At 70.1% G+C, this 56,886-nt stretch carries 48 protein-coding genes (2 of these 48 only partly in view); 21 read left to right on the forward strand and 27 right to left on the reverse strand.

Annotation, left to right across the window (positions count from 1 at the left end; genetic code table 11):
* Positions 1–688, reverse strand: the 5' portion of a protein-coding gene (gene meaB / locus MKK50_RS01795; RefSeq protein ID WP_253367946.1) for a methylmalonyl Co-A mutase-associated GTPase MeaB. Its footprint begins 302 nt before the window's first position; the window shows 688 of its 990 coding nt (coding positions 1–688); it begins with the start codon at positions 686–688; the stop codon falls past the left edge of the window.
* Between the two features lie 146 nt (positions 689–834).
* Between meaB and MKK50_RS01800 the strand changes: the two genes are divergently transcribed.
* Positions 835–1,869, forward strand: coding sequence for an alpha/beta hydrolase (locus MKK50_RS01800; protein ID WP_499019974.1), 1,035 nt, complete (start codon positions 835–837; stop codon positions 1,867–1,869).
* 185 nt (positions 1,870–2,054) lie between these two features.
* On the forward strand, positions 2,055–2,402 hold the full coding sequence (locus tag MKK50_RS01805) for a hypothetical protein (RefSeq protein WP_499019976.1): 348 nt from the start codon (positions 2,055–2,057) through the stop codon (positions 2,400–2,402).
* A 77-nt stretch (positions 2,403–2,479) separates the two neighbouring features.
* Here MKK50_RS01805 and MKK50_RS01810 read toward each other — a convergent pair whose 3' ends face one another.
* Both MKK50_RS01810 and MKK50_RS01815 read right to left on the reverse strand, forming a co-directional pair.
* Complete coding sequence (locus MKK50_RS01810; RefSeq protein WP_499019978.1) at positions 2,480–4,360, reverse strand: S9 family peptidase; 1,881 nt, start codon at positions 4,358–4,360, stop codon at positions 2,480–2,482.
* A gap of 67 nt (positions 4,361–4,427) precedes the next feature.
* The gene (locus MKK50_RS01815; RefSeq protein WP_253367937.1) at positions 4,428–5,345 is read right to left on the reverse strand and encodes a L,D-transpeptidase; all 918 of its coding nucleotides are present in this window, start codon (positions 5,343–5,345) and stop codon (positions 4,428–4,430) included.
* A 340-nt stretch (positions 5,346–5,685) separates the two neighbouring features.
* Here MKK50_RS01815 and MKK50_RS01820 point away from each other — a divergent pair, with 340 nt between their 5' ends.
* The 4 genes from MKK50_RS01820 to MKK50_RS01835 all read left to right on the forward strand — a co-directional run bounded on the left by MKK50_RS01820 (position 5,686) and on the right by MKK50_RS01835 (position 12,616).
* Positions 5,686–5,946 (forward strand): hypothetical protein, encoded by a 261-nt coding sequence (locus MKK50_RS01820; protein WP_499019980.1) that lies wholly within the window; start codon positions 5,686–5,688, stop codon positions 5,944–5,946.
* 125 nt (positions 5,947–6,071) lie between these two features.
* A complete protein-coding gene (locus MKK50_RS01825) occupies positions 6,072–7,337 on the forward strand; it encodes an exonuclease SbcCD subunit D (RefSeq protein WP_499019982.1) in 1,266 nt (421 codons plus the stop codon).
* A gap of 11 nt (positions 7,338–7,348) precedes the next feature.
* Positions 7,349–11,095, forward strand: coding sequence for an AAA family ATPase (locus MKK50_RS01830; protein WP_499019984.1), 3,747 nt, complete (start codon positions 7,349–7,351; stop codon positions 11,093–11,095).
* A 261-nt stretch (positions 11,096–11,356) separates the two neighbouring features.
* Positions 11,357–12,616, forward strand: coding sequence for an MFS transporter (locus MKK50_RS01835; RefSeq protein WP_253367928.1), 1,260 nt, complete (start codon positions 11,357–11,359; stop codon positions 12,614–12,616).
* 80 nt (positions 12,617–12,696) lie between these two features.
* Here the strand turns inward: MKK50_RS01835 and MKK50_RS01840 are convergent, their stop codons facing one another.
* Together MKK50_RS01840 and MKK50_RS01845 are read right to left on the reverse strand one after the other, a co-directional pair.
* Positions 12,697–13,464, reverse strand: a complete 768-nt coding sequence (locus MKK50_RS01840) for a ComF family protein (RefSeq protein WP_499019986.1) — start codon at positions 13,462–13,464, stop codon at positions 12,697–12,699.
* Between the two features lie 29 nt (positions 13,465–13,493).
* Positions 13,494–13,721, reverse strand: coding sequence for a hypothetical protein (locus MKK50_RS01845; RefSeq protein ID WP_499019989.1), 228 nt, complete (start codon positions 13,719–13,721; stop codon positions 13,494–13,496).
* A 201-nt stretch (positions 13,722–13,922) separates the two neighbouring features.
* On the opposite strand from MKK50_RS01845, the gene MKK50_RS01850 reads away from it, so the two are divergent.
* Both MKK50_RS01850 and MKK50_RS01855 read left to right on the forward strand, forming a co-directional pair.
* Entirely contained in the window at positions 13,923–14,816 is an 894-nt protein-coding gene (locus MKK50_RS01850) for a methyltransferase domain-containing protein (RefSeq protein WP_499019992.1), read from the forward strand.
* Complete coding sequence (locus tag MKK50_RS01855) at positions 14,813–15,169, forward strand: DUF427 domain-containing protein (protein ID WP_499019995.1); 357 nt, start codon at positions 14,813–14,815, stop codon at positions 15,167–15,169. The genes MKK50_RS01850 and MKK50_RS01855 overlap by 4 nt, the downstream gene beginning before the upstream one ends.
* An 8-nt stretch (positions 15,170–15,177) precedes the next feature.
* Here the strand turns inward: MKK50_RS01855 and MKK50_RS01860 are convergent, their stop codons facing one another.
* The 4 genes from MKK50_RS01860 to argJ are packed head-to-tail and all read right to left on the reverse strand — an operon-like array spanning position 15,178 to position 19,127.
* Positions 15,178–16,722 (reverse strand): DUF6880 family protein, encoded by a 1,545-nt coding sequence (locus tag MKK50_RS01860; RefSeq protein ID WP_499019996.1) that lies wholly within the window; start codon positions 16,720–16,722, stop codon positions 15,178–15,180.
* Between the two features lie 28 nt (positions 16,723–16,750).
* Positions 16,751–17,167, reverse strand: a complete 417-nt coding sequence (locus tag MKK50_RS01865) for a (deoxy)nucleoside triphosphate pyrophosphohydrolase (protein ID WP_060768254.1) — start codon at positions 17,165–17,167, stop codon at positions 16,751–16,753.
* Positions 17,164–17,886 carry an SIMPL domain-containing protein gene (locus tag MKK50_RS01870; RefSeq protein ID WP_499019998.1) on the reverse strand — a complete coding sequence of 241 codons (723 nt, stop codon included), beginning with the start codon at positions 17,884–17,886 and terminating at the stop codon, positions 17,164–17,166. Before MKK50_RS01870 ends, MKK50_RS01865 begins: the two co-directional genes overlap by 4 nt.
* Positions 17,883–19,127, reverse strand: coding sequence for a bifunctional glutamate N-acetyltransferase/amino-acid acetyltransferase ArgJ (argJ, locus tag MKK50_RS01875; RefSeq protein WP_499020000.1), 1,245 nt, complete (start codon positions 19,125–19,127; stop codon positions 17,883–17,885). Before argJ ends, MKK50_RS01870 begins: the two co-directional genes overlap by 4 nt.
* Positions 19,128–19,502: 375 nt before the next feature.
* Here argJ and MKK50_RS01880 point away from each other — a divergent pair, with 375 nt between their 5' ends.
* Both MKK50_RS01880 and MKK50_RS01885 read left to right on the forward strand, forming a co-directional pair.
* Positions 19,503–19,973, forward strand: a complete 471-nt coding sequence (locus MKK50_RS01880; protein ID WP_253367912.1) for a response regulator — start codon at positions 19,503–19,505, stop codon at positions 19,971–19,973.
* Between the two features lie 91 nt (positions 19,974–20,064).
* Complete coding sequence (locus MKK50_RS01885) at positions 20,065–20,619, forward strand: glutathione peroxidase (protein WP_253367910.1); 555 nt, start codon at positions 20,065–20,067, stop codon at positions 20,617–20,619.
* A gap of 18 nt (positions 20,620–20,637) precedes the next feature.
* Here the strand turns inward: MKK50_RS01885 and MKK50_RS01890 are convergent, their stop codons facing one another.
* Complete coding sequence (locus tag MKK50_RS01890; RefSeq protein ID WP_499020003.1) at positions 20,638–20,874, reverse strand: hypothetical protein; 237 nt, start codon at positions 20,872–20,874, stop codon at positions 20,638–20,640.
* A 113-nt stretch (positions 20,875–20,987) separates the two neighbouring features.
* On the opposite strand from MKK50_RS01890, the gene MKK50_RS01895 reads away from it, so the two are divergent.
* Together MKK50_RS01895 and MKK50_RS01900 are read left to right on the forward strand one after the other, a co-directional pair.
* Positions 20,988–21,215, forward strand: coding sequence for a hypothetical protein (locus MKK50_RS01895; protein WP_253367906.1), 228 nt, complete (start codon positions 20,988–20,990; stop codon positions 21,213–21,215).
* Positions 21,216–21,303: 88 nt separating this feature from the next.
* Positions 21,304–21,546 carry a DUF2188 domain-containing protein gene (locus tag MKK50_RS01900; RefSeq protein WP_135298182.1) on the forward strand — a complete coding sequence of 81 codons (243 nt, stop codon included), beginning with the start codon at positions 21,304–21,306 and terminating at the stop codon, positions 21,544–21,546.
* 6 nt (positions 21,547–21,552) lie between these two features.
* Here the strand turns inward: MKK50_RS01900 and putA are convergent, their stop codons facing one another.
* The 3 genes from putA to MKK50_RS01915 all read right to left on the reverse strand — a co-directional run bounded on the left by putA (position 21,553) and on the right by MKK50_RS01915 (position 28,678).
* Entirely contained in the window at positions 21,553–24,660 is a 3,108-nt protein-coding gene (gene putA / locus MKK50_RS01905) for a bifunctional proline dehydrogenase/L-glutamate gamma-semialdehyde dehydrogenase PutA (RefSeq protein ID WP_499020005.1), read from the reverse strand.
* Between the two features lie 87 nt (positions 24,661–24,747).
* On the reverse strand, positions 24,748–28,278 hold the full coding sequence (locus MKK50_RS01910) for an AsmA family protein (RefSeq protein ID WP_499020008.1): 3,531 nt from the start codon (positions 28,276–28,278) through the stop codon (positions 24,748–24,750).
* Between the two features lie 160 nt (positions 28,279–28,438).
* On the reverse strand, positions 28,439–28,678 hold the full coding sequence (locus MKK50_RS01915; protein ID WP_253367902.1) for a hypothetical protein: 240 nt from the start codon (positions 28,676–28,678) through the stop codon (positions 28,439–28,441).
* 115 nt (positions 28,679–28,793) lie between these two features.
* Here MKK50_RS01915 and MKK50_RS01920 point away from each other — a divergent pair, with 115 nt between their 5' ends.
* Together MKK50_RS01920 and MKK50_RS01925 are read left to right on the forward strand one after the other, a co-directional pair.
* A complete protein-coding gene (locus tag MKK50_RS01920) occupies positions 28,794–31,175 on the forward strand; it encodes an ATP-dependent helicase (RefSeq protein WP_499020010.1) in 2,382 nt (793 codons plus the stop codon).
* A gap of 380 nt (positions 31,176–31,555) precedes the next feature.
* Positions 31,556–32,272: a PhoH family protein gene (locus MKK50_RS01925; protein WP_253367898.1), complete on the forward strand. Its 717-nt coding sequence runs from the start codon at positions 31,556–31,558 to the stop codon at positions 32,270–32,272.
* A 70-nt stretch (positions 32,273–32,342) separates the two neighbouring features.
* On the opposite strand, the gene aqpZ is transcribed toward MKK50_RS01925, so the two are convergent.
* From aqpZ to MKK50_RS01950, 5 genes are all read right to left on the reverse strand, one after another.
* Positions 32,343–33,083 (reverse strand): aquaporin Z, encoded by a 741-nt coding sequence (aqpZ, locus tag MKK50_RS01930; RefSeq protein WP_499020149.1) that lies wholly within the window; start codon positions 33,081–33,083, stop codon positions 32,343–32,345.
* A 264-nt stretch (positions 33,084–33,347) separates the two neighbouring features.
* Entirely contained in the window at positions 33,348–34,241 is an 894-nt protein-coding gene (locus MKK50_RS01935) for a 3'-5' exonuclease (RefSeq protein ID WP_499020013.1), read from the reverse strand.
* A gap of 10 nt (positions 34,242–34,251) precedes the next feature.
* On the reverse strand, positions 34,252–37,254 hold the full coding sequence (locus MKK50_RS01940) for a bifunctional [glutamine synthetase] adenylyltransferase/[glutamine synthetase]-adenylyl-L-tyrosine phosphorylase (protein ID WP_499020014.1): 3,003 nt from the start codon (positions 37,252–37,254) through the stop codon (positions 34,252–34,254).
* A 135-nt stretch (positions 37,255–37,389) separates the two neighbouring features.
* Positions 37,390–38,862: a methyl-accepting chemotaxis protein gene (locus MKK50_RS01945; protein WP_499020015.1), complete on the reverse strand. Its 1,473-nt coding sequence runs from the start codon at positions 38,860–38,862 to the stop codon at positions 37,390–37,392.
* A complete protein-coding gene (locus MKK50_RS01950) occupies positions 38,859–39,182 on the reverse strand; it encodes a hypothetical protein (RefSeq protein ID WP_253367888.1) in 324 nt (107 codons plus the stop codon). Before MKK50_RS01950 ends, MKK50_RS01945 begins: the two co-directional genes overlap by 4 nt.
* A 414-nt stretch (positions 39,183–39,596) precedes the next feature.
* Here MKK50_RS01950 and MKK50_RS01955 point away from each other — a divergent pair, with 414 nt between their 5' ends.
* On the forward strand, positions 39,597–39,812 hold the full coding sequence (locus tag MKK50_RS01955) for a hypothetical protein (protein WP_499020017.1): 216 nt from the start codon (positions 39,597–39,599) through the stop codon (positions 39,810–39,812).
* A 7-nt stretch (positions 39,813–39,819) separates the two neighbouring features.
* Here MKK50_RS01955 and MKK50_RS01960 read toward each other — a convergent pair whose 3' ends face one another.
* The 7 genes from MKK50_RS01960 to MKK50_RS01990 form a co-directional block, all read right to left on the reverse strand.
* Positions 39,820–41,244, reverse strand: coding sequence for a sensor histidine kinase (locus MKK50_RS01960; protein ID WP_499020020.1), 1,425 nt, complete (start codon positions 41,242–41,244; stop codon positions 39,820–39,822).
* Positions 41,241–41,939 (reverse strand): winged helix-turn-helix domain-containing protein, encoded by a 699-nt coding sequence (locus MKK50_RS01965; RefSeq protein WP_499020021.1) that lies wholly within the window; start codon positions 41,937–41,939, stop codon positions 41,241–41,243. Before MKK50_RS01965 ends, MKK50_RS01960 begins: the two co-directional genes overlap by 4 nt.
* Before the next feature lie 26 nt (positions 41,940–41,965).
* Positions 41,966–42,475 carry an OsmC family protein gene (locus tag MKK50_RS01970; RefSeq protein WP_499020023.1) on the reverse strand — a complete coding sequence of 170 codons (510 nt, stop codon included), beginning with the start codon at positions 42,473–42,475 and terminating at the stop codon, positions 41,966–41,968.
* Between the two features lie 75 nt (positions 42,476–42,550).
* Complete coding sequence (locus MKK50_RS01975) at positions 42,551–43,330, reverse strand: ABC transporter ATP-binding protein (RefSeq protein ID WP_253367879.1); 780 nt, start codon at positions 43,328–43,330, stop codon at positions 42,551–42,553.
* Between the two features lie 7 nt (positions 43,331–43,337).
* The gene (locus MKK50_RS01980) at positions 43,338–44,177 is read right to left on the reverse strand and encodes an ABC transporter permease (RefSeq protein WP_499020024.1); all 840 of its coding nucleotides are present in this window, start codon (positions 44,175–44,177) and stop codon (positions 43,338–43,340) included.
* 60 nt (positions 44,178–44,237) lie between these two features.
* The gene (locus MKK50_RS01985; RefSeq protein ID WP_499020026.1) at positions 44,238–44,870 is read right to left on the reverse strand and encodes a LysE family translocator; all 633 of its coding nucleotides are present in this window, start codon (positions 44,868–44,870) and stop codon (positions 44,238–44,240) included.
* An 8-nt stretch (positions 44,871–44,878) separates the two neighbouring features.
* A complete protein-coding gene (locus tag MKK50_RS01990; RefSeq protein ID WP_253367866.1) occupies positions 44,879–45,853 on the reverse strand; it encodes an aliphatic sulfonate ABC transporter substrate-binding protein in 975 nt (324 codons plus the stop codon).
* A gap of 159 nt (positions 45,854–46,012) precedes the next feature.
* On the opposite strand from MKK50_RS01990, the gene MKK50_RS01995 reads away from it, so the two are divergent.
* A complete protein-coding gene (locus tag MKK50_RS01995) occupies positions 46,013–48,799 on the forward strand; it encodes a [protein-PII] uridylyltransferase (RefSeq protein WP_499020028.1) in 2,787 nt (928 codons plus the stop codon).
* A 91-nt stretch (positions 48,800–48,890) separates the two neighbouring features.
* Positions 48,891–49,499, forward strand: coding sequence for a nucleotide exchange factor GrpE (grpE, locus tag MKK50_RS02000; protein ID WP_499020030.1), 609 nt, complete (start codon positions 48,891–48,893; stop codon positions 49,497–49,499).
* A gap of 67 nt (positions 49,500–49,566) precedes the next feature.
* Here the strand turns inward: grpE and MKK50_RS02005 are convergent, their stop codons facing one another.
* Both MKK50_RS02005 and MKK50_RS02010 read right to left on the reverse strand, forming a co-directional pair.
* Positions 49,567–50,424 (reverse strand): prephenate dehydratase, encoded by an 858-nt coding sequence (locus MKK50_RS02005; protein WP_499020032.1) that lies wholly within the window; start codon positions 50,422–50,424, stop codon positions 49,567–49,569.
* A gap of 16 nt (positions 50,425–50,440) precedes the next feature.
* A complete protein-coding gene (locus MKK50_RS02010; RefSeq protein ID WP_253367836.1) occupies positions 50,441–51,184 on the reverse strand; it encodes a 3-deoxy-manno-octulosonate cytidylyltransferase in 744 nt (247 codons plus the stop codon).
* Between the two features lie 304 nt (positions 51,185–51,488).
* On the opposite strand from MKK50_RS02010, the gene MKK50_RS02015 reads away from it, so the two are divergent.
* The 4 genes from MKK50_RS02015 to MKK50_RS02030 all read left to right on the forward strand — a co-directional run.
* The gene (locus MKK50_RS02015) at positions 51,489–52,409 is read left to right on the forward strand and encodes a c-type cytochrome (protein WP_499020034.1); all 921 of its coding nucleotides are present in this window, start codon (positions 51,489–51,491) and stop codon (positions 52,407–52,409) included.
* 175 nt (positions 52,410–52,584) lie between these two features.
* Complete coding sequence (locus tag MKK50_RS02020) at positions 52,585–54,510, forward strand: extracellular solute-binding protein (RefSeq protein ID WP_499020035.1); 1,926 nt, start codon at positions 52,585–52,587, stop codon at positions 54,508–54,510.
* Positions 54,507–56,369 (forward strand): extracellular solute-binding protein, encoded by a 1,863-nt coding sequence (locus MKK50_RS02025; protein WP_499020037.1) that lies wholly within the window; start codon positions 54,507–54,509, stop codon positions 56,367–56,369. Before MKK50_RS02020 ends, MKK50_RS02025 begins: the two co-directional genes overlap by 4 nt.
* A 9-nt stretch (positions 56,370–56,378) precedes the next feature.
* Positions 56,379–56,886: the beginning of a microcin C ABC transporter permease YejB gene (locus MKK50_RS02030; protein WP_253367828.1), read on the forward strand. 593 nt of this gene lie beyond the right edge of the window; 508 of the gene's 1,101 nt are visible here — the first part of the coding sequence; it begins with the start codon at positions 56,379–56,381; the stop codon falls past the right edge of the window.

A 56,886-nucleotide genomic window follows, 5' to 3' on the forward strand; every position in this document is an offset into this window, starting at 1 on the left:
ACGGCGGCGTCAAGATGTGGAGCGCGGCGCGGTACTCGGAGGCGGCGGCACTCGCCCGGCGCTCGCCGTCGCCATCGTCGGCCTTGTTGACCGCGATCATGTCGGCGAGTTCCAGGATGCCCTTCTTGATGCCCTGAAGCTCGTCGCCGGCCCCCGGCAGCATCAACACGAGGAAGAAGTCGGTGAGATCGGCCACCGCCGTCTCCGACTGGCCGACGCCGACGGTCTCGACCAGGATGACGTCAAAGCCCGCCGCTTCGCACAGCAGCATGGTCTCGCGGGTCTTGGCCGCGACGCCGCCGAGCGTGCCCGAGGAGGGCGAGGGCCGGATGAAGGCGTTGCGGTCGATGGCGAGCCGCGCCATCCGCGTCTTGTCGCCGAGGATCGAGCCGCCGGTGCGGGTCGAGGACGGATCGACGGCCAGCACCGCCACCTTGTGGCCCGCCGCGGTCAGGAGCGAACCCAGGGCGTCGATCGTGGTGGATTTGCCGACGCCCGGTACGCCGGTGATGCCGACGCGGATCGCGCGGCCCGTCTGCGGCAGCACCGCGTCGATGAGGTCGCGCACCGCTGCCCGGTGATCGGCCCGGCGCGACTCGGCGAGCGTGATGGCGCGGGCGAGCGCTGCCCGGTCTCCCGCCAGAAGCCGCTCGCGGAGTGTGTCCATGTCGGGAAGGGTCGCGCTCATGCCCCCTTCATGCCGGGGCGTCGCGCGGGCGTCGAGTGCCCAAAATCCCAATCGTGCCCCGCCACGGTCAAGATCGTGCGCGAAGGAGGGGAGCCCAGAGCCGGCTTGCCACCGGAACGGGATTCTTCGGGGACTCGAAACCGCTCATGCAGCCCTCCGACGCGACCCGCCGTTCCCTCCTGCGCCTCATGGGGCTGGCGGGCGTGGCCGGCCTCTCCCCTGCCCTGTCGGCCTGCGTCATGGACGGGCTCGCCACCGGCACCGTCGGCGAGACGCAGTCGGCACTCGACGTGAGCCCGGTGCTCCTCATCGCCACCACCCGTCGCCCGGCCAGCGGCAATCCGCCCAAAGCGCCGTTCTTCGGCTCGGAGCGCGGCCGGGGCCTGAGCTTTGCCGAGGCGCGCATGACCGCGCCGGACCGCTCGCTGATCGGCAAGGTCTCGTCGGTGGTGAGCGGCGATTGGGGCGTCCGCTCCGTCGGCGACGTCACCACGGGGTCGGGCGCGGCGGCGGCCTTCGCCCAATCCGCCTTCGGCCGCGACGTGCTGATCTACGTCCACGGCTACCGCGAGAGCTTCGAATCGGCCGCGGTGAGCGCCGCCCGCCTCTCCGACGGCATCCGCTTCAACGGCGCCTCGGCCCTGTTCACCTGGCCCTCGGCCGCGGCGACCTTCGACTACGGCTACGACCGCGAGAGCGCGCTGTGGTCCCGCGACGCCTTCGAGGATCTCCTGAAAACCGTGGCGACCACGCCGAGCGGCGGGCGCATCCATATCGTCGCTCACTCGATGGGCACGCTCCTCACGCTGGAGACCCTGCGCATGTTGCGGGCCGAGGCCGGCGAGGCGGCGGTTGCCCGGATCGGCGCGGTGGTGCTTGCCGCCCCCGACATCGACATCGACCTCTTCGCCAACGGCGTCGAGCGCCTGGGGCCGGACGCCAAGCGCATCACCGTCATCTCGGCGACGAACGACCGGGCGCTCGAACTCTCCGGCGCCATCGCGGGCGGCGTCGTCCGCGCAGGCGCCGCCGACCGGGAGCGCCTGGAGGCCCTGGGCGTGCGCGTGGCCGATGCCTCGGATTATGGCGGCGGCCTGTTCAACCACGACCTGTTCCTGTCGAACCGCGAGGTTCAGGCCGTCGTCAAGCGGGCCGTCTCGCGGGGCAGCAGCGGCACCTGAGGCAAATTCAGTGGCGTGATACCTCGCTTTGCGGCGATTGCCGGGAACGCGTAGCTTTGGCCCATCGACGAATCCGACTCCGCCGTCCTACAAGCGCCGCCGAACCCGGCCAGTCCGGTCCGGGTTTCCCGCGCAAAGCCGCCCGTCGGCCCGCGGCTCTTTCCCCTCTTTCGAGGACAGTCCCGATGTTCACGCTCGAGATCGACGGCAAGGCGATCGCGGTCATCAACGGCGACGAGGCGACCGCCCGCGACCTGTTCACCTGCGACGGCTTCAAGGAAGACATCCGCACGATGACGATCGACGGCCAGCCGATCTGGAACGGCACGTCGGATCTGACCGTACGCAAGGCCAGCGAGGACGAGATCGAAGAGTTCGAGGACGCGCTCGCCTCCGATGACGGCGAGGGCGATTTCGAGCCCGACGCGCAGCACGAAGCAGAAGGCGACGGCTCGGACGACGAGGACGAGGCCGACATCGTCTTCCTCGTGGACATCGACGACGAGGACGAGGATCAGACGCTCGACGCGTGACGGAACGCGAATCTCCGCGCGAGGACAGGCCATGCCGGCAATTTCCGCCGGCATGGCCATACGATCGGGAGGCGTAACTATCCCTCCCGCACCACCTGCATCGACGTTCCCGCAGATTCGTCCGCTTGGATCGGCTCGCAGCGCCCCCCGAGATGGCGCGCCAAGAAGTCTTCCGCACGCGCGAAGAAGGCGAGCCGATTGGCCGGGCGCACGAGGCCGTGGCCCTCGTCCGGGAACAGCAGGTAGGTCACAGGGATGCCACCCCGCTCCATCGCGGCGACCATCTGGTCGGATTCGGCCTGCTTCACCCGCGGATCGTTGGCGCCCTGCACGATCAGCAGCGGCGCCTTGATCCGGTCGGCAAGGTAGACCGGGGAGCGTTCGCGGATGAGGGCCATGCCCTCCTCGGTGTCGGGATCGCCGATGGCACGGTGGAGTTGCGCCCGCATCGCCTCCCAGTAGGGCGGGATCGTCCGCACCAAGGTTTCGAGGTTGGCCGGGCCGACGAGGTCGATGCCGCAGGCGTAAGATCCCGGGTTGCGGGTCAGCGCCATCAGCGTGGCATAGCCGCCGTAGCTGCCGCCCATGATCGCCACGCGAGCGGGATCGGCCACACCCTGCGCCACGGCCCAGGCGACCGCATCGCTGAGGTCGTCGTCCATCCGCCGGCCCCATTCGCGGTCACCCGCATTGAGGAAGGCTTTCCCGAAGCCGGTCGAGGAGCGGAAGTTGACGCTGAGCGCGGCATAGCCGCGGTTGGCCAGCCATTGATGGATGCCGTCGAAGCCGAAGCTGTCGCGCGCCCACGGGCCGCCATGGACGAGCAGCACCAGCGGGCCGGGGCCCTGCGCATCGAGCGGGCGGGTCAGATACGAGACGAGATCGAGGCCGTCGCGGGAGCGGATGATCGCCGGGCTCATCGGGGCGAGCGGCGCACCCTCCAGCTCCGGCCGGGCGCTGCCGAGCGAGTGCAGGCTCTTCGCCCGCCGGTCGTAGATCGCCGCCTCGCCGACGCGGGTGTCGGCGCGGGCCACCACGATCCAGAGCGAATCGTCCTCGGTGCGGCTCGCCGGATACCAATCGCCGAGCCCCTGGGTCTCGAGGAAGGCGAAGTCGTCGGTGAAGCGCGGGTCGAGCACATGCCAGGACTTGCGGGCGTGGGTGACCGAGTAGGCGACCGGCTCGTGCGTCTCGGCATCCTGCAGCACCGCGCCGATATCCGCCTCCTCGTGCGCGGCGAGCACGCGGGTCTCACCGGTGGCGAGATCGATGCGGGTGAGCGCCGCGGTGTTGCGCCCGCGGCTGTCGCGGCAGAACAAGGCGGTGCCGGCCGCGTCGAGGTTCTCCGCGCCGGAGACGCGGGCATCCTCGGGCGGGAAGGTGAGCCACGGCTTCCAGTTCGCGCCGTCGGGGGCGATCAACTGGCTCGAACCGTCCGGAAGGTTACGAAAGGCGAAGCGCACCGTATAGCGCTCGTCGATCAGGAAACCGGCGAAGCCCGGATTTTCGGCCACCAAGCGGCGCTCGCCGGTGGCGAGATCGACGCTGTGCAGGTCGTGGAAGCGCGCGTCGCGGTCGTTGATCGCCACGAGCACCCGGTCGCGCACGATGCGGCTGAGGCCGACGATCGCCGCGGCGATGCCGGGGATCGGCGTCAGGTCGCGCCGCTCACCCGTTTCGAGATCGACGGCGTAGAGGTGGTGGTTCTCGTCGCCGTCCGCGTCCTGCACGTAGAGGAGGTGGCGCCCGTCATAGGCGAAGGCGTAGGCGTCGATGCCGCGGCGGCGGTCGGTCGTGACGGGCGCGGCCGCATTGAGGTCGTCGATCGGCGCCGACCAGATGTTGAGCACGCCCTCATGCGGCGCCACCCAGCCGAGGCGGCGCCCGTCGGGGCTGATCTGATGACCGTAGCGCGTCGGGTTGCCGAAGAGATGCGCGCGCGGGATCAGATCGACCATGATGTTTCCTCGTGTCCGGCGCCCGCCGTTCGAAGACGGGCCCCCGTGCGAGGAAACTATCGCGGGATCAGCCGAGCACCACCACTTTCGCGCCGACTTCGACACGGTTGAACAGGTCGATGGCGTCCTGATTGATCATGCGGATGCAGCCCGAGGACACGCTCTTGCCGATGGAGTGCGGCTCCAGCGTGCCGTGGATGCGGAACAGCGTGTCCTTGTTGTTCTGCCAGAGATACATGGCGCGGGCGCCGAGCGGGTTGCGGCTGCCGCCGGGCACGCCGAGACCGCTCTGCAACTTGTCGACCTCGCGGGCGAGGTCCGGCCGGCGGGCGATCATCTCCTTGGGCGGATACCAATCCGGCCAGGCCTGCTTCGAGTTGACGGTGGCGCTGCCCGACCACGAGAAGCCCTGCTTGCCCACGCCGACGCCGTAGCGCCGTGCCCGGCCGTTCGGCAGGATGAGGTAGAGGAAATGCGCCTTGGGATCGACCACGATGGTGCCCGGCGCCTCGTTGGTGCGGAACTCGACCTCCTGGCGCAGGTAGATCGGGTTGAACTTCTTGTAAGGAATCGCCTGGACCGGGAAGGGCTCGTTGGCGAGCGCTGCGTAGGCGCGCGTGTAGTCGATCGGGCCGTTATCGGGCTCCTGCGGCGGCACCGGATAACCGGCCTGCTGCTGGCGCGGCGTCTGGTTCGGCGCCTCGGCGGCGGGCGGCTCGCCCATGCGCTCGGCCCGGCGACGGGCATAGGCCTCGGCGTCGAGATCCGTCTGCGTCTCGGGCACCGGCCGCCCGTTGCTGACCCGGCCGTTATAGGGAACGTACTGCCCGCCACGGCGGCGGTAGAGCTGGCCGTTGCCGTCCTGATAGAGACGGTCGTCGTCGAACCCGTCGAAACTCTGGGCGAGGACGTGCCCCGGCAGGGTCGCGAGCCCGAGGCTCGTCACGGCTCCGAGAAGAAGCTTACGGCGGTTCTGAACTGACATGGATCGCTCGATCGAAGTGGCCGGGCCGGGAAACGTCTCCGGAATACGGGGAAACGGTCACGATCATCCGGGCCGGCTGAACTGCCCCGCTTGCTCCCTAGCAAGGAAGCGGCCGGGCGTCAGGGCCGAACGCAACCGTCACGGCTCCTGCACCGGCAAGTGTGCGAACATTGTGTCCGAAAGGTTACACGCACGTCCGCCATGCGCGGAATGAGGGGCTTTAACGATTTCGTAAAAAAGGTGCGGATTCGACGGCGAATTGTGGGCGACGGTAATTGCATTGGCCGGCCCGGTCTCTAGATCAAGCGTAGCCGTTCGGCCCGACCACGGACCCCTCCCCTTGCGCGCCTCCCTCCTCCGCTCCTCGTTCGGATTGCTCTGCCTCGGCCTGATGCTGCCCGGCGAAGCCCTGGCCGCCCGCAAGGCGGCGCCCTCGCGCCCCGCGGGGACGGCGGTCGCGCAGTCAGCGGCAAAGCCGCAGCCGCTCGCGCCGCAGACCGCCTGGACCGCCGCCGAAGCCGCCAACTGCAACCGCGTGCGGCGCAAGCTCTGGCAGGCAGACGAGGGCTGGATCGTGAAGACGGTCACCGTCTGCCACTGATCCAGTTGGCCGCGACTCACAAGAGATCCGGGCCTGCGGCCGGTACGCTCTCGAAGCCGGCGGGCTAACCCGCTACAAACCGCCCGAGGCGGCGACGGTCGCGGCCCCGGTGAGTGGCGTCCTCAGTGATCCGCGTTCTCCATACGGGTGATTGGCATATCGGCCAGACCCTGCGCGGCTTCTCCCGCGAGCGCGAGCACGACGCGGTGTTCGGCTGCCTCGAGAGCATCGTCGTGGAACGCGAGGTCGATGCCCTTGTCGTGGCCGGCGACGTGTTCGACAGCCAGAACCCGTCCGGCGAGTCGCAGGCGCGGTTCTACACCTTGATGGCGCGCCTCCACGCGGCGCGGCCGGCCATGACCATCGTCATCACCGCCGGCAACCACGACGCCGCCGGACGGCTGGAAGCGCCGCGCCCACTGCTTGAAGCGATTGGGGTCCACGTCGTCGGCAATGTCCGCCGCCGCGACGGCGCGATCGATCTCGACCGACACCTCGTGCCGGTCCGCTCGGCCAACGGGGACGTGGCCGCACAGGTGCTTGCCGTCTCCTATCCCACCGCCGCCTGCCTGCCGCCGCTCTCGTCACTTGGTCGGGAAGCATCACTTGGCCAGCAGCCCCGCATCGGCGAGACTTCGCCGATCGTGCGGGCGGTGCGCGACCTCTACGGCCAGCTCTTCGAAGCGGCCCGGCCGCAGCTCGCCGGCCTGCCGCTCCTCGTCACCGGCCATCTCCACGTGGCGGGTGGCCTCGAATCGGAGGGCGCGGAGCGGCGCATCCTCGTCGGCGGCGAGCATGCCGTGCCGTCCGACGTGTTTCCGGAGGAGGCGCGCTACGTGGCGCTCGGCCATCTCCACCGAGCTCAGGCGCTGGGCCGGGGACAGGTGCGCTATTGCGGCTCGCTGATGCCGCTCTCGGCGGCCGAGCAGCCCTACCGCCACGGGGTCACCCTGGTGACGCTCGGCGCGGGCGCGGCGGAGATCGAGCATATCGAGATCCCACGCCCCGTGCCGTTCCTGCGTCTCCCGGCATCGGGCGACATGCCGCTGGCCGATCTTGGCGACCATCTCGCCGCCCTGGCGCTTGCTCCCGAACTGCCGATGGACGCGCGGCCCTACATCCAGGTCCGGCTCGCCCGCGAGGGTCTGCTGCCGGGCTACCGCGCCGAGGTGGACCGCATCGCCGAGAGCTTTCCGGTCCGCGTGGTCGATGTGCGAGTGACGGTGCCGCCGCGGGCCGCGATCGAGATCGTGGAATCGGAAGCGCCACCGCCGCGCCTGTCCGAGCGCGACCCGGAGGAGCTGTTCCGTCTCGCCTACCGCGCCAAGTGGGACGAGGAACCCGAGCCCGCCCATCTCGATGTGTTCCACCGCGCACGTGTGGACGCCTGAGGCTTTAGCACATGCGCATCCTCGCGATCCGCGGCGAGAACCTCGCGAGCCTCGCGGCACCCTTCGCGGTGGATCTCGCGGCCGAACCGCTCGGTGCGACCGGCCTGTTCGCCATCACCGGCGAGACCGGCGCGGGCAAGTCCACCATCCTCGACGCGCTCTGTCTCGCTCTCTACGGCCGCTATCCCCGCGTCGCCGTGACCCGCCGCGAGGACGTGCCCGATCCCGGCGGAGAGGCGCTGAGCGCCAGCGACGGGCGGGCGATCCTGCGCCGGGGCGCGGGCGCGGGCTACGCCGAGGTCGATTTCATCGGCCAGGACGGCGTGACCTACCGCGTCGGCTGGGAGGCGTTTCGCGCCCGCAACCGGGCGACCGGAAAGCTTCAGGCGGAGCGGCGGCGCCTGCACCGGCTCGACGACGGTAGCGCCGTCGCCGCGGGCAAGACGCAGGTGCTCGACCGCGTGGTCGCGCTGACCGACCTGACCTTCGATCAGTTCAGACGCACGGTGCTGCTGGCGCAGGGCGAGTTCGACGCCTTCCTCCTCGCCGCCGAGGGCGAGCGGGCCGAGCTTCTGGAGAAGATCACCGGCACGGCAATCTATTCCGAGATCTCGAAGCGGGTGCATCTCGGCTACGAGGCGCACCGCCGCGCCGTCGAGGCGCTGGAGGTCCGCCGCGGCGAAATCGGCCTGCTCGGTGCGGAGGGGCTGTCGAGCCGTAGTATCGAGCGCGAGGCGTTGCGCGCTGTGCTCGAGGCGTGGCGCGAAGAGCAGGCAGCAATCGGCCGCATCCTCGAAACGGCCCGCCGGATCGCGGCCGCGCGCGCGGCACTTGCGGAGGCCGAACGCCGCGCCGCGTCGGCGGGTGAAAGCCTGGAGGCGGCCGGACCGGACCGGGACCGGCTCGCCGAACTCGACGCGGTCGAGCCGCTGCGCGGACGGGCCGAGGCCCTGGGCGAGACAGCCCGCGAGCACGACGAGACGCAGGCGCGGGTCGAGGCGTCCGGTGCCCGTGTCCGAGCCGCGCAAGCCGCCGCTTCAGCCGTCGAGGCCAAGCGGGCGGAGGCGAATGCGGCGGACGAGGCGGCGGAGGCCGTCTTCAAGAGCTTCGGCCCGCTCTGGGACCGGGCCGCCGCGCTCGACGCGACCATCACCATCGCCGAGCAGGAAGCGGCCGGTGCGGCACAGGGCGCTCTCCGATCGGACGAGGCGGCGGCAGCGGCGGCGGCGGCACTGACGGCGATCGAGCGCCGGCTCGACGAGGCGCGGGCGGCTCGCGACGCCGCGGCCCGCCAACTCGACGCCGACAGCCGCCATGCGCCGCTGGCCGAACGCGGCGGCGACTTCGCCCGGCGCATCCGCGAGCGGGCGCGGCTCGACGCGAAGGCGGCGGCGGCCGGACAGGAAGGCGCGGCGCGGCGGGCCGAGATCGCCGGCTGCGACGGCGAGACGGAAGCCGGCGCTGCCCGGCTCGCCGCGTTCCGCGCCCGCCGCGAGTCCTTGGCCGGCGCGCGCGCGGAACGCGAAGCGGCGCTCGCTGCGCTCGCCGAGCCCGCCGCGCAGGCGCGCAGCGCCGCTCTCGAAGGTCTGCTCGATGGCCTGCGCGAGGCCTACGCCCTGGCCGGGCGCCACGGCACGGCGCTCGCCGACCGCGCCGCCGCCACGGAGGCCGAGGCGGAAGCCGGTCTGATCGCGGCCGAGGCCGCCGCGCGCTACGCGGTGGAAGACCAAGCGTTGCACGAGGCCGGAATTCGCCGCGCCGAGATCGCGCCCCTGGCCGAACTCGCCGAGGAGAGCGTCTCGCGCGAGGCCGCCCGGCTGCGCAGCCTGCTGGTCGCCGGCGGGCCCTGCCCTGTCTGCGGCAGCGCCGACCATCCCCACGCCCACGAATCCGATGGTGCGCTCGGTCGGCTCGCCGAGGAGATGCGGGCCCGCCGCACAGAACTCGACGCGCGGATCGCCGAGCACCAAGCGGCCCATGACCGCGCCCGCGGCGATCTCGCGGCGGCGGAGGGCCGGCGCGACGACGCCCAGGAGCGCGCCGCCGCTGCGGCCGAAACAGCGGCGGCCACCGCCGCCCGCTATCGCGCCACGCTTCCCGGTGTCCTGGCCTTGCTCGAAGCTGCCGGGCTCGCGGCCGTCCTGCCGCCGGGGCCCGATGCGCCAGCGCTGGCCGCGGCTGGGACGACCGCCCGAGCCGAACGCGATGCCACGCTGCACCTGCTTGCTACGGCGCGAACGCTGCGCGGCGAGATCGACGGTCTGATCCGCGAGCGCGACGCGGCGGAGGCACGGGCCGAAGCGGAGGCCCGCGCGCTCGACGCCCTCACCCAGCGCCGGACCGAGGCCGGGCTCGCGGCCGAGCGCGCGGAGAGCGCGCAGGCCGCCCTCCTCCAGCGCGTCGCGGAGCTGGCGGATGAGCTCGCACCCGCCCTGAGTGCCGCCGATCTGAGCCTGGGTGATCTCGACCGTGACCCGGAGATGTGCGCTGAGCGGGTGACGACGCTCGGACAGGCTTACACAGCCTTACGGACCGGGCATGCCGGCCTGGAAGCGCAACTCGGCGCCCTGGCGCCCGAACGGGCTGCCGCCGCATCCCTGCGGGAGGCCGAGACGCGTACGGCCGGTAAGGCGTGCGCGGAGGCCGAGGAACGGCAGGCCCGCCTCGTTCAGGCCCGCGGGGAACGCGCCGGCCTTCTCGGCGGCGAACCGACCGGCCCCCACCGCACCCGGCTCAACAACGAGCGCCGCGCCGCCCGAGAGGCCCTTCAGGCCGCGCAAACTGCTTGCGCCGAGGCCGCCCGCGCGTTGACGGGTGCCGTCACCGACGAGGCCGGTGCCATCGCGGCCTCGGAGCGCGCCGCCACCCGCCACGGGGCGGCCGAGGCGGCCTTCGTGCAGGCCTGCGGCGAGCGGGGGCGCGAGGCGGTGGCCGCGCTGCTCGCCGTACCGGCCGAGACCCGCAACGCACTGCGCGCCGGCCTCGACCGGCTGGCGCGTGAGGCGGCCGAGACGCGGACCGCCCTCGCCACCCGCCGCGCGGATGTCGAGGCGCTGGACACCGAGGCCGGGATCGACATCGCCGCTGCCGAGGCCGAGGCGGGCCGCCTCGCCGAGGCCATGGCGCAGGCGCAGCAACGCCTCGGCGCCCTCGACGCGGAGCTTAGGCGAGACGAGGCGGCCCGCGCCAAGGCCGCCGACCTCGCGGGGGAGATCGAGGCCGCGACGGCCGAGCTGACGACGTGGCACCGGGTCGAGGAGGCCATCGGCTCGGCGGGCGGCGACCGCTTCCGGCGCTTCGCGCAGGGAGTGACCCTCGATCACCTCGTGCATCTCGCCAACGATCAGCTTCGGGCCCTGAGCCCGCGCTACCGCCTCGCCCGCAGCGTCGGCGCCGACCTCGCCCTGCACGTTGTCGATCGCGACATGGGCGACGAGCGCCGGGCGACCCGCAGCCTGTCGGGCGGTGAGCGCTTCCTCGTCTCGCTGGCGCTGGCACTAGCTCTGTCCGGCCTGGAAGGGCGACAGTCCTTCGTCGATACGCTGTTCATCGACGAGGGCTTCGGCTCTCTCGACGCCGAAACCCTCGACCTTGCCGTCGACGCGCTCGAAACGCTTCAGGGCCGCGGCCGCAAGGTCGGTGTCATCACCCACGTTGCCGGAATGATGGAACGCATCGCCGTGCAGATCCGGGTGGAGAAGCGCGGCAGCGGCCGCAGCGTAGTCCGCGTGGTGGATCGCGGCGCTGCCGTCGTTTGAGGCAGCGTGGCCGCTGCATCGTTCATAGGCAGTGATGCTTGCGTCAGCGGCACACAGCGGTCGCAGCCGGGTGCTGCCGCCGGTTGCTAGCAGGGAATGAGTTGGCACGCCGGCTGCATTGTGAGTGTCGCAGCCCTCGGGCGGCGAGCGGGGCAACGGCGCCTCGCGCTCGGACGGCGCATGTCCGGACACACTCTTCCGCATGAGAGACCGCGCCCGGCTTGCCCGAACGGCGCGTCTTCGAGCCCCACGAGCACGCCGATGGCATCCTTCAAGACCGTGATGAAGTCGGGCCACCCCCCGACCCTGTTCGCCGCCTTCCTCTATTTCGATTTCTGCTTCGCGATCTGGGTGCTCAACGGCGCCATGGGCCCGTTCATTACCGAGACCTACGGACTGACCCCGGCCCAGACCGGCTTCATGATCTCGCTTCCGATCCTGGCCGGCGCGATCATGCGCTTTCCGCTCGGGATCCTCGCCCAGTATATCGGCCGCAAGAACGCGGCACTGACGGAGATGGGAGTCATCGTTCTGGCGATGGCCTACGGCTTCTTCTTCGTCTCCTCCTACAACGACGTGCTCGCCATGGGCGTGCTGCTCGGCATCGCCGGCGCCTCGTTCGGCGTGGCGCTCTCGCTCGGCTCGGGCTGGTTCCCGCCGGAGCACAAGGGGCTCGCCATGGGCATCGCGGGTGCCGGCAATTCCGGCACCGTGCTCGCCGTGCTGTTCGCGCCGCCGCTGGCCCAGGCCTATGGCTGGCAGGCGGTCTACGGCTTCGCCGGCCTCGTGATGATCATCCCGATCCTCGTGATGATCGTCCTCGCCAAGGAGCCGCCGGACTGCCACGGCCAGAGCTTCAAGGAGCATGTCTCCTGCCTGTTCACCAAGGACGGCTGGTCGTTCTCGCTGATCTACATCATCACCTTCGGCGGCTTCATCGGCCTGTCGAACTTCCTGCCGACCTTCTTCTACGAGCAGTTCGCCGTCACGAAGGTCGAGGCCGGTCGCCTCACGATGCTGGCTGCCCTGATGGGCTCCGGCATCCGCATCCTCGGCGGTTACTTCGCCGACCGGATGGGCGGCATCCTCGTCCTCTCCCTGGTGCTGCTGGCCGCGATCGGTTCGTTCCTGGCGCTGACCACCACGCCCTCGCTCGCCGTGACGACGCTGCTGTTCATGCTCTGCTTCGCCGCACTCGGCGCAGGCAACGGCGCGCTGTTCCAGCTCGTCCCCTTGCGCTGGCCGACAAACACCGCGGTCGCCGGTTCGATGATCGGCGAGGTCGGAGCACTCGGCGGCGCGATCCTGCCCAACGTCATGGGCTTCTCGAAGCAGTATACCGGCGGCTTCGCCTCGGGCTTCGTGATCTACGCCCTGTTCACCGGCTTGGTGCTCGGCTGCCTGTTCCTGTGGCAGCGCAAGTGGGTCGGCGCCTGGGTCGGCCCCCGCGGCAAGGTGCTCGATCAGCCGGCCGAAGCGCAGGCTCAGGCCGGGGGCCGCATGGAGCCCGCGGGCGCGTAAAGCGGATCGGTCCGTCTCACAGGGATCGTTCGGACGGGGGCCTTCGCGGCCCCCGTTTCCGTTGGGGCGACGGAACGGCCTTACAGCCCGTCCCGCGTCACCGTTGCAAAGGTGAGGAGATCGACGCTCGCCGCACCGCCGCGCAGCAGCACCCGTGCAGCGGCGTTGCCCGTGGCACCCGTGGTGGCCACGTCGTCGATGAGCAGGAGGCGCCGTCCGGCGATCCGTGATCGCGCGGCTTCCGCCACACGAAAGGCACCCTGAAGGTTCATCGCGCGCTGATGGCGGGTCAGGCCGACCTGAGGCCGTGTCGCCTTCACACGGGCGAGTGTCCGCAAATCGCACGGTGTTCCAGCAACACGGGCGATCTCGCGGGCCAGCAGGGCCGATTGGTTGAAACGCCGCCGCCAAAGGCGCGAGCCGTGCAGAGGCACGGGCAGGATCAACTCCGCCTCGTCCAGCAGTTCACGCCCGGCCGAGGCCATCATGCGTGCCATGGTCCGAGCCAGATCGAGACGGTCATTGTATTTGAGACGATGAACGAGGTCGCGTGCCGTGCCCTCATAAAGCGCGACGGCCCGTGCCCGATCGAAAGCCGGCGGCTCCGCGATGGCGCCGGGCGAAAGCAGGCGGCCGACGCCGAGATCGAGGGCAAAGGGAGTGCCGAGCCGCTCGCAATAGGGCCGCTCGATCAGCCGCAAACCGCTCCAGCAGGCGGCGCAGAGAGCGTGCGGCTGACCGGTCGCCGCTCCGCAGGACACGCAGGTCGGAGGATAGATCAGACCGATGACGGTCGAAGCGATGCGCCCTACGCCGCTCCACAGAGCGGGTTGTCCGGGCGCCGCCATCGATAGACGAATGTCGTCAGGCTACACTGTCAGTGCGCGCCGTTTTGCTGAGCGCCCTGCTGAGCCGCCTTATCCCGCTTGTTCGCCTGATGCCGACCGACGGCACAGCCGGCCGCGGCACCCATGACGCCGTGTCCGGCCATGTGCCCGGCCACGCCACCCACCACGGCACCCTTCAGGCAACCCTTGGCCTCCGCGGTGCTGGCCAGCGCGACGGCGACAAGGATCAGAGCGGCGCGGATCAGAATCCGTGTCATCTTCAACCTCCTCGATCGACGAGCAAAACGGAGAGACCCGGATTCCGTTCCAAGGCCATCCCAACCGATGATAGTGCAGAGGCACGATTCGCGAAATCGTGAAACGGCGCCTGCACGAACAGAGAGATGCCTGCGGACACAGCGCCGGAACCAAACTTACGCCCTGGCCGCCGCACCCTCGGAGCCCCATCTCCCCGATCGATGAACGAGTCCGCCCCCCTGTTTGATCCCGCCCTTGTTCGCCGCCGCATCGCGCGTGCGCAAAGTTCGGGTTATGCCGGCTTCCTGCTTGAGCGGGTCGCCGAGGATCTGGAGGATCGTCTGGCGGCGGTCACCCGCTCTTTTCCCGTCGCACTCGATCTCGGTACGCCGCTTCCCCTTGTGTCCGAGCGCCTACTGCAGAGCGGCCGGGTCGAGCGGATGATCCGCCTCGCTCCGATCCCTGAGCCGGCCGGCTCGGTGGTCGGCGACCCTGAAGTGCTGCCATTCGGTGGGAATGCCGGGTTCGACCTTGCGGTGTCGGCCCTGGCGCTTCAGCACGTCAACGATCTGCCGGGCGCCCTGCTGCAGGTGCGCCGGGCACTCAAGCCCGACGGCCTGTTCCTCGCCGGCCTGCTCGGAGGTGCGACGCTGACAGAGCTGCGCCAAGCCTTCCTCCAGGCCGAGAGCGAGACCGAAGGCGGCGTGAGCCCGCGCGTGGCACCTTTTGCCGAGCTGCGCGACCTCGGCGGCCTGCTCCAGCGGGCGGGCTTCGCCCTGCCGGTGGTGGACGCGGACACGATCACTGTGCGCTACGGCGACCCCTTTGCGCTGATGCGCGATCTGCGTGCCATGGGGCTGACCAACGCCCTGCACGACCGCCGCCGCGTACCGCTGCGCCGGGCGACGCTGATGCGGGCCGCCGCGATCTACGCCGAGCGCTTTTCCGATCCGGACGGGCGGCTGCGGGCGACCTTCGAGATCCTGTGGCTGTCCGGCTGGGCACCGCATGAGAGCCAGCAGAAGCCGCTGCGGCCCGGCAGCGCCAAGACGCGGCTCGCGGACGCCCTCGGCGCCGCCGAGCACCGGTTTCCGATCCGGGAAGAGCCGGCATGAAGGAGCCCGGCCCCGCCCATCCGATCACCATCACGCCCCACCCAAGGCCCGTGCGGGTACGGCTCGGTGGGCGTGTCGTTGCCGAGACGCGGCGGGCGCTGAAACTGTGCGAGGCGGGGTACGACCCCGTTCTCTACCTCCCGCGCGAGGATGTCGCCGCGGACGCGCTTGCCCCGAATCCGCGGCGGACCTTCTGCCCCTACAAGGGCGAGGCCTTCTATCTCGACCTGAGCGTCGGCGGCGCGACCCAGGAAGCGGCGGCGTGGTCTTACGAGAACCCGTTTCCGGCGGTGGCGCGCATCCGCGGCCACGTCGCCTTCTATCCCGACCGGGTCGATGCGATCGAGGCTTGAGGCTCGCCCTACCCCTCAACCTGAGACCAGAACCCCGACTTGCGCCCATGCGCCTTGCGAAGCTGTGCCGCGTACTCGGCGTGGCTCGGCGTCAGATCGCCCGGCGCCAGTTCCCGCGCGAGTTCGCCCAGGCGCATCAGATGGCGGGCGCCGTGACCATAGGCGGGCGAGCGGCCGCGTTCGAGGATGTCGTCGATGAGCGCGCGATAGAGCACGCTCGCCGCGAGCGGATGGTCCGGCTCCAGCGCTTCGGCGGCCGGGGCGAGCAACTCCCAGATCCGGCCCGACCATGCGTCGCGCCGATCGAGCACGAGGCGGGCGGCGCGATCCAGATTCGGCCAGCGGATCAGGAAGTAGAGGCCGCCATGCGGATCCTTGCGGTTCGCGGCGTGGACGAAGGCGCGCTCCAGAGCCTCCTCGTCCTCGAAGTCCGGCAGGCGGGCTAGGTAATCGCGCAGCGCCTGCGGATCGAGGCTCTTCTCGAACCGCGACCAGCGTAAACCTTGCGCCTCGTCCTTGTGGCCGAGCGCGTCGAGGATGCGGATCTCGACCGCCTCGCGCTCGCGTTCCGGGCCGTCGGGATCGAAGCCGCCGACGATCAGATCCTCGCGGGTCATCACGACCGTGCCGCGCTTCTGCTTGCGGCGAATCCAGTCGAGGGCCTCGGCGGCGCGGCCTGCCGCGAGCAGCCGCTCGGCCACCGCCGGGAGATCGGGCCGCTCGGGCGACATCTCCAGTTCGAGGGCGATGAACGCGTCGGCGTCACCGTGGGCGTCGGCGATGACCTGACGCAGGCGGATAAGGCTCAGACGGTGGTAGCGCCGCTCCCATTCCTGCCCGGCCATCTCGAAGACCGCCGGCCCGGCCTTCTTCTTGGCCGATGCCGGAAGCTTGGCGAGGGCTTCGACCAGATGTGCGTCGAGCGGTTCGAGCGCGGCCTTCGGCAGCTTCGGCAGGAGATCGACCAGCAGGGCACCGACGAGGCCGAAGCCATCGTCGTCGAGACCGTCGAGTGCGCGGGTCGCGAAGCTCAGCGCGGCATCCGCCGAGAGCCCCGCCGCGAAGCCTGCCGCGGCTTCGGCGGCGGCCTCGTAGACGGCGTGCACCTGCCCGCTGGAATCATCGACCCGCTCCAGCGTGGCGCTGGCGCTCCGGAGGAAGCGCAGCAGCCGGTCGAGGGCCATGCCGGCATCGAGCGGCTTCAGGTCGGAGAGGATGGTCGCGAGCGTGGCGTCGAGGTCGGAGGCGAAAGCCCGGCGCTTCTGCCAATCGATGTAGCCGCGGGCCTTTTCCAGCGCCGAAAGGCGGCGGTCGATCAGGGCCGCCACCCTGTCGGGCCCTTGGAGAGCGGCAATCGCGGCACTCACCCGCTTCTTAAACGGCGCGCTCTGGCCGACCTCTTCGAGGATCAGGGCGATGAGCCGCTCCTGGCTGAGTGCCGCGAGGTTTTCAGCCGTCGGCGTGGTGCTGCGGGATTTTTTGGGCGGCGTCGATTGGGGAGGCGCTTTCGCCGAAACCCCGCTCTCGACCGCCGCCTTCGCCCGTCGCGCCATCGCTTCCCCCTTCAGGCCTCGGGTCCGGTCAGGGTCCGAGCAGATCGATCAGGAAGGGGATCAGCGGCAGATCGGCCGGCGGCATCGGTAGATCGCGCAAAGCCCCCGGCCGCACCCAGCGGAGTGCCTGCGCCTCGCGCGACTGCGGAAGCCCCTCCCAGCGCCGACAGATGTAGAGCGGCATCAACAGGTGGAAATCCGGGTAGGCGTGGCTCGCGAAGGTGAGCGGCGCAAGGCACGGCTCCTTCACCGTGATGCCGAGTTCCTCGGCGAGTTCTCGGATCAGCGTCTCCTCCGGCCGCTCGCCGGGCTCGACCTTACCGCCGGGAAACTCCCAGAGGCCGGCCAGCGCCTTGCCCTCGGGGCGCTGGGCCATCAGCACCCGCCCGTCGGCATCGACCAGGGCCGCCGCGACGACGAGAAGAAGCTTGAGCGGCGTGCTCATCGGCTGATCGCGAACACGGCATCGACCTCGGCCGAGGTCTCGATCGCTCCCGCCACGACCGGCACGGCGGTGCGGCCGCGGGGAGCCGGCGCTTTCATTGCCATGGCGTAGGGCATGGGCCGGGGCGATTCGGCTCGCGGCGGCGATTCGATCGAGACGACGGTGCCGAGTTTCACACCGGTCGCCTCGGCGATGCGCTCGGCCTGGGCGCGGGCATCCTTGACGGCGGCGACCTGCACGGCGGCCTCCGCCGCGGCCGGGTCGCGCAGGCCGAAGCTGATCCCCTGGATCCGGTTGGCCCCGGATTCGAGGGTGCGCCGCATCAGTTCGCCGAGCTTGCCCATCTCGGCCAGGCGCACCCGCACGCGATTGCCCGCCGTGTAGCCGTCGTCCCGCTCGCCCATCGAGCCGTCGGGTTGGCGGACGGTCTTGGTCCGCGGCTGCAGGGTGATCGAGGAGGTGCCGATATCGGCCTCCGCCACACCCATTTCCCTAGCGCTCGCGACGATACCTTTCGCCGCCTGGCTCGCGGCATCAAGGGCGGCGGCCGGCGTGGCGCCGCGGGTTTCGACGCCGATCTCCACCGAGGCGAAATCCGGCGCGACCTCCTGCGAGGCCCGGCCGATCACCCGGATGCGCCCGTTCTCGTCATCGGCCACGGCAGGCGTCGCCATGGCGAACAAGAGGACGGGAACGGCGAGCGCGGAAAAGAACTTCACGAGCGATAGTCTCCGTTGATGGCGACGTAGGCCTTGGTGAGGTCGCAGGTCCAGACGCGCGCCCGACCCTGGCCGAGGCCGAGATCGACCCGCACGGTGATCTCGGGCCGCCGCATCACGGCGCTGGCCGCTTCCTCGCTGTAATCGGGGTCGCGTGCGCCCTGCACCGCGACGCGCACGTCGCCGAACCAGATCGCGAGGCGGTCGCGGTCGGCGGGCTCGCCGGCCTTGCCAACCGCCATCACCACGCGGCCCCAATTGGCGTCCTCGCCGGCCACCGCGGTCTTCACCAGCGGCGAGTTGGCGATCGACATCGCGATGCGGTGGGCGGAGGGATCGCTTTCGGCACCCTCGACCTCGACGGTCACGAGCTTGTTGGCACCCTCCCCATCGCGGGCGACGAGCTGCGCCAGTTCGATCAGCAGATCGTCCAAGGCCGCCCGGAATCCGGCGAGCCGCGGATCGTCGGCCTGCGTCACCGCCGCGTTGCCGGCGGCACCGGTGGCGAAGAGCAGCAGCGTGTCGGAGGTGGATGTATCGCCGTCCACCGTCACGCAGTTGAATGATGTCTTCGTGCCCGCGCTCAGCAGATCCTGGAGCACGTCCTGCGGCAGCGCCGCGTCGGTGAAGGCGAAGGCCAGCATCGTCGCCATGTCGGGGGCGATCATGCCTGCGCCCTTGGCGATGCCGTTGATCGTTACCGGCACGCCGTCGATCTCGACCCGGCGGGAGGCGAGCTTGGGGAAGGTGTCGGTCGTCATGATCGCCTGCGCGGCCTGCGCCCAGGCGTCGGCGCCACCCTCGGCGCGTCCGGCGCATTCGGCCAGCACGCCCTCGAACTTGCGCGCGTCGAGCGGCTCGCCGATCACGCCGGTGGAGGCGATCATCACCGCCTCCGGGGCGCAGGCGGCGGCCTGCGCCGCGATGTCCGCGGTCAGCGCCACGGCTTCGCGACCCTTCAGCCCGGTGAAGGCGTTGGCGTTCCCCGAATTCACGACGAGCGCCCGCGCGCCCTTGCCCGCCTTCAGGGCATCACGGCACCAATCCACCGGCGCGGAGGGACAACGCGAGCGGGTGAACACCCCCGCCACTTGCGTGCCCTCGGCCAGGGCGACGTAGAGCACGTCCGTGCGGTTCTTGTAGCGGATGCCGGCCTGCGCCGTGGCTGCGCGCACGCCCGCGATCTCCGGCAGCGACGGCGAGGCGGCGGGTGCCAGGGGGGAGATCTCGGTGGATGACATCGTTCGTCGGCTCCGTCTCGTACCCGCTCTTGCCCATTCGGCCGCATCGGGAGGGGCGGCCTCGCATGCGCAGGCGACACGGGCATGAACGTCATGGTCGCGGGTCGCTGTCTTGCGCCCGCCGGGCCTCACGTCAACACGCGCGGTGAGGCCCGCAGCCGTGAGACGGCGTCTCCCCGGCGCATCTCATGCGGGGCGCGGACCGGTTGGGTCGGGATAGCTCATCGTTCGGCGATGCAACTCAACGATGCAGAAGACAAAGACCTGTCGAATCCGCCCTCGAAATCTGTTGCGGAAACTGTGTCTCGAAAAATGCACCTTCGCCCCGGTCGAGCGTTGCCGCTTGTATGCCTTACGCAACCTGCTTAACCTAGAATGATGCAGCGCACCCAAGATCGTGAGGAAGCGACCATCGACCTCGATCCCGTCCGCTCGGACGGACAGGTGGGTGGCAACGCGGCCCCGCGCAGTTGCTACGGGGTCCAGGTTCTGGTCGCCGGACGCCGCAAGCAATGGCGCGATGAGATCAACGGGCAGATCCGCCGGGCCGGCTACAGCGCCATCTCCGTGGATTCGGCCGTCGATGCCCTCACGGTGCTGGTGCTCGGCCTGCCCGTCGATGTTCTCGTGACCGATGCCGAACTGCACGGCGCGCTCGGCCTCAGCGAGCTCGCCGCCGAGGCGCGCGCATTGAGACCGAATCTCGGCATCGTCGTCGCCTGCGACTCTGCGGTCAACGACTGTGCCGACCTCGTGCCGGCGGACGCGCTGCTGATCTCCTCCCTGGGCCCGGAGGAGGCCGTCGCTTCCTCGGTCCGCGAGGCGATGGCGGCCCGCGCCGGCTGATCCCGCCTCCCCATCGCCGCGCCCGCGACGATGGGGCCCGTACCCGACGGTAGGCCGGGTATGGCAGCCTCCGCGCCGGAGGACCAACGCCATGACGATTCGCCGCCGGGACTGCCTCGCGATGCTCGCCGTTCTCGCGGCGGGCCGCGCCCATGCCGCGGAAGCCGGGCCGGCGGGCGCCTTCGCCTTCGACAAACCGGAGGGAGGCGGCCTTCCACTCTCGGCCTATGCCGGCAAACCCATCCTCGTGGTCAACACCGCGACCGCCTGCGGCTACGCCCCGCAATTCGTTGGCCTTCAAGGCCTTTGGACACGCTTCGGCGCGCGGGGCCTGACGGTGATCGCGGTGCCCTCGCCCGATTTCGGCAATCAGGAGCCGCTCGACGGCGCCGCCATCGCTGAAGCCGCGCGAAAGAATCACGGTGTCACCTTCCCGGTCACGGACAAGACCCATGTCCGGGGGCCATCCGCCCATCCGTTCTACCGCTGGGCGGCCGAGCAGAAGCCGGGGCAGAGCCCGCAATGGAACTTCCACAAGTACCTCGTCGGCCGTGACGGCACCCTGCGCGCCGCCTTCGCGACCCAGGTCGATCCGAGCGATCCGCGCATCGTCAGCGCCATCGTCGCGGAACTGGGGCAGGCCTGAGCGAAGGTCCGTGTGGTTCTACCGGCCCGGAACGTCGGTCGGCGGCAGCAATCCGCGCTCGACTCGCCCCGGTGGCCCGGGACGCCGGGCGCGCGGGGCCTGAAGGCGCCGCTCCCGCTCGGCCATGAGCGGCGCTGCGGACGGACCGCTCGAGGGGTAATTCGAGGCGAACGGGTTCGGCGGCACGCCCTGGGCCCGGCATGGCAGGGCCGCGAGGCAGAAGCTCGCGGCGGCGAAGACGGTACTGGGGCGCATCGGCGGCAAGATTTTCCGGTCGTCGGGGACTCGCGCCGGCACGGGGCGCCTCCCCACATGCCAGCCGGCCGCGTCATCATTGCGGCTGGAAAGATCGAGCCAAAGATCGCGTCATGGAACCGCACAGTTTCGAGCAGGACGGCACCGTCTACGAGGTTCGCTTCGAGCGGACGCCGGAGGGCTGGATTGCGCATATCCGGCCCGAAGGCTGGACCGAGGCCCACGTCGTCGCCTTTCCGGAAGGCGTCGGCTTCGATCGAGACGACGTGCGCGGCTCCCTGATCGCCGGCTGCGAAGCCGCGGTGGCCCGCCTCCCGCGCCGTCCGCCGACCCGGCATTGAGAGGGGTGAAACGGAACCTACGGCATCCCGGCCGGTTCGGGCTCCAGCACGTGAAACGAAACACGTTGGAAGCGAGCGGGATTTTGCGATGACCGAGGTGACCTACCACATCGTCGAGCATGACGGCGGCTTCGCCTACAAGGTTGGCGACGTGTTCTCGGAGACCTTCCCGAGCCGGGCGGAGGCGTTGCAGGCGGCGCAGGCCGCAGCCGCCGAGCAGCAGGTTCCGGGCTCGACCGAGGGCATCCGCTACCAGGATGGGAGCGGCCAGTGGCACGACGAGACCGCTCAGGGCAACGACCGGCCGGTGGCCAAGGTCGCGGAGGACTGAGTTCCCTCAGCCTTCCAGGGTAATGAGGCCGACGCTGCCGCCCGCAGCAGCGGTGTTGACGGTCAGCGTCCGCTCCGAGGCGAAGCGAGCAAGATAATGGGGACCGCCGGCCTTCGGGCCGGTGCCTGACAGGCCGGAGCCGCCGAAGGGCTGGCTGCCGACGACGGCGCCGATCATGTTGCGGTTCACGTAGACGTTGCCGTGCGGCAGGGCCTCGGCGATGCGCTCGGCAGTCTCCTCGATCCGCGAATGGATGCCGAGGGTGAGCCCGTAGCCGCCGGCCCGGATCGCCGCGATGACCGAGCCGAGGCCGTCCGCCGGGTAGCGGGCGACGTGGAGGATCGGCCCGAACACCTCCTGCCGCAGATCAGCGACGCTGCCGATCTCGAAGATGTGGGGTGCCACATAGAGGCCGCCCGGCGCTACGCCGGCAAAGTGCTCCCGCGCCGAGGCCTTCATGGTCAGGATATGCGCGTCGAGCCGTTCCTTCGCCCCGGCGTCGATCACCGGACCGAGATCGGTGGCCAAATCGCGGGGGTCACCGACCGTCAGCTCCCGCGCCGCGCCGGCCACCGCCGCGATCATCCTGTCGGCGACGTCCTCCTGCACGAGGAGCAGGCGCAGGGCCGAGCAGCGCTGGCCGGCGGAGCGGAAGGCCGAGACCACCACGTCGTCGGCCACCTGCTCGGGGAGCGCCGTGGCGTCGACAATCATCGCGTTGATGCCGCCGGTCTCGGCGATCAGCGGCAGGATCGCGCCGTCGCGGGCGGCGAGCGCCCGGTTGATCCGCTGCGCCGTCACCGTGGAGCCGGTGAAGACGACGCCGGACAGGGCCGGATGCTCGATCAGCGCGGCGCCGGTCTCCGGTCCGCCGGGGACGAGGTGGAGGGCGCTTCCCGGAATGCCGGCTGCGTGGAGCAGGCGCACGGCGAGGTCCGCCACCAACGGCGTCTGCGGCGCCGGCTTGGCAACGACGGCGTTGCCGGCCATCAGCGCCGCGGCGACCTGCCCGGTGAAGATCGCGAGCGGGAAATTCCAGGGCGAGACCGCGACGAACACCCCCCGGCTGACGAGGCGCAGGCTGTTGGCCTCGCCCGCCGGGCCGGGCAGGCTCTGCGGTTCGCGGAACAAATCCCGGCCCTGCGCCGCGTAGTAGCGCAGGAAGTCGATCGCCTCGCGCCACTCGGCCACGGCATCGTCGAGGGTCTTGCCGGCCTCGGCTTGCAGCAGGTGCAGGAGCCGGTCCTGCTCCCGCACGAAGGCGTCGGCGGCCCGCTCGAGGCAGGCGGCCCGCGCGCGGGCGGGCGTCGAGGCCCAGGCCGGGAACCCCCGCGCAGCCGCCGCCATGGCGAGCGCGGCGGTGGCGGGGTCCGCCTCGATGACGCTGCCGAGCGCCGCGCCGTCGATGGGGTCGACCACCTTTCGGGGATGGCCGGTGCGGGCGGTCCCGTCGATGATCGGCGCGGCCTCGGCGGGGCCGGCGGCCCTCGCGACGGCCTCGGTCCATCGCTGCAGCGCCGCGCCGTCGCCGAAGGCGAGCCCCGGCGAGTTGCGGCGTTCACGCCCGAATAGGTCGCGCGGCAGCGGGATCTTGGGGTGCCGAGCCTGCGAAGGCGTCTCCACCAGGGCCTGAGGCCGGGCGAGAAGGTCGGCCACCGGCATCGCGGGATCGGCGGCGCGGGCGACGAAGGAGGAGTTCGCGCCGTTCTCCAGCAGCCGGCGGACGAGATAGGCGAGCAGCTCGCGGTGGCCGCCGACGGGCGCGTAGACCCGCTGGCCGATGCCCGGCGCCCGCTCGGCGAGCCGCTGATAGAGCGCCTCGCCCATGCCGTGCAGGCGCTGGAACTCGAAGCCGGCCTCCTCGTCCGCCGGACGATCGAGCAGCCCGGCTAGGCCGAGCACGCTCGCCACGGTCAGCGCGTTGTGCGTGGCGAATTGCGGGTAGAGGCGCGGGCGCAGCGCCAGCAGCCGCCGGGCGGCGGCCAGATAGTTCAGGTCCGTCATCGCCTTGCGGCTAAAGACGGGATAGTCGGCCACCCCTTGCGTCTGGGCGAGCTTAACCTCCGTGTCCCAGTAGGCGCCCTTGACGAGGCGTACCATCAGCCGCCGGTCGTGCCGCTCGGCGAGTTCCGCGACGTGCTCGATCACCGGAAGGCAGCGCTTCGAATAGGCCTGGATCGCCAGCCCGAACCCGTCCCAGCCGGCGAGCGCCGGATCGGCCAGCACGGCGGCGAACACGTCGAGGGAGAGTTCGAGCCGCTCTGCCTCCTCGGCGTCGAGGGTGAAGTTGAGGTCGTGGGCGCGGGCGTCGCGGGCGAGGTCGCGCACCATCGGCACCAGTTCGGCCATCACCCGCGCCGCTTGCGTCGGGGCGTAGCGCGGATGCAGCGCCGAGAGCTTCACCGAGATGCCCGGACGGGCCGGAAGCGGCGTGTTGCCGGCCTCCCGCCCAATCCGGGCGATGGCGCGAGCATAGGCTTGGCGGTAGCTCTCGGCGTCGTCGGCCGTGCGGGCGCCCTCACCGAGCATGTCGAAGGAGAAGCGGGAACGGCGGGCCGCGCCCGAGCCGGCCCGCTTGAGCGCCGCGCCGATCTCCTCGGCCAGCACGAATTGCCCACCCATCACCCGCATCGCCCGGTGGGCCGCCGCGCGCACGGCCGGGCGGCCGAGGCGGCGGACCATGCTTCCCAGCGTCGCCTCGGGCGTGTCCTGCGGGCCGACGAGGCGGGCGCCGAGGCCGAGGGCCCAGGACGCGGCCTGGGCAAGGCCGCTCTCCGACCGCGCCGCGTGATGGGCGAAATCACCCTCGCGCAGCTTGTCGGCGATCAGCCGGTCGGCGGTGGCCGCATCGGGCACCCGCAGGAGTGCCTCGGCGAGGCTCATGAGGGCGAGACCCTCGCGGGTCGTCAGCGCATATTCCCGCAGCAAGGCCTCAACGGCGCCATGGCCGGCATCCGCGCGGATCGCGCCGATCAAGTCGGAGGCGAGCCGATCGACCGCCGCCTCAGTGGCCGCCGGCAGGAGCGCCTCCCGCAGCAACGCCTCCGCCAAGGCGGCATCGTCCGGGGCATAGAAGGCCTGAAAACGCGACGGAGACATCGGACCATCGGTCATATGAGAGAGTAGCACTCTCTCTGTCGTCCGACAGACCAATTCCGTCATTTAAGAAAACGGCGGTCCGTGATCGCCCCGCGCTCGCTCTTACGGCCTCGCGCCGGGCGGGCTGATATCGAGCGGCTGCGCCTCCGGAGCAGGCGCCGGCTCGGCTTCGATCCGGGCGCGGCGGGCGGCTTCCTCCGCCTCGCGCTGGCGGGCTTGGCGCGCCGCCTCCTCGGCGGCGGCCTGCTGCGCCTTGATCCGGGCTTGCCGGGCCGCTTCCTCGGCGGCGAGCCGGGCGCGGTCCATCTCGATGCGGGCGCGGCGGCGCTGGCGCTCGCTCTGGTCGGCATCGAACAGCTCGATCTTCTCGAGTTCGCGCTGGAGCACGAGGGCGGCAAGGCCCGTCGTCAGAGGCGCCGCGTCGAGCCGCCGCTCGGGCGCGGTGAGCGGCCCGCCGAACCCGAGCTGGATCGAGGGCGCCGCTCCGGACCAGCCCTTCGGCCCGGCCGCCGCCGTCAGGGCGCCGCGGGCGTCGAGAGCACGACCGCGCAGATCGACCTGAAGCGTGCCGTTCCAGCGCGCCGGGCCGAGATCGATGCCGAATGGGCCCGTGCGCAGGGTGCCGGCCGAGAGGGTGAAGGAGGCCGAAATCGGCCCCTTGGCCCGAAGCGCACCGGCGGACAGCTCTTCCGACACGAGCGCCTGGAGCCGTCCCTCGCGCAAGGGATCGTCCTCGGCCAGCGCCTTGCCGAGCGCCCGGTCCACGGCGCCCGCGTCGGCGCCGGGGAGCGCGAGATCGGCGAGCCGGATCTCGCCGTTGCCCGAAAGATCGTTCGCTAGGGCGCTCAGGCTCACGCCCGTGGCGCCGAACCGCAGGGCCGCCGAGAGCCGGCCGGTGATCGGCCCCGCCCCGATCAGGCCGGTCAGATCGGCGCCCTCGACGCTGCCCTCGCCCGACACCGCAGCGGCGCCCGCCGGCCGGGCCAGGGTGATGCTGCCGGCCAGCCTCCCTCCGGCGAGACCGGCCGAGAGGTCGCGCAGGCTCAGCGCGTCGCCCTCGCGCACCAGCGTCAGGCTCGCATTGTCGGCGACGAGGCCCCGGCCGAGATCGAGCCCACCGATCTTGAGGCCGAGGCTGACCTTTGGCTGCGCCGGCACCGCGGCGAAGCGTCCGCTGTTGTCGGTGGGCAGCACCGTCGCCGCAACCAGCGCCGGCAGGGACAGGCGGGCGAGCGTGGCGGTGCCGGTCAGCGCGCCGTCCGGGGCGCGGTCGAGGGCGGCGGTGAGGTCGGTCCCCGCCACCTGTCCCGTGACGTCGGCGTGCAGCGCCGCATTCCGGCGCGACAGGGCTACGGTGAGAGCCACGGGCAGCGGCCCGGCCGCCGGGCCGGCACTGCCGGCGAGAATCAGGAAGGGGGCGAGGTCGGGCGCTGCCAAGCGCAGCGTGCCTCCGGTCGGAGGGCGGTCGAGGACATCGAGCAGGATCGGGCGCGGCGTCGCGACCGTGAGGCCGGCAAAATCGCCTTCGATGCCGAGCGCGAGCGGCGGCGTGCCCTCTTGTCCGGCCTCGGCGGCGGGCCGGGCGCCGGTCAGCCGCAGGCGCCCCGGCTGGCGCAAGGCGGCGATGTCGTCGCGGCCGAACCAGCGGCCGGTCCTTTGCGTCGTCAGCGCCGCGTCGAGGCGGTCGATCCGGCCGGAGCGGGTCAGCAATGCAAGGTCGAGATCGCCCTCGCCGGCCTTGCCTTTCGCGGATGCACGCAAGGCATCCGCCTCGCCCGATTCCCGTTCCAGGGTCAGATCGAGCGACAATCCGCTCTGGCGGACACTCTGCGGTACGAGGCGGGCCTCGGGCAGGAAGCCGCGCTCCAGCAGGGCCAGCAGCGGCGCCGCCTTGCCGGCCGTCACCCGGCCCTCGATCCGGCCCGAGCCGTCCGGCGCGATCCGCCCGGCGAGCTGGGCGCTCGCACCCGCGAGGTCGGCGATGTCGAGCGTATCGACAACGAGGCTGGCCCCGTCCGATTGCAGGCTGACCGCGATGGTGCCGTTGCCGGAATGCGCGCCGGCCGGTCCATAGCGCACGTCGCGCGCCTTCAGCGTTAGTCCGAGGTCGTGCCGATGCAGGCCCGACATGAGCTCACCGAGCGGGGGCAATTCGGCGATGTCGATGCCGTTGGCGGAAAGCTGCGCATCGAGCCGCCCGCGTCCGTTCGCATCGGCCCGCAGGTAACGGGCGTTGCCGGTGACGCGGGCCTCACCCAGGGCGAGGCGCAGGTTGCGTAGCGACAGGTCGCTGCCGGCCGCCGAGAGGTCCGTGCCGATCTCGAAAGCGCGCCCGTCGAGAATCGCCGTCACGCTCTCCTCGGCGCCGATCCGGCCGAGATAGCGCCCGACTGCCTCCGAGTTACGCGCGGCGATGTCGATATGCCCGGTGAAGCGCGGCGAGCCCGACAGCTCTGCCTCGCCGGTCGCCGCGACGGTCGCGGCCCCCGGCGCCCTGCCCTCGAAGCGGCGCAGCACGAGGCCGCCGGTGCGATCGAAGGTGCCGCGAAACCCCACATCGGCCCAATCATCGAGGCCGAGGGCGACACTCTCGGCGGCGATATCGAGGTCGAGCAGAAGCGGTGGCGTCAGCGTGCCCGATGTCAGCTCCTGCGCCAGCAGCCCGCGGGCGCCGTTGGAGAGCAGCAGCCCGTCGAGGTCGAGGCGGCGGGTCCTCAGGGTCAGGCCGAGCCGGGCCTCGCGCAGATCGAGGCGGCCGCTGCCCGACAGGCGGGCGGCCTTGCCGCCGGGGTCGAGTTCGAGATCGACGGTCTTGGCCTGCACCATGGGGCCGCGCGACGCGAACTTGGCGGCCAGGGTGAGCGGCAGGGCGGCGCCCGCCGGCTGCACCGGCGGGCCGACGGTGAGCCGGGCGCTGCCCTCCGCCTCCGGCACGAGGCCGCGGCGTGCCCCGTCCGCACCCGACCCGTCCTCGGGCTTGAGGGTGATGCGCGCATCGAGTTCCAGGCGGGGCATGGTGTCGCCGCCCCCCGTCAGCTTCAGCGAGAGGCCGCCATCGCTGCCGGCAACGCTGGTGGCGAGGTGGAACGGGCTGCCCTTCGCCGTTCCCTCCGCCAGCCAGGGCCCGGCGAGCGCGGGCGCCCTGAGGCGCAGGTTCTCGGCGGCGAACTGCTCCTGCGGCGCCTCACCCGTCCGTACCGTGGCGACCGTAAGGCGCCGAATGCGCAGGTCGTCGATGACGATGTCGCGGCGCAGCGTTTGCGGTTCGCGCGGCAGGAGCACCGCCTCGTCGGAGACCGGCAGGTTGAGCCCGGCCCGCTCGACCGAGGTCTGGACGAAGCGCACCTCACCCTTGAGAAGGGGGGCCAGGGCGATCTCCGCGTCGACGGCTTGCGCGTCGAGGGCCGGCCCATCCTCGGCGCCGAGCCGCAGGCGGGCGAGGCGAAGATGCGGCGAGGGCAGCAGACGCAGGTCGATGGCGCCCTCGCTGCGGGCACCGGCCCCGAGGGAATCGCTAACCATGCGGTCGATCAGCGCGCGATGCGCCGACCAGTCGATGAACGGCGGCACCGCAAGGGCCGCCACGAGAATCAGCACGACGGCGCCCGCGAGCGCGGTCAGGGAATCACGCACCGTTATCGCTTCCGCCTGGCCTGCGGACCGCAGGACTTCGTTCGCGTTTCACACGCGTTCGAACGGCCGGTGCCACTTGAACGGTGAAAAACCTGCGTCCCTGCGGCCATAGCACAGGCCGTGGCCGGCCCGCATCTCACGCTCTAGCTTTCGCCGATCGTCAGCGGCGGATGCCGAAGGATGGACCGGCCGGCGGCGGAACGTTGAGCGGCGCCCGCTGGATCTGGTTGCGGATGGCGCTGTTCTCCAGAGTCTGTCGCTGTTCGAAGTTGCGGTTCTCGTTCCGGTACTCGAACGACTGGTTCTGCCGGCTCGTGGCGCCACGGTTGCCGGGGCTCTGCGCCCAAGCGGGCGTGAGTGCGGTGAGCAGGGTCAGGAGGGCGAGAGACGGGGCGCGCATGGCCTCACATCCTTCATCGGCATGGGTTTCGGGCTTCCGGAGTGACGCGTGGGGGGTGGAGCCGGTTCCGGATCGGGTCTCGACGGCGTTCGCCTTTTGGTCCAGGGATGCGCGTATGATGCAAGAGCCCAACGACGCGCACGGCGCGTTCCGGCCGCGCCCGTCCGACGACGAAGCGCCGTCGGCCCCGACCTCCATCGCCGCCCGCGCCATGGCCGCCCTGCGACCCGAGGCCGCCTCCTACCTCTCCGGCCTCAACCCGGAGCAGCGCCGCGCCGTGGAGGCGACGGAGGGCCCCGTGCTCGTGCTCGCAGGGGCCGGCACCGGCAAGACGCGGGTTCTGACGACGCGCATCGCCCACCTCATCGCCACCGGCAAGGCGCGGCCCTACGACATCCTCTCGGTGACCTTCACCAACAAGGCCGCCCGCGAGATGAAGCACCGCATCGGCGGGCTGATCGGGCCGGCGGGCGAGGGCATGCCCTGGCTCGGCACCTTCCACTCCATCGGCACCAAGATCCTGCGCCGCCACGCCGAACTGGTCGGCCTCAAATCCGACTTCACGATTCTCGGCACCGACGACCAGCTCCGCCTGATGAAGCAGGTCATCAGTGACCAGAACATCGACGAGAAGCGCTGGCCGGCGCGCGCGCTGGCTCACACCATCGACGGCTGGAAGAACCGGGGCTTGAGCCCCGAACAGGTGCCGCCGGGCGAGGCGCAGTCCTTCGCCTTCGGTAAGGGCGGGCAGCTCTACACAGCGTATCAGGCGCGCCTCGTCACCCTGAACGCCGTCGATTTCGGCGATCTCCTGCTGCTCTGCCTCAAGCTGTGGCGCGAGAATCCGGACATCCTGGCCAATTACCAGGACCGCTTCCGCTACATCCTCGTGGACGAGTACCAGGACACCAACGTCGCCCAGTATCTCTGGCTCAGGCTGCTGGCCCAGGCCCGCAAGAACGTCGCCTGCGTTGGCGACGACGACCAGTCGATCTACGGCTGGCGCGGTGCCGAGGTCGACAACATCCTGCGCTTCGAGCACGATTTTCCCGGCGCCACCGTGGTGCGGCTGGAGCGCAACTACCGCTCGACCGGGCACATCCTCGCCGCCGCCTCCGGGCTCATCGCCAAGAACGAGGGCCGCCTCGGCAAGACCCTGCGCACCGAGGACGAGGCGGGCGAGCCCGTGACGGTCACGGGCTCATGGGATTCCGAGGAGGAGGCGCGTCAGGTCGCCGAATCGATCGAGTCACTCCAGCGCAGGGGGCACGCGCTCTCGGAGATCGCGGTGCTGGTGCGGATCTCGGCACAGATGCGCGAGATCGAAGACCGGTTCGTGCAGGTCGGCCTGCCCTATCGCGTCGTCGGCGGCCCGCGCTTCTACGAGCGGGCCGAGATCCGCGACGCGCTGGCTTACCTGCGCGTGACCATGAACGGCGCCGACGACCTCGCCTTCGAACGCATCTTCAACACGCCCAAGCGCGGCCTGGGCGACGCGACGCTCCAGACGCTCCACGCTTTCGCCCGCGCCGACCGGGTTCCCCTCCTGGCGGCCGCGCGCAAGCTGATCGAGACCGACGAGCTGAAGCCGCGCGCCCGCTCGATGCTGCGCGGCCTCGTCGAGAGCTTCTCGCGCTGGGTGCGGCTGGTGGAGAGCAAGCCGCATCCGGAGGTCGCCCAGACCATCCTGGAGGAATCCGGCTACACCGAGATGTGGCAGAAGGACCGTTCGGCCGACGCCGCCGGGCGGCTCGAAAACCTCAAGGAATTCGTCCGCTCGATGGAGGAATTCCCCGACATGGCGGCCTTCCTCGAACACGTCTCCCTGGTGATGGAAGCCTCCGAGGCCGAAGGGGCCGACCGCGTCTCGCTGATGACGCTGCACGCGGCCAAGGGTTTGGAGTTCGACACCGTGTTCCTGCCGGGCTGGGAGGACGGCCTTTTCCCGAATCAGCGCGCCATCGACGAGAGCGGTCGGGCGGGCCTGGAGGAGGAGCGGCGGCTCGCCCATGTGGGGCTCACCCGCGCCCGCAAGCGCGCGAAGCTGTCGTTTGCCGTCAACCGGCGCATCCACGGGATGTGGTCCTCGACCATCCCCTCACGCTTTATCGACGAGCTGCCGCCGCAGGCCGTGGACGTGGTCGAGGCGCCCGCGCATTTCTCGGCCGGCGCCTCGCGCTTCGACCGCAACCCTACCCCGTTCGGCTCCTCCTACGGCACGCCGGGCTGGCAGCGGGCGCAGGCCAACACGTCGGGCAATTTCGGCGGGGGACTCGGGCAAGGCCGGGGCGGCCGCTCGGGGGGACCACGGGAGATCGAGGGCGAGCTGGTCGCCAAGTCCACGGCCGCACCCTCGGCGTTCGAGCACGGAAGCCGCGTCCTCCACACCAAGTTCGGGCCCGGCACGGTCGCCGGCATCGACGGCAACAAGCTCACCGTTGACTTCGACAAGGCCGGCCGGAAAATGGTCCTCGACAGCTTCCTCCAACCCGGTTGAAGCGTCCCGTCGGCGGTTCTCCGCCGGCCGCCCCTCGCCCGAGGAGGGCGATGCCCGCGATGGCCCAGGCAAGGATCGTCCCGGTCCGCAGGCGGCACCGACAGGTGCTGGGGTCATCGCTTCTTCGCAAAGCCGTCACGCCCGCGTCGCCCCCGCCTGCAACCTTCGCAGTGAGAGCGAAGCGTTGCCGTAAAGTCGCTCTCCGCAGACATCACGTCCTGCAGTGGAACCGACTCATGGGGTTTGGCTTTGCTCTTGCGTACAGTTGAACGAAGATCGGCGATGTCTTCGCCGAATCGAAGGAGAGACGGACAAGTCGAGACTGGTTGAAAAAGCGAGTTTGCGAGAGTCACGCACGAGTCAAGGTGGAGTATCGATCCATGAAGAGACGACGCGCACGGCTTGAACTGGTTGAGGACCGACCGATCCGGATGCATCGGACCCGCTTCGACGAGGAACGTAACCTCGCACCCATTCAACCACTGACCGATCGACAAGGTCAGTACCTCGACGCGCTCGCGTCATCTTCGCAAGTCATCGTCTTAGGCCCGGCCGGCACCGGAAAGACCTTCATCGCCGGCACCCGCGCCGCCGATCTTCTCCGTCAACGCCGGATTTCGAAGGTCGTCATCACCCGTCCGAACGTGCCGTCCGGCCGCTCGCTCGGCTTCTTCCCCGGCACGCTCGAAGAGAAGATCGCGCCCTGGGTCGCGCCCCTCACCGAGACCATGAAGGAGCGCATGGGTGCGGCCGCCTTCGATATCGCGGTGAAGACCGGCGACATCGAGGTCGTGCCGTTCGAGGTGATGCGTGGGCGCACCTTCAAGAACTGCCTCGTGATCCTCGACGAGGCGCAGAACACCACCACCGCCGAGATCAAGATGTTCCTGACCCGCATCGGCGACGATTGCCAGGTCATCATCAACGGCGACGTTTCCCAGACCGACCTGCGCGAGACATCGGGACTTCGCACCGTCATCCACCTCGTAAAGAGCCGGATGATGACGATCCCGATCGTGGAGTTCACCCTCGACGACATCGTCCGCTCCGGCATCTGCGCGGAATGGGTGAGGGCGTTCGAGGAAGAGAAGCTGTAGCCGTCGAGAGATCTGATGGTGCGTGATGACGGGGCACGGAGGCTGCCTCGTCGTCACGCGCCGACCACGGTCAAATTTCAACGCCCCTCTCGACGATCGTCGTCTCGACGATGTCGGCGGGCTCGTATAGCCATCTTGCCACGACGCCGGCCGCGATGGCTCCGGCGATCGGCGCAAGCCAGAATAGCCAGAGCTGCGCGATATAGTCCGTGCCTGCGAACAGGGCCGGTCCCGTGCTGCGCGCCGGGTTGACTGATGTGTTGGTCACCGGAATCGAGATCAGGTGAATGAGCACGAGGGCAAGCCCGATGGGGATACCGGCAAAGCCCGCCGCGGCGCCCTTCGACGTCGTGCCGATGATGATGAACAGGAAGATGAACGTCGTCAGGGCTTCGATGATCAAGCAGGCGGCAAGGTCGTACTTGCCGGGGCTGAGTTCGCCGTAGCCGTTCGCGGCAAATCCGTTCGGCACCCAGCCCGCCTTGCCGGAGGCGATGGTGTAGAGGGCGAAGGCGGCCACGGTTGCACCGATGACCTGAGCGACAATGTAGGGCAGGACGTGCCGGCTCGCGCACCGTCTCGCCGACCACAATCCGAGTGTGACGGCCGGGTTGAAGTGGCCACCGGATATGTGGCCGACGGCGTACGCCATCGTCAGCACGGTGAAGCCGAAGGCGAAGGCAACGCCCAGGAAGCCGATTCCGAGTTCTGGAAAGGCGGCGGAGAGGACGGCGGCACCGCAGCCACCGAACGTCAGCCAGAAGGTGCCGAAGAATTCGGCGGTCGTCCGACGCATCGTATCGTGATCCATGGCGACACCTCTTGCTGCGAAGGTCACGCGGCCCACACCAAACGGTCGTGTCGAAGGTCTGATCGGCGCACCGTGAGACTGAGGTCGTCTGCGTCGGCACCCGCCGAAACGCAGCGAACGAAGATTTCACGCGTGGATCGCGCTAGCAATGAGCGGTGTCATACGTCGAGGGGCACGAAAGAGTGGTACTGCTCGCGCGCCCGACGCGCCTTGACTGGCAATTTTGCTTTGTCTCAGCGCAAATGCTGATCACATCGTGCCGTGTCAGGCTGCGGCGGCGCCCTTGATCCGCAGCGGTCCGACGCTCTTGCCCTCCAGCAACTGGCGCAGCCGCTCGACATCGTCGAAATTGTTCGACGTCAGTTCGGTGATGTCGCCCTCGACCAGCGCATCGACATGGCGACAGCGGCGGCGGTGGGTGCCCGCCGGGCAGGAACAGCGCAGATAAGGCCCGTCGGTCCGTTCCTCGAACTCGAGCAGGTAGCGGTTGCCGGTGCTGCCCCGCATGGCAAAGCGCAGCGCGTTCGAGGGCCGGAGATCGACGATGCCCGAGGCGCGCAGGGCCTTCGCCGAGGTCGAGCGGGTCATGTCCCGGCGCGGCGTCGTGAGCGCACGAATCGGGGTGAGACCGAGGCCGCGAGCGAGGTCGGCGATGTCGGTCGCACCCGTCTCACGCAAGGCCGCGAGGGCGATCTCGGCGCAGGCATAGGCATCTTCGCCCGCATCGTGGTGTTCGAAGCGGATACCGAGGCGGCCCGCAACCTTGGCAAGACCGTGGCCTGCCGGATCCGGGAAGACGCGCCGGGCGATCTGGAGAGTGCAATGGCCGGCCATGTCCGGCACCGGCTCGCCCCAGGCGGCGAGCGAGGCGGCGAGCACGCCCATGTCGAAGCCGGCATTATGCGCGAGCATCAACCCGCCGGATAAGTCGGGGAGGAACTCGGCGATCGCCTCGGGAAAGGTCGGCGCGTCGCGGACATCGGCCGGCAGGATGCCGTGAACGCGGATATTTCCGGGCGAGAACCGCATCTGCGGCGGGCGGATCAGCCGGGATACGCGCCGCACGACGCGGCCCCCCTCGATCCAGGCGAGCCCGACCGCGCAGGCACTGTCGCGCCGCTCGTTGGCGGTCTCGAAGTCGATCGCGACGACGCTCATGCAGACAAGATTAACGGGTCGCGGACTCATCCCGCAAGGCGCGAACGTCACTATCTCTCTCCGGCTCGCCGAGCCGGCGGTCGAAGATCGTCCGCACCGTCCGCCGTTCCTCATCGAGCCGCGCGCTGAGCGCCTTGGCATCGGGCAGATTGGCGGCGCGGGCGAGGCGGGCGAGCGCCACATCGGAGGCTTGGGTCGGGTCCCCCTCGACCATCAGGCGCTGCCACTGGTGCACGTCGTCGAGGAGCCGGTAGGCGTCGCCGAGTTGCTCTGCCTCGACGTCCGCGATGATCCCGCCTTCGGCCGCGCGGCCGAACACCTCGGGCGCGTCAAAGCCGATCAGTTCGGGATGGGCGTGGGCATGGCCGAGGACGAGAGCCTGCGCCAGGAAATCGAGGTCGAGCAAACCGCCGGGGCTGAGCTTGAGGTCGAGGGGGCCGTGATCGCCCTTCTCGTTCTCGACCGTGGCCCGCATGCTGCGCACCGAACGGTTCACCGTGTCGGCGTCACGCGGCTGCATCAGCGCATCGCGGATCGTTGCTTTCGCCTCTTCGGCAAGGCTGGCGTCACCGGCGATGACGCGGGCGCGGGTCAGCGCCATGTGCTCCCACAACTCCGCTTCCTCGCGCTGGTAGGCGCGGAAGCTGCGGAACTGCGCCGCCACTGCACCCTGGCCGCCGCCGGGACGCAGGCGCAGATCCACCTCGTAGAGCAGGCCGCGGCGGGTCGGGGCGGTGAGCGCCGCGACGAGGCGCTGGGTCAGCCGGTTGTAGGCCACCGCCGCGTCGAGGGGCTTGGGACCGGTGCTGGCGCGGTTCTCCGGATCGAAATCGTAGAGCACCACGAGGTCGAGGTCCGATTCCGCCGTGAGCTGGTGCGAGCCGAGGCGGCCATAGCCGAGCACGACGATGCGGCCGTTCGGGATCGGGCCGTGATCGGCGAAGAAGGTCTTGGACACGGCGTCCAGCGCGGTCGCGACGGCTGCGTCGGCGATCGCCGAGAAGGCGCGGCCGGCCGCCTGCGGGGTCAAGATGCCGGAGAGGAGCCGCGCACCGGTGAGGAAGCGGAGCTGCCGCGCAGCGTCGCGGCTGCGGTCGAGGAACACCTCGTGGCTGTCGGGCCGGCCCAGAAGGGCGCGGTAATGCGCGGCAATGGCTGCGGCATCCACCGACGGATCGACGAAATCGGGGTCGATCACCGCATCGAGCACGTGCGGTGAGAAGGCGACGGTGCTCGCCAAGCGCGGGGCGCTTCCGAGCAGATCGGCAAAGAGCAGCCGCAGGCGCTCGTGCTCGCGCAGGATGGTCAGCAGTTCCACCGCGGCCGGCATCCGGCCGAAGGCGCGGTCGAGATTGGCCAAGGCCGCATCCGGATCGGGCGTGCCGGAGAGAGCCTTGAGCAGGGCCGGGACCAGCTCGGTCAGCACCTCGCGGGCGCGCGGGCTGCGCACCGCTGCCCGCCGCCCGAAATGCCAGCCGCGCACCGTGTCGGTGACGCGTTCCGGATCGCGGAAGCCGAGGCTGCGCAGGGTGGCCAGCGTCGCCGGATCGTCGGCGGCGCCGCTGAAGACGAGGTCACCGACCTCCGAGGAGAGGTCGAGCCCGGCCTCGAACAGCAAGGCGTAATGCGCCTGCACCCGGCCGGCATGGGCGAGCAGGGCCGCTTCGAACCCGGCGAGGTCGGCAAAGCCCGCGAACCGCGCGAAATCCTCGAGCTCGGTCCGGTCCGTCGGCAGGCGCTGGGTCTGCTCGTCGCGCACCATCTGCAGGCGATGCTCGACCGTGCGCAGGAACGCGTAGGCCGCCCTGAGTTCGTCGCGCGCTTCCACCGAGATCCAGCCGTCCTCGTGCAGACGCGCCAGCATCGGCACGGTGGAGCGTCCGCGCAGCATCGGGCGGCGGCCGCCGAAGACGAGCTGCTGGGTCTGGACGAAGAACTCGATCTCGCGAATGCCGCCGCGTCCGAGCTTGATGTCGTGGCCGGCCACCGCCAGCGCCTCGTGCCCGCGCACGGCGTGGATCTGCCGCTTCATGGCGTGCACGTCGGCGATCGCGGCGAAATCGAAATACTTGCGCCAGACGAAGGGGGTGAGGTCGGCGAGAAACCGCTCGCCCGCCGGGATGTCGCCGGCGATGGGCCGCGCCTTGATGAAGGCCGCCCGCTCCCAGTTCTGGCCCGTGGTCTCGTAATAGACATAGGCCGAGGCGAGGCTCATCGCGGTCGGCGTCGAGCCGGGATCGGGCCGCAGGCGGTAATCGACCCGGTGGACGTAACCGTCGCGGGTGCGCTCCTGCAGCAGCTTCGAGACGCCCTGGGCCAGCTTTGTGAAGAACGGCGTCGGCTCCAGCCCCTCCTTCAGGGGGGCCGCCTCGGGATCGAAGAAGACGATCAGGTCGATATCGCTCGAATAGTTCAGCTCGCGTCCGCCGAGCTTGCCCAGGCCCAGCACGACGAGACCCGAGCCGGCCTGCGGCTCGGTTCGATCCTTCGGCAGGAAACGGCCGGAGGCTGCCGCTTGCAGCAGCATCGCATCGACGGCCGCCGAGACCGAGGCGTCCGCGAAATCGGAGAGCGCGGCGGTCACGCGCTCCAGCGGCCAGAGACCGCCGATATCGGCGAGCGCCACGAGGAGCGCGTGCTCAGCCCGGTTCCGCCGCAGGGTCTTGCCGACAGCATCGAGGTCGGGAGCAGCGCCCTCCCCCGCCCGGCCGGCGGCGCGCTGCGCGGCGATGATGCGGGCGTCGGCCACCTCCGGCGCCTCTTCGAACAGGCGGACGAGGCGCGCGAGATCGCGCGAGGCGAGCGACCACAGGAAGGTCGAGTGGTCGGCGAGCGCCGCGAGGAGGTCGCGGGCGGGGCCCTCGCGCAGGGTGGCGGGGAGCGCGTCGGCGATCTCGTCGAGGCGCGCCTGTGCTGCCTCGGGATTCGAGAGCGGCGGGGCTTGCCCCAGCCGCGCGATCAGGGGTGCCGTGCCGTCGTCGCGGGCAATCTGCCCGTCGTTTCGCCTGCCCATGCCGTCCCTTCTGCGATTCGAAGCGTTCGCATCGCCGCCGTACCGCGGCTCTGCCCATCAAACGCGCAAATCGGGATCTGCCAAGGGACTTTCGGGACGGCACGACAACGTAGGGGTGCCGCGACGCCCTCGGGCTCAGGCCGCCCGGAGCGTTCCGACGAAGTCGCGGACGGTCGCGGCGAGCGCGTCGCATTCCCCGGCCAGACGCTCGGAGGCATCGAGGCCGGCTGCGGCGGCGGCGCCGGTGAGGTCGGCGGAGCGGGCGAGGCCGTCGAGGTTGTCGGAGACCGCGCCCGTCCGCCGGGCCGCCCGCTCGGCGTTGTCGGCGATGGCGCCGGTCGCCGCCCCCTGCCCTTCGACCGCTTCGGCGACCGAGCGGGTGATGGTGCCAAGTTCCTCGATCGTCCCGCCGATCCGGCCGATCGCCGCCACCGCCTGACCCATCTGATCCTGGATCGCGAGGATCTGCGCCTCGATCTCCTGCGTCGCGCGGGCGGTGCGGGCGGCGAGCGCCTTCACCTCGCCCGCGACCACGCCGAACCCCCGCCCGGCGGCGCCGGCGCGCGACGCTTCGATGGTGGCGTTGAGCGCCAGCAGGTTGGTCTGCTCGGCGATGGTGCCGATGAGAAGCACGATCTGGTTGATGCGCTGGGCCGCCTCGGCCAGCGCGCGCACGGTCTCGTCGGTCTGCCCCGCCTCCCGCGTCGCCCGGCCCGCCACCTCGGCGGCGCGGGTCATGTGGCTCCCGATCTCACGCACCGTGGCCGAGAGCGTGCCCGCCGCCGCCGCGACGCCCTGCACGTCGGCAGCGGTCTCCTGCGAGGCGGTGGACAAATCGGTCGTGCGGCGTGCCGCGTCGCCCGCAGCGGCCGAGAGATCCTGCGAAGCGTGCCGCACCCGGTTGGCGGATTCGGCCGCTTCCCGGACGAGGCGGTTCACGCTGCTCTCGAAACGCTCGGCCAGTTCGCCGGCCGTGCGGTGGCGCTCGGCGCGGGCCTCGGTTTCGGCCGCGCCCTGGCGGTGATGGGCTTCCGCCTCGGCGGCACGTGCGGCGTCGGCGGCGGCGAGCGAGCGGGCCGAGACCGAGAACAGGGACGCGAGTTGCACGCTGAGCCAGACGAGGACGGCGGTCTCCAGCACGACGATCACGGCGTGGAGCACCACCCGGCCGAGATCGGCCCCATCCGGATAGACCGCCGCCGGCAGGAGCAGGTTCAGGCCGAGATGGTGCAGGGCCGTCGCACCGGCGGCGGTCAGCAGCACGCGCCAGTCGCAATAGGCCGACAGCACCGCCAGGGCGGCGAAGAAGTACATGTGCAGATCGAGCTGCCAGGAATGGCCAGAAGCCGCATCGAGCAGAAGCGCCACCATGCCGACCATCGCCACCGACACGGTGAGACGCGTGGCGAGTCCGTCGCCGTTCAGCCGCCACGTGGTGGTCGCCGCCGCCGCGAGGCCGAACGTCATCAGCCCCTGGGCCGCGGTCGGGTTTCCGAGGGCGGCGGCCACCGCGACGTTGAACGGCACGTGCAGCCAGAGCAATCCTATGAGGCCGCGGCTCGCGGCGCGGCGCAGACTGTCGAGATCACGCGGGCGGGATTCTGTCATGGCGCTGAATCTCGGGGTGCCGGCTCTGGGAATCGCGGCGTATCGGGAGGGGTACAGAGGCCGAAGCCTCGTGGGTCGAACAGGACGAGGGCGCCGGCTGTCCGCAGGCGCTCGGCGAAGCCCGGCGCCGAGGATCGGGTGACGACGAGCCCCGGTAGGCGACCAAGGCCCATCACGGCGCCACCTGCGGCCACCGCCGCGCCGAGGCTGCGGCTCGGCTCCCACCAGGGTGGAAACAGGGCGGCAACCGGTCGGCCGGGCTCCGCCATCGGCGCTCCGAGCCATGCGGAGCCGATCAGGCTCGCCAGCAAGAGGGCCACGGGCGGCAGCCAGCTTCGAGCAGAGCCCGGTGTGGACGGCTGAGTCCGGATGCCTTCCACTGCCATCGACACGGCGCCACGGTACGACTTCGAACGATCAACAACTCAACATTGCTGACTAATGTTAAGTTGGGGTTACGCCGATGGCCGCACACGCCCGACCGGGCGCAACTCTCTGCCCAATTTACAACTCTTCGCCCCAATGATGGCCGGGTGGATGAGAACAGCTGGTCGAAGTGCGTCCCGGCGAAGGCCCATCACTCAAGGGAATTTTTCGGCGGCCCGTCCGTCCTGTCATGAGGGGCCCGGGGAGCCTACACGCGCTTTCTTCGGTTGATCCCAGCTCGGCCGAAGCGGCATTCTCTCGGGGTACCTCAGGCGGGCGACACGGCGACCGAGGACGAAAGCGAATCGATGAGCAGCACCAACCTCGTTCCCTTCGCCGAAGCCGCCGTCTTCACGCTCGGCTGCGCCCTGATCGCGAGCCGCCGGTTCGAACCGCAGCGGCTCGGTGCGGTGCTCGGGCTCGCCACCATTACGCTGGCGGTTCTGCTGGTGGTCCTGGCGCTTCCCGGCAGTCCGCAGGCGACGCTCGCCGACCCGGACGGCGTGCGCAATTTCCTGAACTGAGTTCGCTTTAAGCCGCGCGGGCCGGAAGGCTCAGGGTGACGGCAAGGCCCGGGGCATTGTCAGCGAGGGCGAGGCTTCCGCCGTGCAGCCGGGCGACGGCGGCGACGAGGCTGAGGCCCAGGCCGAAGCCGGGGCGTGTGCGGGCGGCGTCGAGGCGCACGAAGCGGTCGAGCACCCGATCGCGCTCGGCCTCCGGAATGCCGGGCCCGCGATCCGCGACGGTGAGCCGGATCATGCCGTCGGCGCGCGCAGCGGCGACCGTGATCGCCTGCGGATCGGATGGAACGGACCGGGCGCCGTACTTGATGGCGTTGTCGAGGAGGTTGGCGATCGCCTGCCCCACGAGTTCGCGGTTGCCGTCGAGGATCAGGTCCGGCTCGATATCGACGGTGAGGCTCAGCCCCCTGTCCTCGGCCAGCGGCTCGTAGAGTTCGGCCACCTCCCGCGCCACCGCCCCGGCATCGAAGCGGCTCACGCTTTCGGGCGCGTTGCCGGCCTCCAGGCGGGCGATGGTGAGGAGCGCGTTGAACACACGGATCAGCCCGTCGCTGTCCTCGATCACGCCTTCCATCGCCGCGCGCAGCGCCTCCGGCGTCTCGGCGGTGCGCAGGGCCTCGTCGGCGCGGTTGCGCAGGCGGGTCAGCGGCGTCTTGAGGTCGTGGGCGATGTTGTCGGAGACTTCCTTCATTCCGCGCATCAGCTCGCCGATGCGCTCCAGCATCAGGTTGAGATTCTGGGCGAGGCGATCCAGCTCGTCCCCGGCGCCGCCGACCCGCAGGCGGCCGTCGAGATCGCCCGCCATGATGGTGCGGGTCGTCTCGGTCATGTCGTCCACGCGCTTCAGCACGCGGCTCGCCACGAACCAGCCGCCGAGCACGCCGAGCAGCACGACGAGAGCAAGCGAGGAGCCGAAGGTGTTGCCGATCGCCGCGCGCAGGCGGTCGCGCTCCTCGGTGTCGCGGCCGACCACGAGTCGGAAGCCGCCGGCGAGGTTGAACACCCGCATGATCGCGCTGTGCCCGCTCGAGTCCGCCTCGGAGCCGCGCCCGTAATAGCTCTCGTACTGGCCGGGCCGTGCGAGGATATCGGCCGGCAGGCGGCTTACATTGCCGACGATGTGCTCGCCCGCGGGCGTGGTCACGAGGTAGAGCGAGGCGCCCGGCTCCCCCGCGCGCCGCTCCACCACGGCGATGAGCCGGCGCAGCCCCCCCGCCGTGTATTGCTCGGACAGCCCGTTGATCTCGGCATCGATGGTCGAGACGATCTGGTCGTCGAGGACCCGCCGCGCGTTCCAGGCGACGTAGCCGAGCCCGAGCGAGGCCAGCACCGCGAACAGAACGAGATAGGCGAGCGACAGCTTGAATGCCGTCGTGCGGAAGATCTTTCCGATCCGCGCGATGAGACCGTCCGGCGGCGATGCAGAAGGGCTCACGAGAGTTGCGGCTCGTCCGGCCGGATCACGTAGCCGGCCCCGCGCACCGTCTGGATCATCGGGTGCTCGAACCCGCGATCGATCTTCGCGCGCAGGCGCGAGACGTGGACGTCGATGACGTTGGTCTGCGGATCGAAATGGTAGTCCCAGACATGCTCCAGCAGCATCGTCCGGGTCACGACCTGCCCGGCATGGCGCATGAGGTATTCGAGCAGCCGGAACTCGCGCGGCTGCAGCACGATCTCGCGGCCCGCCCGCGTCACCCGGTGCGAGAGCCGGTCGAGTTCGAGGTCGCCGACCCGGTAGGCGGTGGCCTCACTCTGACCGGTCGCGGCCGTGCGGCGGCGGGCCAACACCTCGGTGCGGGCCAGCAGCTCGGAGAAGGCATAGGGTTTCGGCAGATAGTCGTCACCCCCGGCCCGCAGGCCCTTCACCCGGTCGTCTACCTGGCCCAAGGCCGAGAGGATGAGGACCGGCGTGGCGATGGCCTGCTCGCGCAAGGAGCGCACGAGCGAGAGCCCGTCGAGCTTGGGCAGCATGCGATCGACGATCAGCACGTCGTAATCGCCTTCGCGAGCGAGCGCGTAGCCGTCGAGGCCGTCGCCCGCATGGTCCACCGCGTGCCCGGCTTCCCGGAACGCTTTGACCAGATAGGCGGCGGCCTCGCGGTCGTCTTCGATGATGAGCAGGCGCATGACGCCCGTCAGATACGCCGCGCCACTCAGGAGCGCGAGGCGTTCACCGACAATTCCGGCTTGTGGTTGAGGGTCTGGAACACGACGCAGTAGCGCTCGGTCAGCTTGAGGAGCTGGTCGAGCTTCTCCTGGGGGGCGTCAGTGTCGAGGTCGAACTTCAGGCGGATCGAGCGAAAGCCCACCGGCGCCTCCTTGTCGACACCGAGCGTGCCGCGAAAGTCGAGATCGCCCTCGGCGCTGACCGTGCCTGCCTTCAGCGGGATTGCCAGCGCGGTCGCCACCGCCTTCACCGTCACGCCCCCGCAGGCGACGAGCGCTTCGAGCAGCATGTCGCCGGAGCAGAGTTCGGCGCCCGAACCGCCGGTGGCGGGGTGCAGGCCGGCCACCGCCAGCGCGCGGCCGGTCTCGACCTTGCAGGCGATGCTGGTGTCGTCCAGCGAACCCTTCGCCTTGAGGGTGATGACGGCGGAATCCGGCGTCTCACGGTACTTGTTCTTGAGCGGGGCCTGGAGAGCGCGCAGGGCGTCGGCGTCCATGGATTTCCTCCGATTTTCTTGGTGGCGAGGATTTAGCGGCTTTCGCGCGCAAACGACACCTCGACAAGGGACATCCTAGAACGAGCTGCCCCCGGCGAGTTCCGGTTTACGGGAGGCGTCGCGTGGGCGCAGGGAATGATCGAGGGCGGCGAGGATGTTGCGGGTCGCCGCCTCGCTCGGCGGCGCGGCCGGGTCGCGCGGCCGGCGCATCGGCAGGGCCACCGTGTCGTCGAGGCGGCCGGGGCGCGGGCGCATGACGATGGCGCGGTCGGCCAGCGCCACCGCCTCGGCGACGTCATGGGTGACGATCAGCACCGTCGGCCGCACCTCCTCCCACAGGGCGAGGAGATGGCGGTGGAGATCCTTGCGGGTGAAGGCATCGAGCGCCGAGAACGGCTCGTCGAGGAGCAGCACCCGCGGGTTGGCCACGAAGGCGCGGGCGATCGAGACGCGCTGCTGTTGCCCGCCCGATAATTCACGCGGCCAGCGCCCGGCCTGCTCGGCGAGGCCGACCCGCTCCAGGGCGTGGGCGACGCGGTCCCGCCGCTCGCGCCTCGGCCGATGCTCGATGCCGAAGCCGACATTCTCGGCGACCGTCAGCCAGGGCAGCAGGCGCGGTTCCTGGAAGACGAGGCCGACGCCGGGATGGGGGCCGGTGATCGGCTCGCCGTCCAGCGCGATGCGGCCCGCACTCGGCCGGTCGAGCCCGGCGATGAGGCGCAGGAGCGTGGTTTTTCCGCAGCCCGAGCCGCCGATCAGCGCGACGATCTCGGCGTTCGGGACGTCGAGGTCGATGCCGTCGAGCGCGCGGGTGCCGTCGGCATAGGTCTTGGACAGGCTCTGGATGCTCAGCATGGCGGCCTCACAGCGTCTCGCGCGCCGTGTCCTGCCAGCGCACCAGCGGGCTGGTCAGGGCGACGAGCCCGGCATCGGCCGCCTTGCCGACGACGGCGAAGCTGATGATCGCGGCCAGGATCTGGTCGGGCTTGCTGAATTGCTGGCCGTCGAGCAGCAGGTAGCCGAGCCCCTCGGAGGCGCCCATCAGTTCGGCCGCCACCACGAACAGGAAGCCGAGGCCGAGCCCGGTACGAAGCGCCGTCAGGGTGGCCGGCAGCACGGCGGGCAGGAGGATGCGCCGGGCGAGCGCGACCCGCGAGAGGCGGAAGATGCGGCCGACCTCCACCAGCTTGCGATCGACCGAGGCGATGGCGCCGGCCACACCGATATAGACGGGAAAGAACACGCCCACCGCGATCAGGGCCACCTTCGGCGTCTCGAGAATGCCGAACCACAGGATGAACAGCGGCACCCAGGCGAGCGAAGGCACGGCGCGCAGGGCCTGGAGGCTTGGATCGACCAGCCAGCGCAGGGTCGGCAGCGTCGCGGTGAGCGCGCCCGCGAGGATGCCGGCGCCCGCCCCGAAGGCGAAGCCGAGGCCGACGCGGATCAGGGTCGCCTCGACATGGGTCCAGAGTTCGCCCGAGGCCGCGAGCGTCCAGAGCGCGGCCGCGATCCGGCTCGGCGGCGGGAGCAGCCGCCCGGAGGCGAACCCTGCCGCGACCGCCGCCTCCCAGCCGAGCGCCAGGACGAGCGGCAGCAGCAGGCCGAGCGCCAGCCGCGCACTGCCGCCGAGGATGGCGGAGCGACGCGCGGGCGCCGCCTTCGCTTCGGTGTCGTCGGAGATAACGGTGGTGACGCTCATGCGAGGGGGCCGCGCCGGATTTGCATCGTGTTCTCGACAAGTCCCTACGGGATCGGCCGTTCAGCGCCGTGCATCGGTCGCCGCGCGCAGGGCGAGGACCGCCAACACCGTTCCCATGAACCAGCGTTGCGCGAGGAGCCAGACCGGCCGCCCCTTCAGGAAGGCCGCGACGGACCCGGCCGACAGGACGATCACCGCATTCACCGTGAGACTGACGGCGATCTGGACGAGGCCGAGCGCGAGGGACTGCGTCAGCACCCCACCCGCCGCCGGATCGATGAACTGCGGCAGCAGCGAAAGGTACATCACCGCGATCTTCGGGTTCAGTAGGTTCGTCAGAAAGCCCATGGCGAAGAGCCGCACCGTCCCGTCAGCAGGCAGCGGGCGGGTGTCGAAGGGCGAGCGGCCGCCGGGTCGCACGGCCTGCCATGCGAGGAAAAGGAGATAGGCAGCACCCGCCAAGCGCAGGGCGTCGTAGGCGAAAGGCACCGCCACGAGGAGGGCGGTAATGCCGAAGGCCGCGCAGAGCAGGTAGACGAGGAAGCCCGCCGCGACGCCCGTCAGCGAGACCAGCCCGGCCGCCCGCCCCTGCACGACGGTGCGCGAGACGAGGTAGGCCATGTTCGGGCCGGGCGTCAGCACCATCCCGAGGCAGACCAGGGCAAAGGCGGCGAGGTGCGCAGCATCCGGCATCGGCAGGCTCAGCGCGCCGGAGCCGGGTTGAACTGCGGATCGATCAGGCCGTCCACCGCCGCCGCCACGTCGGTCGAGGCGGGGATGACGCCCGCCTGCTGCAGGGCGAGGCCGGCGGCACGAATGCTCTCGGCCTGGGCCGAACCGACGGCCGGCTGGCTAAGATCCGTGCGCTCGATCTGCTTGGCGATGACCGCCTCGGGCAGCTTGGTCGCCGAGACGAGTGCGCTCTTCAGGGCGTCCGGGTTGGCGAGCGCGTAGGCACGGGCCTGCTCGTAGGCGGCGATGACGACGCGCACGAGATCGGGATGCGCCTTGGCGAAATCCTCGCGCACGTCGAGCACGCCCCAGGTGTTGGCGGCGGCGTCGCGGTGGAACAGCACGTCGCCGCTCTCGATCTCGGCGGCGGCCATCATCGGATCGAGCCCGGCCCAGGCATCGACGTCGCCGCGGTCGAGCGCCGTGCGGCCGTCGGCATGCTGGAGCAGGACGAGCTTGGCATCCTTCTCGGTGAGCCCGGCGCCCTGGAGCGCGCGGATCAGGAAGATGTGCGGATCGGTGCCGCGGGTGACGGCGATGCGCTTGCCCTTGAGGTCGGCGGGTCCTGCGATCCCGGTCTCCTTGCGGGTGACGAGCGCGGTCCATTCCGGCCGGGAATAGGCGTAGACGATCCTGACCGGGTTGCCGTTGATGCGCGCCAGGAGTGCTGCCGCCCCGGCCGAGGAGCCGAAATCGATGGCGCCGCCGTTCAGGAATTCCAGCGCCTTGTTGGAGCCGAGCGACTGGACCCAGCGCACCTTGATGCCGCGGGCCTTCAACGCCTCCTCCAGGAACCCCTTCTCCTTCAGGACGAGGCTGACCGGATTATAGGTCGCCCAATCGAGCCGGATCTCGGAGACCTCGGCCGCCCGCAGGTTCGAACCCGTCGCGAAAAGGCCGAACAATCCGGCGAATGCGGAGAGGACGGTGCGGCGTCGGATCATGCGGCTGTCTCCCGTGTCGGCCCGGCTTGTCACCCGGATCTCCGTAAGGGCTAGAACAGTCTCGTTCGTTTCGTCAAACGAAAATCCGCGAAACAGAACGGCTGAGTTGCACGCAACCGACCGATGCCGCCGCCGGCTTTACATGCTAACGGGACGGCCATGTTCGACCCCGTTCCCGTCCTGGAAAAGATCGTCGCCTCCCTCGACCGCGACGCCCGCGAACCGACCAAGCTGCGAGGGCTCCTTGTGCCCGAGTTGCGCAAGGTGATCGAGACCGGGCACGCGGAGGCCGAGCGGCTCCTGTTGAAGGAACGCGACGGCCTCGCCTGCGCGCAGCGTCTGAGCCGCCTTACCGACGCGGTGGTGCGGGCGATCTACGACGCCGTGGTCTGGCGCCTCTATCCCAACGACAACCCGTCCACCGGCGAGCACCTCGCGATCGTCGCCACCGGCGGCTACGGCCGAGGAACGATGGCGCCGGGCTCGGACATCGATCTGCTCTTCCTGCTGCCCTACAAGCAGACCGCGTGGTCCGAGAGCGTCGTGGAGGCGATGCTCTACGTGCTTTGGGACCTCAAGCTGAAGGTCGGCCACGCCACGCGCTCGGTGGAGGAATGCCTGCGCGAGGGCCGCGCCGACATGACGATCCGCACCGCCTTGCTCGAATCCCGCTTCCTGTTCGGCTCGCGTTCGCTGTTCGAGGAGATGGTCACCCGCTTCGACACCGAACTGGTGATCGGTTCGGCCTCCGAGTTCGTGGACGCCAAGCTGCGCGAGCGCGATGCCCGCGTCGCCAAGGCGGGCGCCTCGCGCTACCTCGTCGAGCCCAACGTCAAGGACGGCAAGGGCGGCCTGCGCGACCTCAACACGCTCTTCTGGATCGCGAAATACACCTACCGCGTGCGCAACCAGGCCGAGCTTGTCCATGCCGGGCTGTTCACGCCGGACGAATACCGCCTGTTCGAGCGCTGCGAGGAGTTCCTGTGGCGGGTGCGCTGCCACATCCACTTCGTGACCGGGCGGCCGGAGGAGCGCCTCTCGTTCGGGCTGCAGCCCAAGATCGCCGAGCGGCTCGGCTTCGGCTCCCGCGGCGGCCTCTCGGGCGTCGAGCGCTTCATGAAGGCGTATTTCCTCATCGCCAAGGATGTCGGCGACCTCACCGCCATCGTCTGCGCCGAGTTGGAGGCGCGTCACGCCAAGCGCACGCCGGTGCTCGACCGCTGGATCGGCCGCTTCCGCGACCGCTTCCGAGCGACCTCGATCGAGGCGGAGGACTTCTGGATCGACAACGGCCGGGTCAACATCCGCGGCGAGGACACGTTCGAGCGCGATCCGGTCAACCTGATCCGTCTGTTCTGGCTCGCCGACCGCCACAACCTGCCGATCCATCCGGACGCGGCGCGCCTGGCCAACCGCTCGCTCAAGCTCATCACCCACGCGGTGCGCATCGACGCGGAAGCCAATCGGCTCTTCCTCGACATCCTCACCTCGAAGAACGCTCCGGAGACGATTCTGCGTTCGATGAACGAGGCGGGCGTGCTCGGCCGGTTCATCCCGGAATTCGGCCGCATCGTCGCGATGATGCAGTTCAACATGTATCACCACTACACGGTAGACGAGCATCTGCTGCGCTCGCTCGGCGTGCTCGCCGCGATCGATTCCGGCCGGGTGCGCGACGAGCATCCGCTGGCCACACGCCTCATCGATACGATCCATAACCGCCGCGCCCTCTACGTCGCGATCCTGCTCCACGACATCGCCAAGGGGCGGCCGGAGGACCACTCGATTGCCGGCGCCGCCATCGCCCGCAAGCTCGGGCCGCGCTTCGGCCTGAGCCAGGCGGAGACCGCAACGGTCTCGTGGCTGGTCGAGCACCACCTGCTCATGTCGATGACGGCGCAGAGCCGCGACCTCTCCGACCGCAGGACGATCGAGAAGTTCGCGAGCGAGGTGCAGAGCCTGGAGCGGCTCAAGCTGCTGGCCATCCTCACCGTCGCCGACATCAAGGCGGTCGGCCCCGGCGTGTGGACGGCCTGGAAGGGCACGCTGCTGCGCACCCTCTACGACGAGACCGAGGTCGTCCTGTCCGGCGGCCATTCGGAGATCGCCCGCACCGACCGGGTGCGGCTGATCCAGATGGCCCTGCGCGAGCAGCTCTCGGACTGGAACTCGGAGGTGTTCGACGCCTACGCCGCGCGCCACAACCAGGCCTACTGGCTCAAGGTGGACTCCACGCGCCACTTCAAGAACGCCCGCTTCCTGCGCACAGTCATGGAGGAGGGCCGCACCAGCGCCACGACCTACGAGACCGACCCGGTGCGCGGCGTGACCGAGCTGACGGTCTATTCGCCCGACCATCCGCGGCTGCTCGCCATCATCACCGGCGCCTGCGCCACCATGGGCGGCAATATCGTCGATGCGCAGATCTTCACGACCACCGACGGCTTCGCCCTCGATTCGATCTTCATCTCCCGCGCCTTCGAACGGGACGAGGACGAGCTGCGCCGCGCCGGCCGCATCGCCACGGCGATCGAGCGAGCGCTGAAGGGCGAGATTAAGATCGCCGAACTCGTCGCCGACAAGCACCCGAAACAGCCGCCCAAGACCTTCCTCGTGCCGCCGGACGTGTCGATCGACAACGCCCTGTCGAGCCGCGAGACGGTGGTGGAGATCACCGGCCTCGACCGGCCGGGCCTGCTCTACGAGCTGACGACCGGGCTCAACCGCCTGAGCCTCAACATCACCTCGGCCCATGTGGCGACGTTCGGCGAGCGGGCGGTGGACGTGTTCTACGTGACCGACCTCACCGGCACCCGCGTGGTGCAGCCCGACCGCCTCGCGATGATCCGCGCCGCGGTGATGGAGGTGTTCGCCAGCGACGTCGCCGCGCTCCGCGCGGAAGGGCTCGACGCCCTCGTCGATTCACCGCCGCCGCGGGAACTCTGACCCGTCCGCCACGCGGTGCGCTTGATTTCGGGGTTTGCCCGAATGATATCAGCCCCTTCCCGGAACACTTCGAGACCTGATCGATCGCACGATGATGGCTGACGACATGGAGAAGCAGGAGCGGCACGACGGCGCGGAGGCGGAGGCTTCGCCGCAATCCGGTGCCGCGCAGGCGGGCGCGGATGCGGAGGGGCTCGCCACTGCGATCGCCGAGCGCGACGAGTTCAAGGATCGCCTGCTGCGCACGCTGGCCGAAATGGAGAACCTGCGCCGCCGCACCGAGCGCGAGGTCGCGGATGCCCGCACCTACGCGGTGACGAACTTTGCCCGCGACATGCTCAACACTGCCGACAACATCCGCCGCGCGCTCGAAAGCGTGCCGGAGGAGGCGCGTGCGGGTGCCGAGGGGCCCTTCAAGGGTCTGATCGAGGGCATCGACCTCACCGAGCGGGACCTCGCCAAGACGCTGGAGCGCCACGGCGTGAAGGTGGTCGATCCCAAGGGCCAGCGCTTCGACCCGAACCGCCATCAGGCGATGTTCGAGGTGCCCAACACCGAGGTTCCCAACGGCACCGTCGTCCAGGTGGTGCAGACCGGCTACGTCATCGGCGACCGCACCCTGCGCCCGGCCCTGGTCGGCGTCTCGAAGGGCGGCCCGAAGCCCGAGGCCAACAAGGACAAGCCCGCCGACGCGGCGTAACGCTTTTCCTTCAGTCGAAGAAAAAAGGCCGGCACACCTGTGCCGGCCTTTTTCGTATGCGCCCTGGCTATTCCGCCGCCTGCCGCGTCGTCTCGCGGAACGGGTGAGCCGGGTAGGTGCCGATGATGCGCAGCTCCTTCGAGAAGTAGCGCAGCTCTTCGAGGGCCCGGCGCAGGCCGTCATCCTCGGGATGGCCATCGACCTCCGCATAGAACTGGGTCGCGGTGAACTGGCCCTCGACCATGTAGCTCTCGAGCTTCGACATGTTGACGCCGTTGGTCGCGAACCCGCCGAGCGCCTTGTAGAGCGCCGCCGGGATGTTGCGGACCCGGAAGATGAAGCTCGTCACCGTCGGGCCGTTGCCGGGCTCGCACTCGGCGGGCTCGGGCGAGAACACGACGAAGCGCGTGGTGTTGTGCGCCTCGTCCTCGACGTCGCGCTCCAGGATGTCGAGGCCGTAGACCTCGGCCGCCATGGCCGGGGCGAGGGCCGCGCGGCTGGGATCGCGCGCCTCCGCCACCTCGCGGGCCGCGCCCGCCGTGTCGCCAGCCACCACCGCCTTGAGGCCGAGCCGCCGGATGATCCGGCGGCACTGGCCGAGCGCGTGGATATGGCTGTGCACGCTCGTAAGCCGCTCCGCGCCGACGCCCGGCAGGCCCATGAGCTGGAAGTGGATCGGCAGGAAGTGCTCGGCGATGATGTGCAGCCGGGAGGTCGGGATCAGGTGGTGGATGTCGGCGACCCGACCTGCGATCGAGTTCTCGATCGGGATCATCGCGAGGCTCGCCTTGCCCTCGTTCACCGCGGCGAAGGCGTCCTCGAAGGTGGCGCAGGGCAGAGCGGTCCAGCCGGGATAGGCCTGCGAGCAGATGATGTGCGAGTTGGCGCCGGGCTCGCCCTGGTAGGCAATGGTGCGGTCGGTCATCGGTGCTCTAGCGCGTTCAGTTCAGGCGGCGGATGGCGAGCAGCGTGCGGGCGCGCTCGAGGTCGGCGGGGGTGTCGACGCCGAGCGGCAGATCCTCGACGATCATCGCATCGATGCGCATCCCGGCCTCCAGCGCGCGCAGCTGCTCCAGCTTCTCGCGCTTCTCCAGCTCGCCCTGCGGCAGGGCGACGAAGCGGGCGAGCGCCTTCCGGCGATAAGCGTAGAGGCCGATATGGTGGAACAGCGGCCCGTCGCCCCAAGGGGCGCGGGCGCGGGTAAAGGCCAGAGCGCGCAGGCGGTTGGGTCCCACCGTGTGGCCGATGATCTTGACCACGTTGGGATCGTCCATCTCCTCGGGCCGGTGGATCACCGCGCAGAGGGTGGCTATGTCGACCTGCGGGTCGGCAAGCGGCATCACCGAAGCGGCAATGATCGCCGGGTCGATGGTCGGCAGGTCGCCCTGGACGTTGACGACGACATCGTGGTTGCCGTCGGGATCGACGATCTCCAGCGCTTCCGCGAGACGATCCGAGCCGGAAGGGTGGTCGGGCCGGGTCATCACCGCCAGCCCGCCCTGGGCCTCGATCGCCTCGGCGATCGCGTCGGTATCAGTGGCGACCACCACGGGGCCGATCCCCGCCTCCACCGCGCGGCGCCAGACATGCACGATCATCGGCACGCCCGCGATGTCGGCGAGCGGCTTCGACGGCAACCGGGTCGCGGCGAGGCGGGCCGGAATCAGGATCAGGGGATCGGACATGGCCTCAGAGGTCGGACGAACTGGGGCGGAAGGAATTTTAAGCGCGCGGGAGCGCTCTAGCAGCGGCCGTCCGGCTTGTCATGGCAGGGCGCCCCCCGTCGCGGTGCGGCAGAGCTGCAACGAAAATGCCCGCTCGCGCGAAGCGTGTGACGAATAGCGGTGTGCGACAGCGCGCAGCGCGCATGGCCCATTGTCAAGATCGGGCCCGAGCGGCTAATCACCCTTGAAATCCTCCAAAGTCCGGCGTCTGCCCGTCGGGCCCTCATCCGCCGGGTCCTGATCCCGCGCGCCGGAGCTGTCGAGCATGGATTCCTTCGAGCTGAACAAGGTCGCGGGCGCGGTCCTGGGTGCCCTCCTGTTCGCGGTCGGGTCGGGCTTCGTTGCGGAGCTGATCTATCACCCGAAGCCCGCCGGAAGCGCCGGCTACCCCCTGCCCGAGCCGGAGCCGAAGAGCGGCGGCGCGGCGGCGGAAGCGCCGAAGGCCGAGCCCATCGCCGTGCGGCTCGCCAGCGCCGATGCCGACAAGGGCAAGGGCGGCACCAAGGCCTGCCAAGCCTGCCACAGCTTCGAGAAGGGCGGCCCCAACAAGGTCGGCCCGGATCTTTGGGAGATCGTGGAGCGCGAGAAGGCGCATGCCGCCGGCTTCGAATACTCCGCCGCGCTCAAGGAGAAGGGCGGCACGTGGACCTACGAGGATCTCGACCACTTCCTCGAGAACCCGAAGGGCTACGTGAAGGGCACGAAGATGGCGTTCGCCGGCATCGGCTCGCCGACGGACCGCGCCAACGTCATCGCCTATCTGCGTAGCCTCGCCGACAGCCCGAAGCCGCTGCCGGCCGCCGAGAAGAAGGCCGAAGCGGCGCCGGAGGGTGACAAGAAGGCGGAAGCCGCCAAGCCGGCGGAGGGCAAGGCCGAGGACAAGAAGGCCGAGGGCAAGGCACCCGGCAAGTCCGAGGAGCGGCCGGTCGAGAGTGCGACCGGCGACAAGGACAAGGCGCCCAAGACCAACGCGCCGAAGGGCGACACGCAGTCCGGCGACGGCAAGGACACGGCCCGCCCGGTCCCCGCACCGCAGACCCAGCCGCAGCGCAACGAGGTCGCCCCGACGCAGGCCCCCGAGGCGAAGCCCTCGGGCGATATCCCGACCAAGGCGGAGCCCGGCTCCGAGTCCACGCCGGCCACCGAGCCGGCGGCCAAGGCCGATCCCGAGGCGCCCAAGCCGTAAGGCGAAACGGAAAGCGGATTGTTGTGAAAAGGCCGGGCCCCGCAAAGCCCGGCCTTTTCCATGTCGCACCCCCGGCTGCGCGGCCTGCGCGCTCGCGGCGGGTTGGCGCCGGCCCCGGCCTCGTCCTAGAACGACGCCCGACTGACCTCTCACGGGATCGGGAGACCGCGCCAACGTGACGGAAACCACCGTAATTGCCCGCCGCAGCTTCCTTGCCGGAGCGCTCGTCCTCATGGGGCTGCGAGGCTCCGCCTCGGCCCAGGAGCCCGCCGAATCCGCCTCGAAGGTCTCGGCGCAGGAGGCATCCGGCAAGGGTTCGGGTTCCTGGCGCCACGCGCTGACCCTGCTCGGCGAGCCGAAATACGGGCCGGACTTCGCGCATTTCGACTATGCCGACCCCAAGGCACCGGTCGGCGGCATGGTGCGGCTCGGGGCCCAGGGCGGCTTCGACAACCTCAACTTCATCGTCAACGGCCTGAAGGGCGATCTCGAAGGCGGGATCACCCAGATCTACGACACGCTGATGGAGGATTCCGGCGACGAGCCGTTCTCTTCCTACGGGCTCCTCGCCGAGGGCGTGCGGATCGCCGAGGACGGCCAGTCGGTGACCTATCGCCTGCGGCCGAATGCGCGCTGGCATGACGGCAAGCCGGTCACCGTCGAGGACGTCATCTGGTCCTTCGACACCCTGAAGGCCAACAGCCCGTTCTACGCCGCCTACTACCACACCGTGGCCAAGGCCGAGCCGGGGGCCGAACGGGAGGTGGTCTTCCGCTTCAGCGAGGCCGGCAACCGCGAGCTGCCGCAGGTGCTCGGCCAGATGCAGGTGCTGCCGAAGCACTGGTGGACCGGCACCGACAAGGCCGGCAAGCCCCGCAGCGCCACCGAAACGACTCTGGAAATCCCGCTCGGCTCGGGCCCTTATCGGCTGGCCAAGGTCGATGCCGGCCGCTCGGCCGTCTACGAGCGCGTGGCCGATTACTGGGGCAAGGATCTGCCGGTGAACCGCGGCCGCAACAATTTCGGCACGGTCCGCTTCGAGTATTTCCGCGACGGGTCGGTGCTGCTGGAGGCGCTGAAGGGCGACCTCTACGATTTCCGCAGCGAGAACATCGCCCGCAACTGGGCCACCGCCTACGACGACTTCCCGGCGGTGAAGGAAGGACGCCTCATCAAGGAAGAGTTCCCCGGCCGCGGCACCGGCATCATGCAGGCCTTCGTGTTCAACCTGCGCAGGGACAAGTTCAAGGACGAGCGCGTGCGCCGCGCCTTCAACCTCGCCCTGAACTTCGAGGAGATGAACCGGCAGCTCTTCTACGGCCTCTACAGCCGGATCGATTCCTACTTCTACGGCTCGGACCTCGCCTCGTCGGGCCTGCCCGACGGGATCGAAAAGGTGATCCTGGAGAGCGTGAAGGACAAGCTGCCGGCCAGCGTCTTCACCGAGACCTACACCAACCCCGTCAACGACACGCCCGAGGCCGCGCGGGCCAACTTGCGCAAGGCGGTCGGCCTGCTGCGTGAGGCCGGCTACGAGCTGAAGGGCAGCCGGATGGTCTCCAAGGCGACCGGCGAGCCGCTGACCGTCGAGTTCCTCGAATTCCAGAACGTGTTCGAGCGGGTGATCCTGCCCTACGCCGCGCAGCTCAAGCTGATCGGCATCGAAAGCTCGATCCGGGTGATCGATCAGGCGCAGTACCAGAACCGCCTGCGAAGCTTCGATTTCGACATCACGACCTCGAACTGGCCGGAATCGCTCTCGCCCGGCAACGAGCAGCGCGAGTACTGGGGCTCGGCGGCGGCCGACAAGCCCGGTTCGCGCAACATCGCCGGGATCAAGAATGCCGGCATCGATGCGTTGATCGAGAAGCTGATCTTCGCTGGGGACCGCGAGACGCTGGTCGCCGCCACGCACGCCCTCGACCGGGCGCTGCTCGCCCACCATTTCATGGTGCCGCAATGGTCCTCGCCGGTCACGCGGACGCTGCGCTGGAACCGCTTCGGCCGCCCGGCGGTGCTGCCGAAATACGGCGCTTCCGGCTTCCCGACGACGTGGTGGTACGACGAGGCGCTCGCTGCCAAGACGGGGGCGCCGCGATGAGTGCGGGCGCGACCCGCCGGAGCGTCGTCCTCGGCTCGGGGGCGCTGGCACTCGCGGGCGCCCTGCCCCGTTCGGCCCGCGCCGAGGAAGTGCGCAAGACTCACGGCCTTTCGAGCTTCGGCGAGCTGAAATACGCGCCCGACTTCCCGAACTTCGACTACGTGAACCCGATGGCGCCGCGCGGCGGGCGCTTCGCGACCCATCTCGTCCAGACCTTCGGCAATCAGGCGTTCGACACCTTCGACACGCTCAACCCCTACGTCTTCCGCGGCAACGGCGCGGCCGGGATCAATCTCACCTTCGACAGCCTGATGGTGCGCGCCCTCGACGAGCCAGACGCGCTCTACGGCCTCCTCGCCCGGTCGGTCGAGATCAGCCCCGACGGCCTGACCTACCGCTTCGCTCTTCGCCCGCAGGCGCACTTTCACGATGGTTCGCCTCTGACTGCGCGGGACGCGGCCTTCTCCCTCACCATCCTCAAGGAAAAGGGCCACCCGACGATCGCGCAGGTGATCCGCGATGTCGCGGAGGCGATCGCCGAGGGTGACGAGACTCTGGTGGTCCGCTTCGCCCCCGGCCGCAGCCGCGACCTGCCGCTGATCGTCGCCGGACTGCCGATCTTCTCGGCCAAGTTCTTCGAGGGGCGCGACTTCGAGGCCCAGACCCTCAAGCCGCTGCTCGGCTCCGGCCCGTATCAAGTCGGGCGGCTCGACATCGGCCGCTTCATCGAGTTGGAGCGCGTCACCGATTACTGGGCGGCGGATCTGCCGGTGATGGTCGGGCAGAACAACTTCGATCAGCTCCGCTACGAGTATTTCCGCGATCGGCAGGTGGCGTTCGAGGCGTTCAAGGGCGGCGCCTACACCTACCGCCAGGAATTCACCTCGCGGATCTGGGCGACGGGCTACGATTTTCCCGCCGCGCGCGAGGGCCGCGTCAAGCGCGAAACCCTGCCCGACACCTCGCCCGCCAACATCCAGGGCTGGTTCTTCAACACCCGCCGCGAGGTGTTCAAGGATCCCCGCGTGCGCGAGGCGATCAGCCTCTGCTTCGACTTCCCCTGGACCAACCGCACGGCGATGTTCGGCTCCTACGAGCGCACCGTCTCGTTCTTCCAGAAGACCGACCTGATGGCGACGGGCAAGCCCTCGGCGGAGGAGCTGGCGCTGCTCGAACCCTTCAGCGGGCAGGTGCCGGCCGAGGTTTTCGGCGAGGCCTGGACGCCACCGGTGCCGGACGGCTCGGGGCAGGACCGGGCGCTGCTCGCCCGCGCCGTGGCTTTGCTCAAGGAGGCGGGCTGCACCCGCAAGGGCGGCGCCCTCCGACTGCCGAGCGGCAAGCCGATCGAGTTCGAGTTCCTCGATTCGGACTCGGTCTGGGAGCCGATCGTCCAGCCCTTCATCCGCAATCTCGGGCTGATCGGCATCAAGGCGCGCCAGCGGGCGGTCGACGCCGCGCAGTATCAGGCGCGGGTGCGCGACTTCGACTTCGACATCACCTCCCGCGCCGCCTCGGGCGATGCGACGCCGGGGCCGGAGCTGCGCGAGGCCTACGGCTCGCGTGCGGCGGCGATCCCCGGCTCCAACAACCTCGCCGGCATCAGCGATCCGGCGATCGACGCGCTGCTCGACCGCATCGCCAACGCGGATTCGCGCGCAAACCTCGCGGTGGCCTGCCGCGCCCTCGACCGGGTGATGCGGGCCGGCCGCTACTGGATCCCGATGTGGTACTCGCCCGAGTACCGCCTCGCCCTGTGGGACGTGTTCGGCCGCCCGGCGAAGCTGCCGACCTACGGGCTCGGCGTGCCGGGCCTGTGGTGGTACGACGAGGCCAAGGCGCGCCGGATCGGCCGGGACTGAGGATCAAGCATGCTCGCCTACATTCTGCGCCGCATCGCGCTGATGATCCCGACGATCTTCGGGATCATGCTCATCACCTTCGCGATCATCCAGTTCGCCCCCGGCGGCCCGGTGGAGCGGGTGCTCGCCCAGCTCCAGGGCCAGCAGGAAGGCTCGCTCTCGCGCATCACCGGCGGCCAGGGCGACCTCGGCGGCGGGGCGGTCCGTGGCGGCAGCGGCGAATCCTCGAAGTATCGCGGCGCGCAGGGGCTCGACCCGGCCTTCATCAAGAAACTCGAAGCGCAGTTCGGCTTCGACAAGCCCGCCTACGAACGCTTCGGCAAGATGCTGTGGGACTATCTCAGGTTCGATTTCGGCCGCAGCTACTTCCGCGATGTCTCGGTGCTTGACCTGATCAAGGAGAAGCTCCCGGTCTCGATCTCGCTCGGCCTGTGGATGACGCTGATCTCCTACGCGATCTCGATCCCGCTCGGCATCCGCAAGGCGGTCTCCGACGGCTCCCGCTTCGACGTCTGGA

It is taken from the genome of Methylobacterium sp. J-043 (assembly GCF_022829505.1).
GTDB classification, from domain to species: Bacteria; Pseudomonadota; Alphaproteobacteria; order Rhizobiales; family Beijerinckiaceae; genus Methylobacterium; species Methylobacterium extorquens_A.

Coding starts and splice junctions, on each gene's coding strand:
- MKK50_RS01865 (WP_060768254.1), bottom strand. CDS start 17,167: ATGAGCACGCCGCTCAAGCTTCTTCTCGTCGTCGCGGCGGCCCTGGTC.
- MKK50_RS01835 (WP_253367928.1), top strand. CDS start 11,357: ATGGCATCCTTCAAGACCGTGATGAAGTCGGGCCACCCCCCGACCCTG.
- MKK50_RS01990 (WP_253367866.1), bottom strand. CDS start 45,853: ATGATCCGACGCCGCACCGTCCTCTCCGCATTCGCCGGATTGTTCGGC.
- MKK50_RS01940 (WP_499020014.1), bottom strand. CDS start 37,254: ATGGGCAGGCGAAACGACGGGCAGATTGCCCGCGACGACGGCACGGCA.
- MKK50_RS01895 (WP_253367906.1), top strand. CDS start 20,988: ATGGAACCGCACAGTTTCGAGCAGGACGGCACCGTCTACGAGGTTCGC.
- MKK50_RS02005 (WP_499020032.1), bottom strand. CDS start 50,424: ATGACCGACCGCACCATTGCCTACCAGGGCGAGCCCGGCGCCAACTCG.
- MKK50_RS01965 (WP_499020021.1), bottom strand. CDS start 41,939: ATGCGCCTGCTCATCATCGAAGACGACCGCGAGGCCGCCGCCTATCTG.
- argJ (WP_499020000.1), bottom strand. CDS start 19,127: ATGTCATCCACCGAGATCTCCCCCCTGGCACCCGCCGCCTCGCCGTCG.
- MKK50_RS01845 (WP_499019989.1), bottom strand. CDS start 13,721: ATGACACGGATTCTGATCCGCGCCGCTCTGATCCTTGTCGCCGTCGCG.
- MKK50_RS01850 (WP_499019992.1), top strand. CDS start 13,923: ATGAACGAGTCCGCCCCCCTGTTTGATCCCGCCCTTGTTCGCCGCCGC.
- MKK50_RS01830 (WP_499019984.1), top strand. CDS start 7,349: ATGCGCATCCTCGCGATCCGCGGCGAGAACCTCGCGAGCCTCGCGGCA.
- MKK50_RS02025 (WP_499020037.1), top strand. CDS start 54,507: ATGAGTGCGGGCGCGACCCGCCGGAGCGTCGTCCTCGGCTCGGGGGCG.
- MKK50_RS01975 (WP_253367879.1), bottom strand. CDS start 43,330: ATGCTGAGCATCCAGAGCCTGTCCAAGACCTATGCCGACGGCACCCGC.
- MKK50_RS02015 (WP_499020034.1), top strand. CDS start 51,489: ATGGATTCCTTCGAGCTGAACAAGGTCGCGGGCGCGGTCCTGGGTGCC.
- MKK50_RS01985 (WP_499020026.1), bottom strand. CDS start 44,870: ATGCCGGATGCTGCGCACCTCGCCGCCTTTGCCCTGGTCTGCCTCGGG.
- MKK50_RS01815 (WP_253367937.1), bottom strand. CDS start 5,345: ATGTCAGTTCAGAACCGCCGTAAGCTTCTTCTCGGAGCCGTGACGAGC.
- MKK50_RS01945 (WP_499020015.1), bottom strand. CDS start 38,862: ATGACAGAATCCCGCCCGCGTGATCTCGACAGTCTGCGCCGCGCCGCG.
- MKK50_RS01955 (WP_499020017.1), top strand. CDS start 39,597: ATGAGCAGCACCAACCTCGTTCCCTTCGCCGAAGCCGCCGTCTTCACG.
- MKK50_RS01860 (WP_499019996.1), bottom strand. CDS start 16,722: ATGGCGCGACGGGCGAAGGCGGCGGTCGAGAGCGGGGTTTCGGCGAAA.
- MKK50_RS01925 (WP_253367898.1), top strand. CDS start 31,556: ATGAAGAGACGACGCGCACGGCTTGAACTGGTTGAGGACCGACCGATC.
- aqpZ (WP_499020149.1), bottom strand. CDS start 33,083: ATGGATCACGATACGATGCGTCGGACGACCGCCGAATTCTTCGGCACC.
- MKK50_RS01900 (WP_135298182.1), top strand. CDS start 21,304: ATGACCGAGGTGACCTACCACATCGTCGAGCATGACGGCGGCTTCGCC.
- grpE (WP_499020030.1), top strand. CDS start 48,891: ATGATGGCTGACGACATGGAGAAGCAGGAGCGGCACGACGGCGCGGAG.
- MKK50_RS01920 (WP_499020010.1), top strand. CDS start 28,794: ATGATGCAAGAGCCCAACGACGCGCACGGCGCGTTCCGGCCGCGCCCG.
- MKK50_RS01810 (WP_499019978.1), bottom strand. CDS start 4,360: ATGGTCGATCTGATCCCGCGCGCGCATCTCTTCGGCAACCCGACGCGC.
- MKK50_RS01995 (WP_499020028.1), top strand. CDS start 46,013: ATGTTCGACCCCGTTCCCGTCCTGGAAAAGATCGTCGCCTCCCTCGAC.
- MKK50_RS01970 (WP_499020023.1), bottom strand. CDS start 42,475: ATGGACGCCGACGCCCTGCGCGCTCTCCAGGCCCCGCTCAAGAACAAG.
- MKK50_RS01805 (WP_499019976.1), top strand. CDS start 2,055: ATGTTCACGCTCGAGATCGACGGCAAGGCGATCGCGGTCATCAACGGC.
- MKK50_RS01890 (WP_499020003.1), bottom strand. CDS start 20,874: ATGCGCCCCAGTACCGTCTTCGCCGCCGCGAGCTTCTGCCTCGCGGCC.
- MKK50_RS01800 (WP_499019974.1), top strand. CDS start 835: ATGCAGCCCTCCGACGCGACCCGCCGTTCCCTCCTGCGCCTCATGGGG.
- MKK50_RS01935 (WP_499020013.1), bottom strand. CDS start 34,241: ATGAGCGTCGTCGCGATCGACTTCGAGACCGCCAACGAGCGGCGCGAC.
- MKK50_RS01840 (WP_499019986.1), bottom strand. CDS start 13,464: ATGGCGGCGCCCGGACAACCCGCTCTGTGGAGCGGCGTAGGGCGCATC.
- putA (WP_499020005.1), bottom strand. CDS start 24,660: ATGACCGATGGTCCGATGTCTCCGTCGCGTTTTCAGGCCTTCTATGCC.
- MKK50_RS01915 (WP_253367902.1), bottom strand. CDS start 28,678: ATGCGCGCCCCGTCTCTCGCCCTCCTGACCCTGCTCACCGCACTCACG.
- MKK50_RS01980 (WP_499020024.1), bottom strand. CDS start 44,177: ATGAGCGTCACCACCGTTATCTCCGACGACACCGAAGCGAAGGCGGCG.
- MKK50_RS01885 (WP_253367910.1), top strand. CDS start 20,065: ATGACGATTCGCCGCCGGGACTGCCTCGCGATGCTCGCCGTTCTCGCG.
- MKK50_RS02010 (WP_253367836.1), bottom strand. CDS start 51,184: ATGTCCGATCCCCTGATCCTGATTCCGGCCCGCCTCGCCGCGACCCGG.
- MKK50_RS01855 (WP_499019995.1), top strand. CDS start 14,813: ATGAAGGAGCCCGGCCCCGCCCATCCGATCACCATCACGCCCCACCCA.
- MKK50_RS01880 (WP_253367912.1), top strand. CDS start 19,503: ATGATGCAGCGCACCCAAGATCGTGAGGAAGCGACCATCGACCTCGAT.